Origin of the sequence: Chlorobium sp. (assembly GCF_049593655.1) — a bacterium.
Taxonomy (GTDB): Bacteria; Bacteroidota; Chlorobiia; order Chlorobiales; family Chlorobiaceae; genus Chlorobium.
The window spans coordinates 1-42,075 of the sequence record NZ_JBAWHG010000017.1; the positions used below are offsets into that span (position 1 = coordinate 1).

The following is a 42,075-nucleotide window of genomic DNA, read 5'->3' on the forward strand; positions in this document are numbered from 1 at the left end:
CTGTGCCGTTGCGGCTGGCTTCTGGCCAACAAGTGTTTTCAGCTCGGCAAGTTCCTTTTCGAGCCGGATCACCCTTTCCTCAAGGGTTTCGGCGGCCGTCGCCGCCGGAGGGGCCAGCAGCAGGCCTGCCAGCATGAGCGCGTACGGAAGGGCGCGTTTCCTGTTCATGGGTGTGTGTGCTTTCAGTGGTTTGTTGCTTCGGATGCAGGTTGCAGGAAAAACCTGAATATACATTCCGGAGCGGAAACCCCGGAACAGGGAAATTCCGGGTGCGGAACTTCGTGCGGCTGCAACGGCAATCCATCCGCTAAGACTGCTCCGCCGCATCAGGGGCGCTGCTTCCCGACCACACGAGTATCGCCCACAGAATCACGAGGGCTTCGAGTCCGTAAGAGAGAAATTTGTATTGCGTCGCATCCCATGGCACATGAGGCACCAGACAGAAATGCCTGTAGTCGAACGGAGCCAGCAGCAGCATGCTCCCTCCGACGATGGTATCCAGGAGGATATGAACGAAACCCCCGAGAGTGAAGATTATTGCATATACGGGATATTGTCGTCGTTTTGTACGGAGCAGCCACACGAACGACAAAAGCAGAAAGAACAGCCACAGGAGCGGAAAATGGGTGACATACAGGTGATGAGAGTACTGCCTGTAATCAAACAGGTAATAATAAATCATATCGGTATCCGGAGCGATGGAGCCAAACAGCCCCCAGAACATGAATGTCCGGTACGTTGCCTGTCGGGCATTGATGGTCCTGAAAAGCATTTTCGAGATGATGTAGCCAACAGGCAGATGTCCCAATACCATGCGTTGTTTCCGGGATGGATGTTTTTGTTCTCAAAGGCGGTTTCCGGATCAATGGCCTGCTGCGACGCCTGAAGCGCAAGCGTGCAGCGGCCTTGTTCGTTCATGAACACTACCGCATCCTCCACCGTTTTCGCAGGCGACCTTTTTTTTATCGTGTTACCCCTCCTTACCCGATTCTGCAATTGACCGGATTGTCGGTATTGCCTGGGCTCCCATTCAGAAGCTCCAGAAGTCGCGGTCGAGGTTGCGGTACTGGATGCCCTGCACGAGATGGCGCATTTCCACACTTTCCGACCCGTCGAGGTCCGCGATGGTTCGGCTGACTTTGAGGATTCGGTCGTGCGCCCTTGCCGAGAGGTTCAGCCGGTTCATGGCGTCCATGAGCTTTTCGGAGCTTTCCTGCGAGAGCGCGCAGAACTTCCTGATCAGTTTCGTGTTCATCTGGGCATTGGTGTAGATGCCGTTGCAGGCGGCGGCTGCGAACCGCTCGCGCTGCACCTCCCGCGCCCGGATGACCCGGAGGCGGATGTCGCGGGAGCTTTCGGCGGAGGCGGCTGAAAACAGTTCGGTGTTTTCCACTTTCGGCACATCGATGTGGATGTCGATGCGGTCGAGCAGCGGGCCCGAAATTTTAGAGAGGTAGCGCTGTATTTCTCTCGGCGAAGCGGTCAGGTTGCCGTCGCGGTCCTTGAGGGCGCCTGCCGGGCTGGGGTTCATGGCTGCCACGAGCATGAAGCCTGCGGGGTAGCGGGTGGTCACCGATATTCTCGAAACCGTAACTTCGCGGTCCTCCAGCGGCTGGCGGAGCACTTCGAGCGCGCTGCGGGTGAACTCGGGCAGCTCGTCGAGAAAGAGGATGCCGTTGTGCGCCAGGCTCACCTCTCCGGGTTTCGCGGTGGTGCCGCCGCCGATGAGCGCGACGTTGCTGGTGGTGTGGTGCGGATTACGGAAGGGACGGGTCACCATGAGGGGCCTGTCTTTTTCCAGGAGACTCGCCACGGAGTATATTTTGGTGGTTTCCAGCGACTCTTCGAAGCCGAGCGGGGGAAGGATGCCCGGCAGCGCCTTGGCCAGCATGGTCTTGCCGCTTCCGGGAGGGCCGATCATGAGCAGGTTGTGCCCTCCGGCCGCGGCGATTTCGAGGGCTTTCTTGGCGGCCTGCTGCCCCTTGATGTCGGCGAAGTCCACCGGGTATTCCGGTTCCGAGGTGAAGAGCTCGGCAACGTTCACCTCGACGGGAGGCCGGCTCTCCTTGCCGTTCAGCAGGGCGACGGTTTCGTTGAGGGTTTCCACCCCGAAAACCTCGATGCCGGAGCTGGATGCCGAAATCGCCACGGCGGCTTCAGCCGCGTTGCCGAGGGGCACGATGATCCTGCGGATATTCTCCCTCGAGGCCATGATGGCTACCGGCAGCGCTCCGTTCACCCGGCGAATCGACCCGTCGAGGGCGAGTTCTCCCATGATGAGGGTGTCGCCGAAGTGGTGATCGACCAGCTTCAGGGAGCCGAGCAGCCCGATGGCTACCGGCAGGTCGAAGGCGGTGCCCTCTTTTTTGATGTCGGCAGGGGCGAGGTTGACCGTCACTTTCTTGGGCGGCATGTCGAACCCCGAGTTGCGGATGGCCGTGAGAATCCGCTCGCGGCTCTCCCGGATGGCGTTGTCGGGAAGGCCGACAACGGTGAACGAGGGGATGCCTCCCGAAACGTTGGTTTCCACATCGACCTTTACGGCGTCGATGCCCACAAGGGAGGCGGCAGCGAGTCTTGAGAGCATGGCTTGTACGGAAATGGATTGGCTTTTGCGCACTTTTACAGGAATTGTACGTAAAAAAACCGACTGAAGTTACGTTTTTCCTGTTTTTTGGTGCAGCATCAGCCTGACCGCCGGCGGATTTACCCTGTGGTGCGCAGCCCTCCCGATATGGCGTTGATCGTCAGAAAAAGCTCCGGAAGCATGCCGTCTGCCTCTTCGTTCATGCCGGAATGACGGAGCGCCCTCCAGCGTTTCAGGAGGGTGATCTGCTGCTGATGCAGCATGGCAAGCCCTTCGCGGCGGGGGGCGATGAACCGGTTGACATTGAGCCGCTGGGTTTCAAGCGGCTGGGCGAAAAGCATTTCGATACAGGTTTTTGTCCGCCGGTATTCGGCTTCGATCATGCCGAGAATGCGTTCCCTCACACCGCGGTCGGTTACCAGCTCCGCGTATTTGCGCATGATCCCGGGATCGGCGGAGGCGATGCTGGTGTCGGCATTGCTGATAATGTAGCGTAGCGGAGGCCATGCATGGCCCCGGACGCGGATTTCCTCGAAGGCGTCAGGGTCGATGCTCTGCAGCGCTTCAAGCGCGGAACCGACCCCGTACCATCCCGAAAGGGAAAAACGGGCCTGGTTCCAGCTGAAGACCCAGGGGATTGCCCGAAGATCCGCAAGCGTGGCTTTGCCGCTTCTTCTCGAGGGTCGTGAGCCTATCCGGTTCGATTCAATAATATCAATGGGAGTGGCTTCCCTGAAAAACGTCAGGAACCCTTCGGTTTCGATGAGCTGCCTGTAGGCAAGATGGCTTTTTTCGGAGAGCATATCCATCTGCGGTTCGAGGGGGTGCTCCATTTTTTCCCTTTTCCGTTGTCTGATGACGGCTCCGGCAGTTCCCGCAATGAACAGTTCGAGATTATAGACGGCGCTGATGCGGTTGGCATACTTCTGGGCGATGGTTTCTCCCTGCTCGGTAAAGCACATTCCCGCATGAAGCGACCCGTATGGCTGAGCCTTGATGAACCGGTGGGTCGGTCCGGCACCCCGGCTGATGCTTCCGCCCCTTCCGTGAAAAAACAGGATATCCGTACCGCAGCGCCTGCCTGCGTCGAGCAGTGCCTCCTGTGCCCGGTAGAGCGTCCATGTACTTGCGAAAATGCCGCCATCCTTGTTGCTGTCGCTGTATCCGATCATGACCTGCTGGATTTTTCCTCTGCTTCCTTCGCTTTTTCTCCGGTACTCGAGGCTTCTCACGGTCACGGGATGGATGAGGAACTCCTGCAGTATCGCAGGGCTTTTTTTCAGGTCGTCGATGGTTTCGAAAAGCGGCACGACGGGGAGCATGCAGGCGTCCCCGTCGCCGGCAGGGGTCATCAGGCCGACCTCCCTGGCAAAGAGATAGACGACCAGCAGGTCGGAAACATTTCTGGTCATACTGACGATAAGGGAGCCCAGACCGTCGGTTCCGTACTGTTTGCTCTGGTCGAGCAGCACCCTGTAGCAGGAGAGGACCGCTTCGGCTTCCGGTCCGGCTGTCATATCCGGATGGGTGAATGGCCGGGGGGACTGCAGTTCGCGGTCGAGAAACGCTCTCCTTTCGGATTCGTCCCAATCCAGGAATTCGCTTCCGTTCATACCGGCGGCCGTCATGAGCTGGGAGAGCGCGAGGTCGTGAAAGCGGCTGTTCTGGCGGATATCCAGCGAGCCGAGATGAAAGCCGAATGTCTGCACGATCCGGTAGACCGGCGCGACGTCCGTATCGGCAACACAGTGAGCCCCGATGCCGACCAGTGAATCTCTCAGGAGAGCGAGGTCTTCGAGGAGTTCGGCCGAGCTCCGGTAGCTCCAGGGCTCGGAGGTCATTCTGACGGTTTCTGATACTCCGGCTTCGAGAGGAAGGGAGGCGATCATGAGGTTGATGAACTGCCGCCATGGTTCATGGCGGTTTCTCCGCATGGCTTCCATCCCTTTTTTCCCGAGCCGCTGGCAGAGGTGTTCGATGCGCTTTTCAACCGGGGTTCCCGGAGCCTGGAGCCTTTCGGAGAGACTCAGTTTCGAGGCCAGTTCCCTGAGATGGCGGAGGACAAGCATCAGGGCATTTCTCCGCATGTCGGCAAGGGTCTCTTCCGTTACCCCGGCAGTTACGAGAGGGTGCCCGTCGCGGTCGCCCCCTACCCAGCTGCCGAAAAAGATGCGGGGGAGCGTGCGCGGATCGGAAAGCATGCCGGGGTCGAACCCCGCATCCTTCCATGCCTGGAGGAGCCGCTTGTCGAGGAGGGGCAAAACCTCCGGAAAAATATTGCAGAGGTAGTGAATCACGTTTCGCCGTTCGGCCGATACTTCGGGCTTGTCGAACAGGATTTCGCCGGTTCGCCAGAGCCTTTCCATGACGACCTTGATCTCATTGCGGATCTCCTGCTGTTCCTGCGGGGTCCACATCTGGTTTTCCCGTTTAACCAGAAGCAGATAGAGCTGGCGGTGCTGTTCAAGCACGGTTTTACGTTTCGCTTCCGTAGGATGCGCCGTCAGGACGGCATTGACGGCGATTTCCGGCAGAAGTGTGCGGATTTCCGTTTCGGTGATGCCGAAATCCCTGAGCTTTCCGAGGGTTCTTCCCCACAGGCCGGTGAGGTGCTCCAGTCCCTTTTCAGCTTCGAGTGCGCGTCTGTTCTGGGCGGCGGAGTTCTCCTCCGCCATATTGAGCAACTGGAAAAAAATGGAAAAAGCCTGCAGGGCGCGTTCGGTATTGGGATAGCGTTCAAGAGGGATTCCGGCATTTTCAAATGGCAGATGGTCCGCCAGTTCCTGCTCTCCGAGGTCGCGGAGCACCTCCCGGAAGCATTCGAGCAGGAACGTTGTATCCCTCTCGGCTTTTTCGAAATCGATGACGCTGCTGGTTGTGTGGATCATGAGGGTCCCCGTAAGTGTTTTCAAGGCGGCTCAAGGTGGTTCAATGCGCCGAGGATTGTATTCCGTTCCCTGAGTATTTGCAAAAATCACGGAACATGCAACAGGTATATTTATGGCACGCAGGTGCGATGCGGCCGGACGGCTCCCGGATTGCACAACGGCAATGATTGAAGCAGGTTGCCGTGAAAGGAGATGCGGCTCGTCAGGGCCCAATGTTTTTAAGCTTTATGTTTGCCGCCTTTACATATTATGCTTATCTTACTCAATAAAATATCTGTAAGCCACTAACACCTAATTCACTACCTGTCATGGACAACAAATCAAACGGAAAGCTTATTGCGCTTGCAATCGGTGGAGCTGTCTTAATGGGGGCTTTGTTTTTCGGGGTGTCGTTTTTAACCGGGTTCAAGGTGCCGGCTGAGAACATCTCTTCTGTTCTGACTCCGTTACGGTCTTTTTCAGGCTGGTTCCTTCTGATTTTCTGTGCTTCGCTTATCATCATGACGCTGGGAAAGATGTCTTCCCGTATCAGCGACAAATGGTTTTTAAGCTTCCCGCTTGGCGCTCTCGGCATTGTTGCTCTCATGTTCGTTGTTCTCTGGATCAGACCCTCAGGTATTCTTCTTCCCACTACCGGACGCACCACCACTCTTGATGGAAAATACATTCGTACCGTCACTGAGCTGAACGCCTTCCTGTCAAAGCCAGCCGAGGGGGGGAATGTCCCCAAGGCTCCTGATGGTTTTGATTTTGCTGCAGTTAAATCACTTACGGTCGGAAAATGCAACAAGTGCCATACGCTTGATTCAGTGCAGGATGCTCTGAGAACCAAGTACAAGAAAACTGCGAAAGTTGATATCGTAGTAAACCGCATGCAGTCTTATCCGAACTCCGGAATTACCCCTGATGAGGCGAAAAACATAATGATCTATATCAACGAGAAGTTCTGAGCGTTATCGCTATTGCGCTTGGACTTCGTTCAAGATTCTAAAAGCCCCGGAGAATACTTGTTCGCCGGGGCTTTTTCTGTTCAGCGTCATTCACGGTTTTCCGGAGCAGTGCCTGACCGTTACGGTTTCGGTGATGCCGCCCCTGGCTTTCCACTCGCTTTTTACGATCATCTCTCTCGGCTGCGATACCGCAACGAGATCGTCGAGAATGGTGTTGGTGACGTTTTCATAAAAAATGCCTGCGTTGCGGAAGTCGAGAAAATAATATTTGAGCGACTTCAGTTCGATACAGACCTTGTCGGGAATGTAGGTGACGGTAATGGTGCCGAAATCCGGGAGGCCGGTTTTCGGGCAGACCGATGTGAATTCGGGGTTGACAATCTCGATCGAGTAATCCCGTTCGGGGAAGGTATTGTCGAAGACTTCAAGAAGCTCTCTTCTCATAAGGTTTTCTCTGCGGTTTAAGGTGTTGAAGCGTCATGTTTTCCTGCAAAATAGAAATCCGGCATGATTTTCAGTAAATTCATGCCGGGTTTTTCTTTTTTCGGAACAGGATCGACAGGAACGGCAATCAACGCATTTAAGACAATATGACCATGAAGCAGGGAACGTGCAGGCCCGATCTTGAACAGCTCTATCTTGAACTTGCCGGAGAGTATGATCTGTCGGAAACGCCCTGCATGATCGGCGGCCGCTCATTCAGCTTTCTGAGCGTTCTCGACAGTTATGCGCTTCTCGACAGGATTTCCCCCGAGGAGTTCGTGAAAGATGAACAGATGCCGTACTGGGCTGAAATATGGCCCTCGGCGATAATACTCTCCTCGTTCATTGCCGGGGAGCTTCCGGTGGACGGGAAACGCGTGGTGGAGATCGGCGCCGGCGTCGGCGTGGTTTCGGTTACGGCTGCAGCTCATGGCGCCGCAGTGCTTGCGACCGATTACTCGCCCGAAGCGCTTCGCTTTATCCATTACAATGCCCGACGCAACGGCGTACCGCTCGAAACCGCCCGCCTTGACTGGAGGGACGTGCAGTGCACAGAGCGGTTCGATATGCTTTTTGCCGCCGATGTGCTCTACGAACGGGTAAACCTGCTTCCGATAGTCATGGCCATCGACAAGCTGCTGAAACCGGGAGGTTCGGCTTTCATTGCCGATCCGCGCCGCCGGCTTGCCGGACAGTTTCTCGAACTTGCCGGTGAAAACGGTTATTCCATCACCGCGCATACCTCCGACTATGGCGGCGGCAAACAGCCCGTTACGGTCAATATCTACAGACTGAAAAGGGGAGAGGCATGAAGAGCGATGAACCGGTAAGCCGGAGATGGCTCTACCATGGCGGCAGCGACGCCCTGATCTGGCGGCTCTCGTTTACCTGCAACGGGCTGCTCGTCGGCCAGAAACGGTGCCCGGAGACGCGCCGTTCACTTTTTTTTGCCATCGAAGAGCACTCGGGCAGGGTTGTACTCGACGACTATGTGCTGCTGCTTCCCGACGGGACGCTACCTGCGGGCGAGGGCTGGTTTACCGGGATCGAGACGGTTTCCGGAAATCTCGTCTACCTGCACGCCTATCAGGAGAACAGCCCTGAGCATCTCGGTCTGTGGGCCGTCGATCCGGAAACCGGAGGGGTGGTCTGGTCGCTTGCTACTGTCGTTTACTGCGGGGTTCTCCCTGACGGGCTGCTTGTCTATATCCCTTCAGTTTTTGCGGGGTTTCCGGAACGGCGCTATCTGATTATCGATCCGCTCACCGGGGGTGAACTCCGGCGTCCGGAGGCCGGGAGCCCTGAGATCAATGCCCTGAGGGAAAGGGTTGTTCCGGAGGAGTGGCGACAGGAGATCGTGCTGCCGGAGTTTGCCGCGTTGGGGAGTCCCCTGCATGCAGTGCTTAAGGGTATCGGCATCGCCGGCCCGGAACGGTGCGAGTGCATTGCCGCAGGGAATCTGGTTGCCGCTGCCGATCATGTTCACGATCCGATGTCCGGCGGATGGCGGAGCGTTATCCGCATCTGGCGCGACGGGCGGCTTCTTTATGATGATGTCATGTCTGAAAAGCGCGCCCGTCCCGCCTTGAACAGTTTTCTTCTGCATGGAAGAGGGTTATATTACCTGAAAGGGGAGTCTGGACTTATTGCCGTGGATATCAGGATATGACCATATGACGCATCAGCCGCCGGAACATCAGCCTCAAGGCGCCCGAAGCGAATGCTATCCCGAGATCGGGAGATTTCTCGATTACCTGAAGCACGAAAAAAACGTCTCTTCGCACACCCTGACGGCATACCGTCACGATCTCGACCAGTTTTCGCGGTTTATTGCCGGGCATCTCGATATCGCCGATATGCGGAATTTCGCGCCCGCCGATGTTTCGGTTGTCGATATACGCCTCTATATGGGGTCGCTCCTGAAAAAAGGTCTGCAGCCGAAGTCCATTGCCAGAAAACTTGCCTCGCTTAAAAGTTTTTACCGCTATCTGCTGCATACCGGAGTGATCGGCAGCTCGGTTCTTTCCTATGTCTCTACCCCGAAGTACCCGAGAAATGTGCCCGGTTTTCTCACCGAACAGCAGACCGAACAGCTTTTCGAAATTATCCCCCACTCCGCGCTTTCCTCCGGGAGCGCGCAGGAACTCGAGACCTCGTTCGTTCTGGAACGCGACCGCTCCCTGCTCGAGGTTCTCTACAGCTGCGGGCTCAGGATATCGGAGATCATCGGCCTTGAATTGCAGGATGTCAGTTTTGAGAGCGGTTCGGTGAAAATAACGGGAAAAGGGAGCAAGCAGAGGATCGTGCCCCTTGGCTCCTGTGCCGCGGAGGCGCTGAAAAAATATTTTGAAGTCCGGCGAAACTTCTTTAGAATATTCAGTAAGGGCGATGCCGGGGCCTTGAAGCATGTGTTCGTAACGAAGAAAGGCAAAAAGATTTATCCCATGCTTGTCCAAAGGATTACAAAAAAGTATCTGACTCCGGTTACTGAACAGAAAGAGAGAAATCCTCATATTCTTCGACACAGTTTTGCCACCCATATGCTCAACAGTGGGGCCGATCTGAAAAGCGTGAGTGAAATGCTCGGCCACAGCAGTCTGTCGACAACGGAAATCTATACCCACGTCACCTTCAACAGGCTGAGGGAGGTCTACCGGAAGGCCCATCCTAAAGCTTGACCGCTTTAGCCCCCTCTGACTTTAACGAAGGGGGTTTTGTTCCTTCACTATGTTCACCATTTATCACTGGAGGTTTCCATGACTAAATCTGTCGATATCGAAACCATGAACGTACAGGTTACCCTGCGCCATTCCAATAATCACAGCAGCGTCGAGGAGTATGCCCGCAATGCCGTACAGTCGCTTCCGAGGGTGTTTCCGGGTATCATCTCCTGTCATATTATTCTCGACCATCAGAAAAACGATGTGGAAAAGAACAAGCTTGCCGAAATAACCCTGCATGTTCCCCAGCATGTGCTGGTGGCCAGAGAGGCTGCTGCAGCCTATGAACCGGCTGTGGACAGCTGTGTCGAGTCGCTTTCACGCCAGCTCCAGAAACACAAGGAAAAAATGGCTCCGTAACCGGTTGCCAGGGAAGCCGGCGGAGCCTTTCCGCCGGCTTCCCTGGCACTTCCTTTATCACCACACTTACTCTTGTGCCATGAATCTCGACCAGAAGGGGATGAAAAAGCGATCGATAACGGTCGCCTATTTTTTTGAGAACATCGGCAGGAATCACGATATCAAGCTGCGTCGGCTGAACAGGGTTGACGAACAGAAACGCAGGGTCACCGAGCGGGAACTGCACCGTCCCGGTCTTGCGCTTGCCGGCTTTACCAATCTGTTTACCTACCGGCGGGTTCAGATTCTCGGCAATACAGAGACCCGTTTTCTCAACAGTTTCGATGAAGACGGCCGCAGGAAAGCTTTTGAGCATCTCGTGCGCTTCAAGGTGCCCTGCATTATCCTTACCAGCACCAACAAACTCAATCCCGAACTGCTCGATATGGCTACGGAGGCCGGAGTGCCGGTTTATGCCACCCGCCACTCCTCGACCAAGGCCATGTACCTGATTACCGATTTTCTTGACGACCAGTTTTCCCTGCATCAGCAGTACCACGGTTCCATGGTCGATGTCTGCGGCGTCGGGGTGCTTCTGACCGGCAAGAGCGGACTGGGCAAGTCGGAAATCGCTCTCGATCTCATAGAGCGCGGTCACGGCCTTGTGGCGGACGATGTCGTGGTAATCCGTCGCAAGGGGGAGTCGCTGATCCTCAACGCGAGGCGGAACGACATTATCGATCATTTCATGGAGATCCGCGGCCTTGGAGTGGTGGATGTCAAGGCGAATTTCGGCATCAGGGCAATCCGCGACATCAAGGACGTGCAGGTTGTCGTCGAACTGCTCGAATGGAACCGGGAATCCGATTATGAACGTCTCGGTCTGGATATGAAGGCCATAAAAATTCTCGGCGTCGATGTCCCTCTGGTACAGCTGCCGATTTTCCCCGGCAAGAACATTGCCGTGATCATCGAGGTGGTCGCCCTGAACTTCCTGCTCAAGCACTATTCCAACTACGTTGCGGCTGAAGCCCTGACCGAAAGGATCAGAACGATAATCGACAAGGAAAAGATGACAGATGATGAAAGCTGACCACATCCGGATGCGCCACGGAAGGGAATTTGCGTTTTCAGCCCTTCTTGCTGCACTTATGCTGCTGCTGAATTCATGCGGCCGGGCGCCCGGCGGCGGGGACAGGAGTGGTGCGGCCAGGGATTCGACGCTGGTTATCGCCATGCTCGGCGACGCCGATTACCTCAACCCCGTTATCGGCTCGAGCGTCACGTCGAGCAATATTTCCGGCCTGATTTACCCGGGGCTTCTGCAGAGCGAGTTCGATACCACAACCGGGCTGCTGAATTTTCTGGCCCGCGAAAAAAAATTCCGCCCTTCAACCGGGGGCAGAAAACCTGAAGCCGCGCTGGCAAGAACATGGACCATGTCCGCGGACCACAAGTCCATCACCTATATCCTGCGCAGCGATGCCTTCTGGGACGACGGCAAGCCGGTCGTTTCGGGTGATTTCAAGTTCACCTACCGCCTCTACGGCAACCCCGTGATCGCAAGTCCGCGCCAGCAGTATCTTGCCGAACTGATCGGCGCCGACAGGGGAGCAGTCGATTTCGACAGGGCAATCGAAACGCCAAACGATACCACCCTCATCTTCAGGTTCTACAAGCCGGTACCCGAGCATCTGGCGCTTTTTCACACCTCCCTTACGCCGCTGCCCAGGCATCTCTGGCAGAACATCAGGCCGGAGGATTTCAGGAATTCGCCGCTCAACCAGAATCCGGTCGGGGCCGGTCCTTACCGGCTGAAGTCATGGGGAAAACAGCAGGAGCTGGTGCTGGCTTCCAACAGGCGTTCGAATCTTCCCAAACCGGGAAACATTCCCCTGATCAACTGGCGGATCGTGCCTGACTATACGGTAAGGCTCGCGCAGCTGCAGACCAATACCGTCGATATCGTCGAAAACATCAAGCCGGAGGATTTCGGTGCTCTCCTGAAGGCGAATCCGGCAGTCGAGAACAAGAGCGTCGGTCTGCGCGTTTACGACTACGTCGGCTGGTCCAACATCGATCAGGTCGCCTATCACAAGACCGGCAAAATTCTGCCCCACCCGCTTTTCGGCTCGCCGGAAGTGCGCAGGGCACTCACCATGGCTATCGACCGCGAGGCGATCATCGACGGCTACCTCAAGGAGTATGGTTCCGTCTGCAATACCGACATCTCCCCTTCGCTGAAGTGGGCGTACAACAGCGCCGTCACTCCGCACCCCTATGATCCCGCAGCAGCATCGGCTCTTCTTGAGAAACAGGGGTGGCATCCCGGGCCCGACGGCATATTGCGGAAACAGGGCCGGAGGTTCAGTTTCATACTCTACACCAATTCCGGCAATGCAAGACGGAACTATGCGAGCGTGATCGTTCAGCAGAATCTCAAGGCTATCGGCATCGACTGCCGGCTCGATGTCCAGGAATCGAACGTCTTTTTCGAAAATCTGCAGAACCGGAAACTCGACGCGTGGATGGCCGGCTGGTCGATCGGGCTTGAAATCGACCCGCTCGACGTCTGGGGTTCCGACCTGAAAAAGAGCACCTTCAATTTTACCGGTTACCGGAATCCGAGAATCGACGAGATCTGTGAACTGGCCAAGGCGAAACTGGTACAGACCGATGCCCGGCCATACTGGCTCGAGTATCAGGAGATAATCCACCGCGACCAGCCGGTGACCTTTCTCTACTGGATCAGGGAGACCATGGGATTCAGTAAACGAATTTCCGGAGAGGAGATCAATATTTCCGGTACTTTTTACAATATTGACGACTGGACGCTTACGCCCTCGTCAAACCTTGCCCGGTAGAACCCTATGCTGAACTATATTTTCAAAAGACTGCTGCTTTCGATCCCGCTTGTTTTCGGGGTATTGACCCTGACCTTCTTCATCATCAGGCTCGCTCCGGGAGACCCTGCGGCATTTTTCATCCAGCCGGGCATCAGCCCCAATGTCGCCGAGCAGATCAGGGCGCAGTACGGGCTGAACGATCCGTTGCCGGTACAGTACGTCAAATGGCTCGCCAATGTGCTGCAGGGCGATTTCGGCCGCAGTTTCAGCCGGGCCCAGCAGCCGGTTTTCGAGGTGATAGCCCAGGCGCTGCCGGTTACCGTGACGATCGCCGCCCTCACGCTCGTTGCAAACTTTACCTTCGGCATCGTGATCGGCATTATTTCGGCGGTCCGGCAGAACAGTTTTCCCGACAGGTTCCTGACGGTCACAGCCCTGTTCTTCTACTCCATGCCGGAGTTCTGGTTCGCCCTGATGATGATTATCGTCTTTGCCCTCAAGCTGCAGTGGTTTCCGGCCTCCGGCCTCAATGAGATAGGCGCCGAAAGTTTCGGACCCTTCGGTTTTTTTGTCGACCGGATATGGCATCTCGTGCTGCCGGTAACGGTGCTGAGCATCAACGGTGCGGCCGGCATTGCCCGCTATGTAAGGGGAAGCATGCTCGAGGTGATCCGGCAGGACTATATCCGCACGGCAAGGGCGAAGGGGCTTCCGGAGAATGTCGTGATTTTCCGCCATGCGCTGCGCAACGCCCTGCTTCCGGTAATCACCCTTATGGGAAGTTCGCTGCCCTTTATCTTCAGCGGCGCGCTCTTCATCGAGGTGATCTTCGCTTTTCCCGGCATGGGAAGGGTTACCGTGGAGGCGATTTTCGCCCGTGATTATCCGCTCATTATAGCCAATACCTTTATTTCCGGGACGCTGATCGTTCTTGGAAATCTTCTTGCCGATGTTCTCTATGCCGTGGCCGATCCGAGGATAAGACTGTGACCGATACCCAGAAGAACATAACGAAGGCGGCTTTCCTGTGAAAATCGAACTCCTGAATACTCCTGCCGACGCTCTTGAAACCAGATTCGAGGAGCAGATCCGACCGGCGAAAATGGAGGATTTTACCGGCCAGCAGCGCCTGACCGACAATCTGAAGGTTTTCATATCGGCGGCCAGAAAACGGGGCGACGCGCTCGACCATGTTTTGCTCTCGGGTCCTCCGGGACTCGGCAAAACCACACTCGCCTTCATTATCGCTTCGGAAATGGGATGCAGCATCAAGGCGACTTCCGGCCCGCTGCTCGACAAGGCGGGTAATCTTGCCGGCCTCCTGACCGGTCTGAAGAGGGGAGACGTACTCTTTATCGACGAGATTCACCGCATGCCTCCTGCCGTAGAGGAGTACCTCTATTCGGCAATGGAGGATTTCCGCATCGACATCATGCTCGACAGCGGACCTTCGGCCCGTGCCGTGCAGCTGCGCATCGAACCCTTCACGCTTGTGGGCGCGACAACCCGTTCCGGTCTTCTGACCTCTCCGCTCAGAGCCCGTTTCGGCATCAGCAGCCGTTTCGACTACTACTCCGCCGATCTGCTCGAACAGATCATCATGCGCGCATCGGGTATTCTCGGTATCGGCATCGAGCGGGATGCCGCCGCCGAAATCGCCGGACGTTCCCGCGGCACGCCGCGCATCGCTAACCGGCTTCTGAGGCGGGCACGGGATTTCGCCCAGGTTGCCGACGCACCGGTTATCACCCGTTTCATTGCCATGACGACGCTTGAACGTCTTGAAATCGACGAGGAAGGGCTTGACGATATGGACAAGAGGATCATGGACACCATTGTCAACAAGTTCAACGGCGGCCCTGTGGGAGCGGCCTCACTGGCGGTTTCCGTAGGGGAGGAGCAGGACACTATCGAGGAGGTTTATGAGCCCTATCTTATCCAGGCCGGCTATATCACCCGGACGCCGAGAGGCCGCGTCGCGACCCGCAGGGGGATCGTCCGGTTCTCCCTGCCGGGAAGCAGCATCGGCGAAGGTTCGCTGTTCGACGAACTTTCCTGAGAGCCGGTTTTCCTGTGCCCGGCGGCATCAGGTTTTTCCGCTCGGGCTTCTTCTGCTTCTTCTGCTTTCGGCCTGCAGTGCCCGTCCGGCAGTAACAGCAGGCAGGGCTTTTCAGCCCGGAGTGCGCGACACTGCCGCCGAGAGTTCGAAAAACCGTTTCGTTTCGGCTCTTCTGCTTGCCGAAAAAGGTGATTTCTGGGGTGCGATCGACGCCTTCCGAACCGTTCATTCTCCGGACGCCGCCGCAAAAGCGGCAGTGCACCACGCCACGGCCAGAGCGTTTCAGGAACTTGGCGTAGCCGATTCGGCAAGAACCCATGCCGAAAAAGCCGCAGCAATCGAACCGGAAAACCGATCCTATCTGCTGACGCTTGCCTCCGTCGCCCATCAGATGAAGGACTACGGCCGGTCGGTGGATATCTACACCGATCTGGTAAAGCTCGATCCGGGCCGCAGCGACTATCTCGCCCAGCTTGCCCTTGAACACATTGCCTCAGGTGACCCGGAAAAGGCTCTCGCAGTTTTTCAGCGCATGCTTCAGCTCGATCCCTCGGACGAGAGCACCCGGGCCCAGGTGCTGCTGCTCGAAATCAAGCTCAAACACTACCATTCCGCCATTGAAACGCTTTCCGGCCTGATAGAGGAAGGGGAGGAAAAAGCCCGTTTGGAGCTGACCCTTGGCGAACTCTATGTGGAAACCGGTCAGAGCGCACTGGCCTCGAAAACCTTCCGGAAGATCCTCGCCGCCAATCCCCGTTTCCTTCCCGCATGGCTTGCCCTGCTGGAACTTTCGGTGGAGACGAAAGACAGGGAGTCCTTTCTCCTCGATCTCAACGCATTCTACAATACCTCCGGGCTGAAACCGGAACAGAAAATCAGCCTTGCCGAGCTCTTTTACGTCCGCGCGGCAAAAGACAGCGCTTACATCGAGCCGCTTTACGGCATGCTTGCCGAAATCGGGAAACGTTATCCGGGCGAAACGTCTGCGATGATGCTCACAGGCAAGCTGAAACTGAGGGAGAAGAAGCCCCGGGAGGCGGAGCGGGAGTTCAGTGCGGTTCTCCGGCTGCATCCGGCCCATATCGAGGCCTGGGAGGACCTGATTGCGGCCTATATCATGCAGAAAGAGTATGTAAAGGCCGCTGGCGCCGTCGCACGGGCTAAAAAGCTGGCAAGGGTAACCCCCATGAGACTGCTCGTTCTGGAAGGCTATACAGCCTATCAGGTCGGTGACGTCCGCAAGGCCGTGAGGCTGCTTGAAAAAGCCCTGCAGGTGAAGCACAGGGAGAAGGAGCGCTGGCTCTATCTCCAGGCCGCATCGACGCTTGCCATGAGTTACGACAAGCTTGGCCTGAGGGAAAAAAGTCTCGCCATGTACCGTGCGATTCTGCTGCTCGATTCCGGCAACGCTCTTGCCATGAACAATTATGCATATCTGCTCTCCCTGCAGGGGCGAGATCTTGCCGAGGCAAAAAATCTCGCCATGAAAGCAGCTGCCCAGGAGCCGGACAACCCGGTCTATCTCGATACGCTCGGCTGGGTGCTGTTCGGGCTGGGAGAGTACCGCGAGGCGCTTCAGCACCTTGAAAAGGCATTTTCGCTCGCCGGGGACGACCCGGAGATAGCCGGTCATCTTCTGAAAGTCTATGAAAAGACGGGAGAGAACGAAAAAGCCAGGCTGCTTCGCCTGAGGATCGGGGTGATGGGCGGGAAATAGCGGCAGGTGAACGGGTAAAGGAGAAAAGCAGAACGGCGGGGGGTTCCCGCCGTTCTGCTTTTTGTCTCTGTGCGTTTTTCCGGCTCGCGATCAGGATTTGATCTCGTCGAAAGAACGGGCGGCAAGGTACTCGTAATGGGCCCAGCGTGCGTCCACTTCCTTCTGGATTGCCGCATAATACTCCTGGGCAAGTGCCGGATGGCTTTTCTTGAGCATCCTGAACCGGTTTTCCATGTTGAGGAACTGCGATACCGGGATTTTCGGCTTTTTCGAGTCGAGAATCAGCGGATTCTTGCCCTCTTTCAGGCGATCCGGGTTGTACCGGTAGAGAATCCAGTGACCGGAATCGACAGCGGCCTTCTGGTTCTCGAGGCCTGTCGCCATCGTGATGCCGTGGGCGATACAGTGCGAGTAGGCGATAATGATCGACGGGCCGTCGTAGGCCTCCGCTTCGAGGAACGCCTTGAGGGTCTGTTCGTCCCGCGCACCGAGCGCCACGCTTGCAACATAGGCATTGCCGTAGGTCATGGAGATCAGGCCGAGGTCTTTCTTGGTCATGACGCGGCCTGCTGCCGCGAATTTTGCGACGGCAGCTTTCGGCGTGGCTTTCGAGGCCTGACCGCCGGTATTGGAGTAGACTTCCGTATCGAGCACCAGCAGGTTTACGTTCTTGTTGCCCGCCGTTACATGATCGACGCCGCCGTAGCCGATATCGTAGGCCCAGCCGTCTCCGCCCACACCCCATACGCTCTTTTTGACCAGCATGTCGGCAACCGAGAGCAGGTTTCTTGCGTCACTGGAATCGATATTGCGGAGTTTGTCCTTGAGGACCGATATGCGCTGACGCTGTTCGAAAATTTCAGGTTCATTGCTCTCTTTTGCCTCGAGAATGTCCGTGGTCAGCGATTCGCCGATTTCCGAAGCCATTCTTTTTACCAGTTCGCCGGCGTACTCCCGCTGCTTGTCGATCGAGATCCTGAAGCCGAGCGCGAATTCCGCGGTGTCTTCGAAGAGCGAGTTGGACCACGTCGGACCGCGTCCGGCGGCATTGGTGGTATAGGGCGTTGTCGGAAGGTTGCCGCCGTAGATCGATGAACATCCGGTGGCATTGCCGATGACAAGCCTGTCGCCGTAGAGCTGGGTCATCAGCTTTACGTAAGGAGTCTCGCCGCATCCCGAACAGGCGCCCGAGAACTCGAACAGAGGCTGCTGCAGCTGCTGCTCCTTGATGAGGCGCACATTGATCCTGTTGCGGTCGAACTCCGGAATGTTGAGGAAGTAGTTCCAGTTGTCGATTTCGGTTTCACGCAGCGGAGCCTGGGGATGCATGTTCAGGGCTTTCCGCTCATGGTTGCTGCGATCGCGCGCAGGGCAGACATTTGCACAGATTTCGCAGCCGGTGCAGTCTTCAGGAGCGACCTGGATGGTATATTTCATCCCTTCCCAGCTGGCGCCTTTCGCATCGATGCATTTGAAGGTGTGCGGTGCGTTCGCCAGATATTTCGGATCGTACACTTTGGCCCTGATCGCCGCATGCGGACAGACCATGGAGCATTTGCCGCACTCGATGCAGATATCGGCCTCCCATACCGGGATTTCGTCGGCCAGGTTGCGTTTCTCGAATTTCGAGGTGCCGGTCGGATAGGTACCGTCGGCGGGAAGTTCGCTGACCGGTATCTCGTCGCCTTCCCCGGAGATGATTCTTGCAAGCACGTTGCAGACGAATTCGGGAGCTTCACCGACAATCGGGGAGCGGAGTTCGCTCTTGCTTTCGACCACAGAACCGATCGTCACCTCGTTCAGGTTGGCCAGGGTGGCCTCGACAGCCTGGATGTTCTGGTTGACAACCTCGTCGCCTTTCTTTCCGTAAGTCTGGCGGATGGATTCCTTGATTTTCTCGACGGCCTCTTCACGGGGCAGAACGCCCGAAATGGCGAAGAAGCATGCCTGCATGATGGTATTGATGCGCTGGCCCATGCCGCTTGCCTGGGCGACCTTGTAGGCGTCGATGGTATAGAGTTTCGCCTGCTTGCGGATCAGGTGCTCCTGAACGATTTTCGGCAGCTTTTCCCATACCTCATCGGGGCTGTAGTGCGAATTCAGCAGCAGGGTGCCGTTCTGCTTGAGATTCTTGAGCAGATCGATCATCTCGAGGAAAATCCAGTGATGGCAGCCGATGAAGTGCGCATCGCTGATGAGATAGGTCGAATGGATCTGCTCTGGTCCGAAGCGCAGGTGCGAGGTCGTTATGGAACCTGCTTTCTTGGAATCGTACACGAAGTAGCCCTGTGCGTAGTTCGGCGTGTTTTCGCCGATAATCTTGATGGTGTTCTTGTTTGCGCCGACCGTGCCGTCCGAGCCGAGGCCGTAGAAGATGGCCCGGAACACTTTGTCGGGTTCGATCGAGAACGAGCGGTCGTAGTCGAGGCTTGAGCCGGTGATATCTTCCCTGATGCCGATCGTGAAATGGTTTTTCGGCGAAGCGGAAGCCATGTTGTCGAAAACGGCCTTGACCATGGTCGGGGTGAACTCTTTCGACGAAAGTCCGTAACGGCCTCCCGTGATTGCCGGTATGGCTTTTATGAGGCCTTTCTGGAACCCTTCGAACAGGGCGTTGACGGTGTCGAGATAGAGCGGTTCTCCGGCGCTTCCGGGCTCCTTTACGCGGTCGAGCACCGAAACGGATGTAACCGATGCAGGCAGCGACTTGACGAAGCTTTCGATATCGAAAGGACGGAAGAGTCGGGCATTGACAACACCGACTTTTTCTCCTGAAAGATTGAGGAATTCGACCGTTTCACGGACGGTTTCGACGCCTGAACCCATGAGGATGACCACCCTTTCGGCATCAGGGGCGCCGTAGTACTGATATGGCTTGTAGTGGCGTCCGGTCAGTTCTCCGAATTTGTCCATCAGGCGCTCGACGATGCCGGGACATGCCTGGTAATAGCTGTTGACGGTCTCCCTGCCCTGGAAATAGGTGTCCGGGTTCTGCGAGGTGCCTCTTATTATCGGGGCGTCAGGGCTCATGCGCCGGTTGCGATGGGCGATGACAAGTTCGTCGCTGATCATTTCCCTGATGACTTCATCGGGAACGACTTCTATTTTCGAGATTTCGTGCGAGGTTCTGAACCCGTCGAAAAAGTGCATGAAGGGTACTCTTGACTCCAGTGTCGCTGCTGCAGAAATCAGGGCCATGTCCATTACCTCCTGTACCGAGCTCGATGCGAGCAGGGCGAAACCGGTGCCGCGAACCGACATGACGTCGCCGTGATCTCCGAAAATCGAGAGAGCCTGTGCGGCGAGCGAGCGGGCCGAAACATGAATGACGCAGGGAGAGAGTTCTCCTGCGATCTTGTACATGTTCGGGATCATCAGGAGCAGACCCTGCGAAGCGGTAAAGGTCGTGGTGAGCGCACCCGTCTGCAGCGCGCCGTGTACGGCAGCCGCGGCGCCGGCCTCGCTCTGCATTTCATCAACCTTGGGAATGGTTCCCCAGATGTTGGTTTTCCCTTCAGCTGCCCATGCGTCGGAATACTCGCCCATCGGTGAGGCCGGCGTGATCGGGTAGATTGAGATTACTTCACTGGTACGGTAAGAGATATGAGCTAAGGCTTCATTTCCCTCCATTGTCTTAAACGTCCGGCTCATATGGGCAAGTTGTTACTGGATTTGCTTGAAAAAATGAAAAACAGCGACTGAAGAAATAAATGCACTACTCACCAAGATGTAACCGGATAAGACGCAAGAAAGTTACATGCAGAACAGCAAAGCGTGCTAAATGAGAGTGACCAAAAAGATATAAAAAAAATCGAATTTAACTCATTTTAATTACATTCGTGAAGATAACCCGTTCAGAGCAGTTTCTTCGGGAACGCCCTTTCCGGTATCGGCAGGCAGGGCGACTCATCGACCATTCCACAGGAGCAGTGACTTTCATGTATTCAGAACAGACCGAACAGAGCGAAAACGTCGTGTACGGCCGCAACGCGGTTCTCGAACTGCTTCAGAAGAAGCCGGAGAGCATCGAGAAAATCTATTACCAGTTCAATACCTCCCACCCCAAGCTCAAGGAGATCGTCATAACGGCCCGACGCCTGAAACTGGTCAGCGGAAAGGCCCGTCTCGAAAAACTCACCCAGATTGCCGGTTCGGCCAAGCATCAGGGGGTCTGTGCCCTTATTACCACCGTTTCCTTCTATACGATCGAAGAGATTCTTTCCCGACCCCGCAACTCGTCGCCTCTGATTGTCGTGCTTCAGGGTCTTGAAGACCCGCATAACGTCGGGGCGATCGTCCGTACCGCCGAAGCGGCTGCCGCCGACGGCGTCGTGCTTATCGAGGGCCGCGGCGCGCCGGTCAACGCCGCGGTGCACAAGGCTTCGGCAGGGGCCCTTTCGCATATGCGGATATGCAAGGTGAAAAGCCTTGTGCGTACGCTCGAATATCTTCGGGAACGCAATTTCCGGGTGTATGCCGCCGATATGGATGCCGAACTCAATTACACCGACGCCGACCTGAAAGGACCGACCGTGCTGGTGCTGGGCGCCGAGGGAAGCGGGCTGTCTCCGGAAGCCATGAAGTTCTGCGACAGCACGGTGCGTGTTCCCATCGCCGGATGCGTCGAGTCGCTCAACGTGAGCGTCACGGCGGGAATCCTGCTCTATGAATCCATGCGGCAGCGCCTTTCCTGACAGCCTGTTTTTCCTGCCGCTGCAAACGCCCGCATCTGTTTCAGCTCTTTGAAAAATATATTACCTTGACCTTCAAGCTTTATTGCAGTCTACTCAAGCCAACTCTTAACCAGGTTATTTTCCCATGACTATTCCTGACGATCTTCGCTACACCAAAGACCATGAATGGATCAAACTGCTGGAAGACGGCAGCTCCGCACTTGCAGGTATTACCGATTTCGCGCAGTCCGAGCTTGGGGACATTGTTTTTGTCGAGCTGAAGCCTGCCGGAACGAAACTTAAAGAGCATGAGGTTTTCGGAACGGTCGAAGCGGTAAAAACCGTAGCCGATCTTTTCGCTCCCGTAGCCGGCGAGATTCTGGAGGTGAACGGCGCGCTGGACGCCGCTGAAATCGTCAACAAGGATCCCTATGGCGAGGGGTGGCTGGTGAAGATCCGCATCGACGATCCTGCCTCCGTTGCCGGGCTTCTCGACGCTGCGGCCTACCGTCAGCTTACCGGCGAGTAACATCTTCAACCCTATCAGTCTCTACCTGAACCAATGCCATTTATCGTCAATACCGACCGGGACCGTGAGGATATGCTCCGGAGTATCGGGGCCGCATCGTTCGATGATCTGATTGCCGACATTCCGCAGGAAATCCGTCTGCAGCGTGCCCTCGATCTCTTTCCGGCTCTCGGCGAGCAGGAGGTCATGAAGCTGCTTGAAGGTCTTGCCTCCGCCAACCGCAGCAGCGCCGGTTATGTCAGCTATCTCGGAGGCGGATCCTACGATCATTTCATCCCTTCGGCCATCAGGAGCATCGTTTCGCGCAGCGAGTTCTACACCGCCTATACGCCCTACCAGGCGGAGGTGTCGCAAGGCACGCTGCAGGCGATTTACGAGTACCAGAGCATGATGTGCCGCCTCTACGGTATGGATGTAGCCAACGCCTCGATGTACGACGGAGCGACCGCCCTGGCCGAAGCGGTGCTCATGGCCATGAACGTGACCGGACGAGAGCAGGTTGTGCTTGCCGGCAGCATGAACCCCTATACCGTCAGTGTCCTGAAAACCTACCTTGAAGCTTCCGGTCATGGCGTGATTCTCCAGAACAGGCTCGAGGACGGAATCGGCAGTCTCGACGGCCTGAAAGAGCTTGTCGGCGACCGGGTCGCCGCCGTTGTCGTACAGCAGCCGAACTTTTACGGATCGCTTGAGGAGGTTGAGGCGATCGGCGCCGAAGCCCGCCGGAGCGGTGCACTTTTCGTCGTGTCTGCCGATCCGCTCTCTCTGGGCATTCTTGCCGCTCCCGGCAGTTACGGCGCCGATATCGCGGTCGGCGAAGGGCAGCCACTCGGCAATCACCAGAATTTCGGCGGGCCCTATCTCGGTATCTTTACCGTCCGCCAGGCCTATGTCCGCAAGATTCCGGGCCGTCTTGTCGGCATGACGAAGGATCGCGACGGCAACGACGGATTCATTCTTACGCTCCAGACCAGGGAGCAGCATATCCGCAGGGAAAAAGCCACATCGAACATCTGCACCAATCAGGCGCTCTGCGCTCTTCAGGCAGCTGTCTACCTTTCACTGCTCGGCAAAGAGGGCATCCGTGAGGTGGCCGAACAGTGTGCGCTCAAGGCGCATTATCTGGCAGGCGCAATCTCGGAGCTGCCGGGCTACCGGCTCATGTTCGGCTCGCCGTTCTTCCGTGAGTTCGTTCTGGATACGCCGCTGCCCGCCGCTGAAATTATCGGCGCCTTGCTCGACAAAGGTATTTTTGCGGGTTACGATCTTTCCGCCTGCGGCGGGAACGGTCTTCTGGTAGCCGTTACCGAAAAGCGCACGAGAGCGGAGCTCGACAGTTTCGTTCAGGCTCTCGCTGCTCTGTAGACGTTTCTGCAACAGCAGTGAAAAAGGCTGTCCTTTCCGGAGGACAGCCTTTTTTGTTGGGTTTTTCGGTGTCCGGCAGCGCTGCCGGAGTGTTTCAGAGGAGTCCGAGGGATTGCAGTTCCTCTTTCAGGAGGAGTTTGTTCCCGTCGGCCAGAGGCACCAGCGGCAGCCGGTAGACCTCCTCGATCATGCCCATCAGCGCCAGCGCATATTTTACCGGCACGGGGTTGCTTTCAACGAAGTTCAGTCTGAAGAGACGGTGGTACCGGCTGTTGATGGCACGGGCCTCTTCGAGTCGGCCGGCGCGTGCAGCTTCAACCAGCTGCTTTACGGCCGTCGGCACCTGGTTCGCCGCTACGGAAATCACGCCGTCCCCGCCCATGGCCATGAATGGAAGAATCAGCATGTCCTCTCCGGTCAGTACCGAGAAGTGCTCGGGTCTCTCCTCGAGCAGTTCGGTAATCTGGGCGATATTGTCCGAAGCCTCCTTGACTGCGGCGATGTTGCCAAAATCCCGGGCAAGCCTGAGTATGGTCGATGCCGCAACGTTGCAGGCGGTCCTGCCGGGAACGTTGTAGATGATGACCGGAACGGAGACCGCTTCGGCAATACAGCGGTAGTGCTGGTATATGCCCTCCTGGGAGGTCTTGTTGTAGTAGGGCGAAACCGACAGGATAGCGGAGGCGCCTGCCTGCTCCGCATTTTTCGCCAGCCGGACGGCATGATCGGTGGCGTTGGTTCCGGCTCCGGCGGCAACCATGATCCGATCTCCAGCCTCTTCTTTCACCGTGGTGATGACAAGCGTCTGCTCCTTTTCGGAGAGTGTCGGCGATTCTCCGGTTGTTCCGCAGGGGATGATGATATCGGTTCCGGCCTCGATATGAAACCGTACAAGTCTTTTCAATGCATCGGTATCCGGAGACCCGTCCAGCCTGAACGGTGTGACGAGGGCAACGGCGGAGCCTGAAATGAGTCGTGTGGACATAAGGGTAAAAAAACCTTGTTAAATGGTATTCGGTTATGGTACGCATAATAAGGCAAACTTTCCTTTTTTTCTAAAAGGTGCCTTGAAAAACCTGCTATTCATGATTTCCGTTTCCGGAGCGGTATCCCTCCGGCTGCATGGAATGCCGGGCGAGGGAGGCTCGGGCGTTACCGGAAGAATCCCGGTCAGACGGATTTTGCGCCTGCCACCAGTTCTCCGGCAAGTCTGAGCGAGGAGTCGGAAATGTTCCGTCCGCTGATGAGTCCGGCGACGGCCCGGATATGGCCTTCGGCATCGAGCGGCACCACAACGGCAGAGGTCCTTCCGTTCTCGGTCGTTTTGCCTATCGAGAGATGGGTGTCGGCCATGGCGGCGATCTGCGGAAGATGGGTGATGGCGACGATCTGGTGCAGACGCGACAGCCTCTTCAGGCTGGCGGCAACGGCATGGGCCGTCGTGCCGCTGATGCCGGTATCGATTTCATCGAATACGAGAATCGGAAGCGCGGCCGATTCGGCAAGGGCGCTTTTCAGGGCGAGCATCACCCGTGAGATTTCGCCTCCTGATGCGGCTTTTGCCAGCGGTTTCAACGCTTCTCCGGTGTTGGCCGAAATCAGGAATTCGATTTTTTCGTGTCCGTTGCCGAAGGCCCTGAAGCGTTCATTTCCGATGGTAATGTCGCCCAGAGGGTCCTTTTCCGGGCTGAACGCCGTCCGGAACCGCGCTCCGGCGATACCGAGCATCGACAGCTCCCGTTCGAGTGTTTCGTCGAGCTTCGCGGCGGCAATCCTGCGCTTCTGCGAGAGCGCAGCCGCGGCTTCGGAAAGTTTGCGGCGCTGAAGGAGCATCTCCGTGTCGAGCCGGTTGCGCTCTTCGGTAAGAGACTCTTCGAAGCCGAGGCCAAGGGAGAGCTCGTCTCGCCAGGCAATCAGCTCGGCAACGCTCCGTCCGTATTTCTTGCGCGTCCGCTGGAGCAGAAGCTGGCGTCCCCTGAGAGTGTCGAGCCGGTCGACGTTGAACTCGACGGCTGCCGTGTAACGGTTTACGAAGCGGTAGAGCTCCTCGACCATGCTTTCGGCTGAACGGGCCTCTTCGAGCCTGCTTTCGAAGCGTTTGTCGATTGCGGCGAGCTTCTCCAGAATGTGGCGGGCCGAGGAGAGGGACGTATAGGCGGAGCGCTCCTCTTCGTAAAGCAGAATGCCCAGCTCCGAGCCGAGCCCGAAGAGCGTTTCGGCATTTTCAAGCAGCGTTATTTCGTTTTCCAGCTCCTCCTCTTCGCCCTCTTTGAGTTCGAGGGTGTCGAGTTCGTTGAACTGGAACTCCATCATCTCTTTTCTCTCCCTGAACTCCCTGGCGCGTTCCTCGAGCTGTTTCTGCCGTCCGGAAAGCGTTGCGATGCTCGAATACGCATCCCGGTAGGCCGAGCTTTCCTGCGCGCTTCGGGCGAAAGCGTCGAGCATTCCCTCATGAGATGCGGCATTGAGCAGCAGCTGATGGTCGTGCTGACCGTGCAGATCGATGAGCAGAAGGCCGGCCTGTTTCAGCAGCCCCGCCGTGCAGGGGGTGTCGTTGATGAAGCAGCGCGACTGTCCCGAGGCGGAAATGTCCCTGCGCAGCAGGGTCTCGGGAGCGTTTTCTATTCCAGCCTCTTCCAGAAGGGGGCGCAGCCTTTCAGGAAGGGGACCGGAGAGCACCGCTTCGATGACCGCCTTGTTTTCGCCGGATCGGACAATGTCGCTGCTGGCGCGTTCTCCAAGCACCAGGCTCAACGCTCCGACAAGCATGGATTTTCCCGCACCGGTTTCACCGGTAATGATGGTCAGCCCTTTTGTGAACTCGACGGTGAGTTCCCTTATCAGGGCAAGATTTCTGATGTACAGGCTGCTGAGCATGAGCCGTATTCCTGGTTGGAGATAACTGCAGGAAAGATAAGGCTAAAACAGGTTGAATAAAAGAAGCTGAAAAAGCCCTTCAGGGAGGGCTTTTTCAGGTGAGCACGCAGGTTCACGATTTCGATTCTGTAGAGTTTTCCGGAGTTTTCTTTGGTGGTTCTTCCACAACCTTGTTGAACTCATCCTCTATTTCAGTCTGGGCTTTTTTGAACTCCTTCATGCCTTTTCCAAGGCCGCGAGCAAGTTCGGGCAGCTTTTTGGCGCCGAACAGAAGCAGTATGATCAAGAGAATAAGTATGAGTTCCTGACCGCCTAATCCGAACATGATCTCTCTCTCCGCGAATTAAAACGTTGAAAAGTATATTACTTGGTATTTATATAATCAATACTCCATCCGAAACCAAACTTTTTCGGGCCCGGAACCGGGCAGCCTGAGCCTCAGATGCGCGCGATTACCGTTTCTCCGGCCCTTGTCCGCTCTCCCTTCGTGACGGTTACCTCGGCATGGGCCGGAAGAACGATATCGACCCTTGAGCCGAACCTGATCATGCCGAAGCGTTCTCCCCGTATCACACGATCGCCCTGATTCAGCATGCAGACTATGCGCCGTGCCATGAAACCCGATACCTGGCTGAAGAGCACCTTCATTTCGCCGTTTTCGATGCCGATCTCCATTTTTTCATTGCTCTCCAGGCTGCGGTGATCGAACGCCATCATGAAGGTTCCCGGATGATAGCTGAGGTGCGTGACCGTTCCGTCCAGAGGGATGCGGTTTACATGCACGTTCAGCGGCGACATGAAGATGCTCACCAGCGTCGATGAAGGACCGGTAAAGCTGTTGACGACCGGCCGGATCAGAAGTACCTTGCCGTCGGCAGGGGCGACGATGGCGCTTTTTTCATCCGGCGGCTTCCTTTTCGGGTCCCGGAAAAAGTAAAGCGTGAAAAGCAGGAGAGATGAAGAGAAAAGCAGTGCTGCCGGAAGAAAGGGCAGGGCAAAAAAGGCCGCCGCTCCCGAAACAAAAAGTGCGACGAGGCCGGTTTTCAGAATGGTCGGGTAACCCCAGGGAGTGAACATGGTTCGTCTGATCAGGATGATGGACACGGTTACGCAGTGTCGGCGTTAACCTCCGGTGTTATTTTCCGGTTTGTCGCAGGGTCTGAAGATACCCTTTACGACGGTTAATGACGGCCTCCTATGGTAATACGGAGGAAAAAATACATTTTAGTTAGTCTTTGCAACGATTGAAAAGCGGAAAATGCCTTGAACCGTCTCGAAAAAAAATTTCTGCAGCAGCTGCGCGACCGTCAGCTTGTCGCTGAAGGGGATCATGTGCTTGCCGCAGTTTCGGGTGGTCCCGACTCCATGGCTCTGCTCTGCCTGCTCTGTGCCGTGGCTCCTGTCGTTCCTTGCCGGATCAGCGCGGCTCACTGCAACTTTCAGCTTCGAGGGGAGGAGAGCCTGGGTGATGAAGGCTTCGTCAGGGAGCAGTGCGCCATCAGGGGGGTGGAGTGCTTCAGCGTGCGTTTCGATACGGCGGCGGCCTCGGCGGCGGGGAAGAAATCACTTGAAGAGACCGCAAGGGAGCTGCGCTATGAATGGTTTTCTTCGCTTCTCGAAGAGCACGGCATGACGAAGATCGCAACCGGCCACCATGTCAGCGACAATGCCGAAACCATGCTGTTCAATCTTTTCCGTGGTACGTCGCTGCTCGGTCTTAAAGGCATCAGGGCAATGCATGGCAGGGTGATACGCCCCCTGCTGCTTCTCGGCAAGGGCGAGATTCTCGATTACCTTAACGAAAAATCGATCCCTTTCCGAACCGACGACAGCAACTTCGGCATCGATTACGACCGGAACTTCATCCGCAACAGGGTTATTCCGCTTGTCGAGGAGCGTTTCCCCCACAAGCTGCTTCCTTCCCTGCAGCGGCTTTCGGAGCAGGCCGGAGAGCTTCAGGCGTTTCTTGAAGCGTATTTCGAGCGGCTGACAATATCCAGACCTGGGCTTTCTTTTCGGCAGGGCTGGCTCGATGCCCGGGAGCTGAAGAAGCTCTCCGTTTTCGAGCAGAAAGAGATTTTCAAAAGGGCGCTTCAGGAATCGGGAGCAACGGCCGATGCCGCCATGCTGCAGCGTCTCGTTTCACTGCTGAACTCGCAGCCGGGCAGGAAAATCGTCGTCAGCGGCAGTCTGGTCGTAGCGTGGAAAGGGAACCGCCTCTGTTTTCTCCAGTCGTCTCCCTGAACCGGTACTCAGCGTTCGTTGCCGGTTTTCCTGAAAATGCTTTCCGGAAGATCGGTATGGATGATGACCGATTCGAGATTCTGCTGAATGCTGACCCGGTCGAGCAGTTCTCTGGTCTGATGGCTTGTTCTCGACTCGGAAAGGCCCGAGAGCCTGGCTGCTCCCCAGAGGAAAGTCGATGCGAAAAATGCCGCCCGGCGCGTCCGGTAGACCCATTCGGTTTCGGCTTCGATGCCGTCGTTGAATTTCGCCGACAGGGCGAGATGGAGGATACGGTTCAGATTTCCCACCCCCTTCATGTCGCTGTTAGCCGAAGTGAGGCTCTGCAGCGCGCTGTTCGTCCATTCCGGGGAGGGGAGGGCAAACCAGAGATGCGATTTGTAGACAGCCTTGTCGATCAGTACCGCAGAGAGCGAGTCCCGCTGGAAAAAGCTGCCGGAAGGCTTTAAAAAACCTTCGAGCATCTCCCTGCTGCTGGCAACCGCGATCCTTCGCGGGCCGAGTGGGCAGACCCAGAAATTCCGGTCGAGGGCGTAACAGTTGCGGCCTTCCGCCGGTGCGCTTTCCCGGCTGTTCAGTTTCAGAAAGGATTCGGGGAGCTTGCTGGAAAAGTTTCCCGAGGCCACGGCTATGAAATCGTTCTTTTTAAAACCGGCGCGGCGGAAACTCAGAAGAAGGGTATCCAGGTCTTCCGACATGACGATGCCGCGGCTGTTCATGAGGCTGTCGATTTTCCCTCCCATTCTGATGATCGGGGCCTTTTTCATGGAGTCCGGCATGACCTTCCGCCAGAAGGAACTGCTGCGGATATCCTTCATGCCGAGGTAGATCAGCGCATCCGATTTTCCCGGAATGCGGTCCACCAGGCTTCCGATATCGCGGTTCAGCGGTTCAGGCTCGATGCGGGGCTTGGCCCAGTTCACCCAGAGCACAACACCCAGAAAGAGAAGCATGCTGACAATGCTGATTGAGATGAGCAGCCCGGGGCCTTTTTTAAGGGAGCGTTTCTGTGCTGTCTCTTCAGGTCCGGCGTTGCTCTGCATGGGTCAACAGGTCAGGAGTTGTTTTTGATCGCCTGGCGGGCCAGTTCGTCGCAGCGGTTGTTGAAGACGTTGTCGCTGTGCCCTTTGACTTTGTGAAAGGTAACCTCGTGCAATGTAACCAACTTCAGTATTTTTTTCCACAGGTCGATATTTTCGACGCTTTTTTTTGCCGCCGTGAGCCAGTTGTTCCCGGTCCAGCGCTTCAGCCACCCCTGATTCAGGGCATTGACCAGATAGGCGGAATCGCTGTACAGGTCTACCACGCAGGGTTCCTTCAGGGCCTCGAGCCCTTCGATGGCTGCCGTGAGCTCCATGCGGTTGTTGGTGGTGGCGCGCTCGTAGCCGGAAATTTCCCGGCACTGGCTCTCATACATCAGGAGAGCCCCCCAGCCGCCTTTTCCGGGATTACCGCTGCATGCCCCGTCGGTGTAGATGATGATTCTTTTTTTCATAGACTGAAAAAGGCTCAATCCGGTTGGGGATTGAGCCTTGGAAAAGCTGTTGTGATGTACTCCGCCGGGAGGACGCTTATTTCAGGAGCGCAGCGAGCTTTGCTGTGCCGGTTCTGGAGATGATTTTCATCGCTTTTGCGGAAAGCTTTACCTTGACCCAGCATTTTTCCTCTTCAATCCAGATTCTCTTTGTATGCAGGTTCGGCTCGAAACGGGTACGGGTGTGGTTGTTGGCGTGAGAAACATTATTGCCATATTTCGGTCTTTTTCCAGTCAGGACACAAACTTTGGACATGGTGCAAGTCTATTGGTGTTAAAAAAACGAACCGGAATATAATAATAGTTTAGAAAACCTGAAACCTCTTGTTTTGGTTTCTGCCATTCTGTTATGGGCGGATGCCTGCCGCACACACCATCATGGACAGCACATACAGCAGGGTGCCGAATGCGTTGTACCATACAGCCTTTTCCCTGGGGTTCGCTATCAGGATTTTCTGCATCGGGAGTTGGGCGATCAGCAGGAACACGGCAAGGGCGGTCGTTATCCATGCTGATTTGACCACGAGAATCGAGATTGCCGCGACCTGGGCAAGGTCCATGATCACCGAGGCCAGTACGGCGGCCTTTTTTTCGCCAAGCTGCACGGGAATGGAGGCTACCTTCCGGATGTTGTCGCCGACGACCGATTTGAAGTCGTTGAGCGTCATGATGCCATGCGCTCCGAGTGAAAAAATGATGGCCAGAGCGATGGTTTCCGAAGAGGGTACGCCCTGGGTGATGGCGAAACTTCCTGTCAGCCACGCCACGCCCTCGTAGGCGAGTCCGACGATGAGGTTGCCGAACCAGCCGTTGCGTTTCGCCCTGATCGGAGGTCCGGAGTAGGCGTGCGACATGAGCACCCCGACAAAGGCGATGGCGACGACGTAGGGATGGATGGAAAGAGCGACCAGGAAGCCCGTGATAATGAGTCCGAAGGTGATGAGCCAGCTGGCCGATTTCGATATCTTGCCCGCCGGAATCGGGCGGTCAGGCTCGTTGATGGCGTCCACCTCCCGGTCGAAATAGTCGTTCATGGTCTGCGACATCGCGCACATGAGCGGACCTGCAAGAATGACGCCCCTCAGGAGGATCGACCAGTTCGACGCCAGATCCTCTCCGGTCGATACGACCCCGCAGGCGAAGGCCCACATCGGGGGAAACCAGGTGACGGGTTTCATGAGCGGAATGATGGCCGACGGCTCGATCCTGAAACCCGGTTTGTTGACATTTTCCAGCGCCTGCTGAATGGCTTTCTGCCGGGGGGCACTCACTCCCGACATGCGCAGTTTGTCGGAGATGCTGTGCTGGATATCAGGATGCAGGGTGTCGTTTCCGTTCATGATGACAATTAAAAACTCACTTCAGCTGCAGAAGAAAGCATCAATAATACAAGTTTTTTGGAAAAAATGTAAGTGCTTAGTTGACGGTTTCCCTGCTCCGGGCGGAAAGTTCCGCATTTAGGTTCACAATCTCCCGGAACTTTCTTTCGGTTTCGCCGCTTTCGAGCACCTCTCTGGACAGGACGAACCCGTCATCGATGCAGCGGGCGTTTCCCGATATATAGCAGGCCATTGCCGACGTGAAGAGTGCGGCATCGGTCTGTGCCGGTGAAGCGCTGCCGTCGAGAATGCTTCTGATGATGGCGGCATTCGTCTTGCGGTCGCCTCCCTTGATGGCTGAGAGCGGGTGGCGCTGAAGCCCGAAATCCTCCGGGTAGACCGTATGGCGACAGACATAGCCGTTCTGGATCTCGACGATCCATGTGGGGCCGTCGAGGCTCGGCTCGTCGAGCGGGCAGCCTTCGCCGGTCAGGGCGTGCACCACCATGGCATGGTTCGTGCCGGTCTGCAGAAGCACCTCCGTATAGAGCTCCATGAGATCGCTGCTGTAGACGCCGACAAGCTGGCGTTTCGAACGGGCGGGATTGATGAGGGGGCCGAGCATGTTGAAAAGCGTTCGTATGCCGAGATCCCTGCGTATCTGTGCAACCCGTTTCATGGACGGGTGGTAGAGTGGTGCGAAGAGGAATGAAAATCCGGTCCGGGCGAAGAGCTCTCTGGTGGCTTCCGGCGGGAGGTCTACGTGGAACCCGAGTTCCTCGAGCACGTCTGCGCTGCCGCAGCTGCTGGTAACCGAACGGTTTCCGTGCTTGGCAACCGGTACGCCGGCGCTGTTGGCGATAATGGAGCCAACGGTCGAGATGTTGTACGTTCCGGCATGATCTCCCCCGGTGCCGCAGGTATCGACGGCATCCTCGGAGAGATCGATGGCTTGTGCCTTGGCGATGAGGCTGTAGTATGCCCCGGCGATTTCCGTCGAGGTCGTTCCCTTGCGTTCCAGCAGCGCCAGCAGTGCGGCAATGACCGTATCGGGAAAAACGCCGTTCATGATGGCATTCATGCACTGGGTCATCTCTTCCTGCGTGAAATGTTCACCGGAGAGCAGCTTGTGTAGAAAATCCTTGTGGGCCATGAAAAAAATGGTTGGCAAAGAGAGTGAATATGTATAAATCTAAAGGAAGAACTCTATGGTCAATGGCCTTGACCGGGTTGCCGGTTCAGGAGCAGTACCGTGTCCCGTGCGGCGGCGCGCAAAAAAAAACAGCACTATTCTAAATTATAACAAGAATATAGCGTATTGCAAGCGTCCGGGCCGTTGCCCCGGTATTTTTCACGCAGTCGAACAAACAGCATGGATCATCAGTTTCTTGACGGATACCGCGAAACGGACCTTGTCAGGGTCCGCGAAAAAATGGCGGCACTGAACCTCGGGGCGTTGATCGTTTCCGATCTTTCCGTCATCAGGTGGCTTTCCGGTTTCAGCGGCTCCAACGCACGGCTGCTCGTTACTCCCGAGCGGCTTGTTCTTTTTACCGATTTCCGCTACCGCGAGCAGGCAGCCACAGAGGTCGGTATTGCCGAGACGGTCATCGCTTCAGACGGCTTCGCCCCGGAGCTCTTTTCCGGCGCCTATCCGCTCGGACCGGCTGTCGGCATCCAGTCCGACAGCATGATGTGGGACGAAGCGCAGCGCCTTTGCGACCGGCTCGACCCCATGACCGCTGCGGTGCCGCTCGTCTCTTTTTTCGACGACCTGAGAATGGTGAAAAACCGTATCGAGCTGATGCACCTGCAGCGCGCTGCGTCGATCAGCGAGCAGGTGTTCGAGATGATTCTTCCGCTGATCGGTACGCAGGCGACCGAACTCGATATTGCCGCGGAAATCACCTACCAGCATAAAAAACTCGGGGCCGAGAAAGACTCGTTCGAACCTATAGTGGCATCAGGAGCGCGGGCGGCCATGCCGCATGCAAAGCCGACAGCCTCGCATTTCCGGCCTGGCGAGCTTATCGTGATCGATATGGGCTGCGTCTCGGAGGGGTACGCTTCCGACCAGACCCGCACGGTGGCTCTCGGCAGGGTTTCCCCCGAAAACCGGGCGATCTACAGCATCGTTGCCGATGCCCAGCAGCTCGGGCTCACCACTGCCCGATGCGGCATGAGCGCCGCCGAGCTTGACGGAACGGTTCGGGGCTATATCGATCGGCGCGGATATGGCGAGGCCTTCGGTCACAGTCTCGGCCACGGTGTCGGCATCGACGTGCATGAAGAGCCGCGCATCAGTTCGAAAAACAGCAGGATTTTAGGTGAAAACATGGTGTTTACCATCGAGCCGGGCATCTATCTTCCCGGCCGGCTCGGCGTGCGCATCGAAGATACCGTTTTGCTTCGCAGCGACGGAGCCCATCCTTTCCAGCGGTTCACGAAAAAGCTTCTCGAACTGTAGACTGCTTCGGCATCAGGCAGTTTCTGCAACCTTCAAGGATACATTGCCATGAATGAAGAGTATTGCATGGTCGTCACGACCATACCCGGAAGGGAGGAGGCCGAACAGCTCGCGGAAGGGATTCTCGGCAACCGGCTTGCTGCCTGTATCCAGATGACCGGCATCCGCAGTTTTTTTCTCTGGGAGGGAGCGATGCAGCGCGAGGCCGAAATGCTGCTCCTGATCAAGACAACCGCAGAGCGCTATTCGGCTCTCGAATCGTACATCAGCGAGTATCATCCCTACGACGTTCCTGAAATCATCCGGATACCCGTCACCGCAGGGCTTCCCGGCTATCTTTCATGGATCGCCTCCACAACCGGGCCTTTAGCCTGACAAGGTTTCCGGATCCGGGCGGTCACCCCCCGGTGTTTTCCGGCAGGAGGACGCTTTTCTCGTGTCGTGTACGGCCCAGAATGCCCGGAAGGGCCGAGATTGCCGATATGACGAAAAAGATCAGCGAGAGCGCCACGCCGGTGCTGGTATCGAGTGAGAGATAGCCGAGCAGGTAGTAAAAGGTTACCTCCCTGGCTCCTGCCCCTCCAACCGTTATCGGCAGGACGGTGGCTATGCTCGATATGAGAAAGATCGCCAGATGATCGATGGCGTGATGGGTAGGGGCGATGGCCTTGAGGATGAAGAACGCGGAGATGACCTGGGTGATCTGGATCAGCATCGATTCCCATGCCGTAACGGCAAAGCTTGGCAGGAACTGCCTGTAGAAGAGCCTGTTGAGCAGAAACGACGCCGGATAGATGAGGGCCATCGCCGCCCAGGCGTAGGGCACCAGTTCAGGAAGTTTCTGGGCGAAGCTGCTGGGTATCAGCAGGATGAGCGAGAGCACGGCAAGGGCGATGATGCCGCAGACGCGGTCCCAGAAAACGGCATGGAAAACGTTGAGCATTTTTATGCCGTGGTTTTTCTGAAGGATGTAGATTTTGTAGCCGTCGCCTCCGATTCCCCCGGGAAGGAAAAGGTTGTAGAACATCCCGAGGTAGTAGAGCTTCAGGTTGTAGAGCGTCGAGAGTTCGATGCCGATATCCCTGAAAAAACGGTTCAGCCTGAGCGCGTTGATGATTTTCGAGATATTGAAAAACAGGAGTGCCAGAAAGAGATACCACGGGTTCGCGCGCCGGATGATTTCCAGCAGCCTGGCCGTGTCGATTTTCGTCAGAACGAGATAGAGCGTCAGGGCGGTGACCAGAAGCTGAACAAGGGTTTTGAGTAGCTTCGATATGTTTTGCTTACGGTTTGTCAACGATTTTTCTGATGATGTAGGGTTTCTTGTTCTGCGACTCGTAATAGGTGCGCATGATGAATTCGGCGACAAACCCGCTGGTGATGAGCTGTATGCCGATAAATGTCAGAATGATGCCCAGCGAGAGCAGGGGACGTCCGCCGATCTCATGACCCAGAATCTTCAGGGCGAGCAGGTAGAGGTTGACGGCGATGCCCAGAAAAAAGGAGATGAAACCGAGGGTTCCGAACAGGTGCATGGGTTTCTGTCCGTATTTCTGGAAAAAGACCATGAAGAGCAGGTCACTGAGCACCCTGGAGGTTCTGCCGATACCGTATTTCGAACTGCCGTACTTTCTCGGATGGTGGCGTACATCCATTTCGGCCATCCGTGCGCCGTAAAGCTGCACAAGCACCGGGATGAAGCGGTGCAGTTCCCCGTACAGCCCGAGGTTTTTGGCGACATCCTTCCTGAACACCTTCAGGGTGCAGCCGTAATCGCGGATATGCACGTCGGTGAGGGTTCTGATCATGGCATTGGCGATGGCGCTCGGAATCTTGCGCAGCATCATGCCGTCTTTTCTTGAAGCCCGACGTCCGGCAACCACATCGAGTTCCTGCTCTTCGAGGTAGCGCATCATCAAGGGAATATCCGCCGGGTCGTTCTGCAGGTCTCCGTCCATGGTGGCGATCAGTTCTCCCTCTGCATATTCGATGCCGGCCGCCATGGCGGTTGTCTGTCCATAGTTCTTGTTCAGGACAATCAGCCGGGAGTGCGCCGGGGCGCAGGCTTCGATGGCGGCAACGGTTCCATCGGTCGAGCCGTCGTCTACAAGAATGATTTCGTGATCGATGGAGCCGAGCGACGCCTCGAGCGCCTGGAAAAGCGGCCGGATGTTCTCCGTTTCGTTCATGACCGGTATGACGACCGACAGCTTCATGGGCGGGGCCTCGTTTCGTTGTTTTTTACCAGCACAATGCCGTGCTTGCTGAAGAGCAGCTCCGGATTCTCGAGCCGTTCAAGGTATTTGACGGTCGTCAGTACGATTTCTCCCTTTTCCGGCGCCCTTTTTTCAGCAAAAGAGAGGGAATATAGCAAAAAAGAGGGGTAGTAGACTTTCCACATGACAACTTTGTACCCTTCCCTTTTCGAGAGCAGGGCGGCTTCCTTGACCGGTTCCTGAAGCAGCCGGGCGACGAGCGGCATGATGTGGAAGTTGATGCAGAGGCAGAAAACAAGGCCTCCGGCGACAAGCCGGCCGCGAGGGGAGAGGGCAGGGATGAACTGCAGTGCTGCAATCAGCAGGGCCGCCCCTGCGAGAATAAGCATATAGCTTGTACCGGTGAGCCGGAGGGCGCTCCGGAGCACGGCAAGAATGTAGAGGTCGTCGATCCGGGGCGCGACCATCGGGATGAGGAGCGGCAGCGCGGCGAACAGCAGGAGGAAAAGAACCGGCCAGAGCGCCTGGATGCGTGGCGCCCTCGTTTCTGCAAAGAGCCTTGCCATAAGGATGAAGAGCGGCGTATAGCCGTAGATCATGTAGTGCGGCAGTTTGGTGCCGGAGAGCGAAAAAAAGACGAAGACAAAGGCGAACCAGATGAGAAGAAAACGGTTCAGTGGTTCGCTGAGCAGTTTTTTCAGGTTTAAGAGCGTGGTGAACAGCATGCCTGTAAAAGGCATCAGGCCGATCAGGAGTACGGGAACGTAGTAGAAGAGAGAGCCTGAGTGCCCTTCGAGGGATGAACTGAACCGGTTGACGTTGTGTTTGAAGAGAAACCCTTCGACGAACGCCATTCCCTGATCGAGGTATTCGAGGGTGTACCAGGGCATCACGATGCAGAGGAAGAGCAGGAGCGCCCGGAGATTCAGCACGGTTCTGAACCAGTTTTTGAGCTGCCCCTGCTGCATGAAAAAGAGAAAGGAGACCGCGCCGGGGATCAGGATGGCTACCGGTCCCTTGGTCAGCACCCCGAGTCCGGCGGCGGCAAAGGCAACAAGGCGTGATGTCGCCGAGCCGGTTCTGTAGTGCGTGTACACGGCGAACATGGTGACGGCAAGGCAGCAGTTCAGCAGTCCGTCGGCGATTGCGGCTTTTGCGATAATGGTTACCTGGAGCGAGAGCACCATGAACATTGTGGCCAGAAATGCCGTCTCTCTGCCGAGTTCCTTACGGGTGAACCGGTAAAGCGCAGCGGCCCAGATTGCCGATGCTGCGGCCGAGGGGAAGCGGAAGGCGAACTCGTTGAGACCGAAGGTTTTTACGCTGAGCAGCTGGAGCCAGTAGATCAGCACCGGCTTGTCGAAGCGGGGATGACCGTTCAGATAGGTGGTCAGGTAGTTGCCGCTGGCGAGCATTTCGCGGGTGGCTTCGCTGAAAGCGCCTTCGTCGACGTCGAACAGCGGAGCCGAACCGAGCCCGACAAAAAAACTGATGCCGACAAGCAGCGCCAGCAGGAGCGTCTGCTGCTGTTTACCGGATTTTCGAAGGGATGAGAGCATGGGATGGAGTCTTGAAGTACCGATGGTAGAGAAATGCCGTGGAAGCTGCTCCGAGCAGCGAACCGGCAAGTACGTCGCTCAGGTAGTGCTGGGTTGTTGCCACACGGCTGAAGGCGATCAGCGCCGCCCACAGGAAGAAGGCGATCCGGTATTGCGGAAAGAGGATGCTGAGCGTCGAAGCCACACTGAAGGCCGTTGCGGAGTGACCGGAGGGGAACGATATCCATGCATGTTCGAGATGGAACGGGTCGAAGCCGAAGATCGTTTCGCTGAAATAGAGCTTCGGCCGGGCCCTTCCGAGCACTATCTTGACGAGATCTGCAGCAAGCCCCGAGAGTGCCACTGAAGAGAAGAGCAGCAGTCCCGAGGACGATATGGCGGGTTTCGTTTTGCGCAGCAGCAGATAGGAGAGGAGGCCTGCGGCAAGATACCACTGCGACTCTCCCATTCGTGTCATGAGTTTGAAAACGCGGTAAAAGCCGGTCGTTTTCAGGCCGTTGAACCAGAGCGCTACCGGTATATCGAGATAAAAGTAGCTCAGGATTCCCGCCAGAAGCATCACTATGGAAGCTGATATCCAATAGTTGCGTATCGTCATGATGCCTGGTATTGCTATGTCTCTGTGTAAGGTGACCGGATCCGGAACGTTGAAATTTTTCATGATGTACAACTGTTCGTGAAAATACATTAAATTTTATCTGACTCATAACCTTCCGCCAGTTTGACCTGGAAGGACTTTTTTTTACCATGCAACCCGTTTTATGACCATTTCCGAACCCGGAGCCATTCTGCTGCTCTCCTGCCCCGACCGGGCGGGACTTGTTTCACGCATTTCACATTTCATTTACGAGCGAGGCGGCAACATTCTGGATCTCGACGAGCATGTCGATACCGTCGAAAAAATGTTCTTTATCAGGGTTTCGTGGAGCACCGCAAATTTCTCGATTCCGGCGGCCGAGCTCCACGAAGCGTTCAGCCCCCTTGCAAAGGAGTTTGGCGCGTCCTGGAAAATCCGGCTCGGAGACAGGAAGATGCGCGTCGCACTTTTCGTATCGCGCTACGACCACTGTCTGCAGGAGCTGCTCTGGCGACACAGTATCGGGGAGTTCGCCATTGATGTTCCGCTGATCGTATCGAACCATGCCGATCTCGAACCCCTTGCGCGGCGTTACGGTATTCCTTTTCATCATGTTCCGGTAACGGCCGCCTCGAAAATGGAGACCGAGCGGGAGGAGCTGGAACTGCTCGAACGTCATGACATCGATACCGTGGTGCTTGCCCGCTACATGCAGGTGCTCTCGCCGCAGTTCGTCGAACGCTATCCGGCAAGGATCATCAACATCCACCACTCCTTTCTTCCCGCCTTTGTGGGCAGCAGCCCCTACCGGCAGGCCTACGAGCGCGGGGTGAAGATTATCGGGGCAACCAGCCACTATGTGACCGAAGATCTTGATCAGGGGCCGATTATCGAGCAGGATATCGTCAGGATCAGCCATAAGGACACGCTCGACGATCTTATCCGCAAGGGTCGCGATCTCGAACGGCTCGTGCTCGCTCGTGCGCTGCGGCTGCACAGCGAACACCGGATTCTGGTGAACGGAAAGAAAACGGTGGCCTTTGACTGATGCCGCAGGTACAGGCCGTGAAGTAAAAAAAAGAAAAATCAGTGAGCTGTTGAAGATTATAGATTACTGATTCGTATGTTTTATGTATTCCGTTCACCCCAATACCCATTTCGATCATGTCATTGCGTTTTTTTCTTCCGTTTCTCGTGCTTCTCTTTTCTGGATTCACCGAAGCGCCGCCGCCTCCCTCGGTCATCGATGATTTCCAGCCCGAACGGTTTCTCGGCACATGGCACGAGATCGCCCGTACGGAAAATACATTCCAGCGTAATCTCGACCGGGTGTCGGCCACCTATTCGGTGAGTGGGGACGGGTTCATTACGGTTATCAACAGGGCCTACGACCTGAAAGTCATGCGGTGGCGCACCACAAAGGGAAGGGCGATGCTTGCCGGCGAGCGAAACGTAGGCTCGCTGAAGGTCTCTTTTCTGGGCACGTTCTATTCCCGCTACAACATTTTGGATATCGACAGAAAAAATTACTCATGGGCACTTGTGTGCGGACGCGACAGATCCCTGTTCTGGATCATTTCCCGCCGGCCGCACATGGACAAAAAGCTGCTGAAACGGCTTATGGCCGAGGCCGAGGAGCTTGGCTTCGATACTGCGCACGTGCTTTATGCGGGATACGGAGGCAAGCTTCCGCCCGGCAGGTAACCCAATCCAATCCAATCGCCATGAAAAAACTGTTATCGCTCTTCTTCATACTGCTTGCCGGCTGCACCGGCGTGCCGCAGGGGCTGACTGTGGTCGATGACTTCCGGCTGGAACGTTACCTCGGTACCTGGTACGAGATCGCCCGGCTCGACAACCGGTTCGAGAAGGACCTCGGGCAGGTTTCGGCGGAGTATTCGCTTCGGGAGGACGGCGGCGTGAAGGTCGTGAACCGCGGGTTCGATCGCAAAAAAGGGGAGTGGAAGTCCATCGGGGGAAAAGCCGCTTTCGTGGGCGATCCTTCGAAAGGGGCGCTGAAGGTATCGTTTTTCGGCCCTTTCTATGCCAGCTACAACGTTCTGGCTCTCGATACGGAGAACTACGGGTGGGCTCTCGTGTGCGGCCGCAACAAGGAGCTTTTCTGGATTCTCGCCCGACAGCCCGAAATGGAGCCACTGCTGCTGAAGCGTCTTGTGGCCAAGGCCGATTCCCTCGGATTCGAAACCTCGAAGCTGCGCTATTTCGAGAAGCGGAAATAGGAGGAACACCGGTGTGTCCGGGTCGGCAGATGTAAGGCGCTTACCGGCAAAAGCCGCATGCAGATCAAGTTTGTTCATGAAAAATCGTTGAAAGCCATGTCCAGAGGAGAGTCAGACAAGTTTTCCGAAAGCATAACATGGTCCCATCCGGAAGTTCGCGAAGATCTCGCCCGCCTGCGCAGGGAAGCACCTCTGGTCCATTGCATCACCAACGGCGTTGTAACCAATTTTACGGCGAATGTGCTGCTTGCAGTTGGAGCATCGCCCGCTATGGTTGAAACCGTCGAGGAGGTTGCGGATTTCGTGCGGATTGCAGATGCCTTGCTGATCAATGTCGGCACTATCACCACAAGAGATGCAGAGGCGATGCTCAAGGCTGCTGCTGCAGCCCGCGAGACAGATACGCCATGGGTTCTCGACCCTGTCGCGTTCGGCGCACTCGAGTTCAGGACGCGTATCGTGCAGGAGCTCATTGCGTTTCGCCCTGCGGTCATACGGGGAAACGCATCCGAAATACTTGCTCTCGGAGGGGCGGCAGGCGGAGCGAAAGGCGTTGACGCCACTGTTTCGTCAGCCCAGGCGTTATCGGCCGCAGTTCGACTGGCTGCCGTTTCGGGCGCTGTTGTCGCCCTCAGCGGTGAAACTGATTATATTACGGACGGCAGTACCGTTATTTCCGTTCCCGGAGGTCACGAGATGATGACGAAGGTCACCGGGATGGGCTGTACCTTGGGAGCCTTTATTGCAGCACTGTTGCCGGTAACCGGCTCTGCTTTCAGGGCGGCCACGGCAGCCTCGGCCGTCTATGCCGAAGCGGGAGAACGTTCAGGCAGGGAGGCGCGGGGGACCGGCAGTTTCGCCGTATCGTTTCTCGATCGGCTTTCGACCATCGGGACAGCAGCAACGCCTTAGATTTCCGCTTCCGTTTCGCCCGCGACCCGTCCGCTCCGTGCCTGTACGGTAAAACTGCAGATGTAAAAGAGAACAAAAAAAGCTTCGTTACTTCCATCCGGGTATGACACATATGAAAAAATCTGTCGGAGCCAAAACGCTCCTTTTTCCGACCCCTGTGCTGATGGTCGGCACCTACGACCAGACGGGCAAGCCCAACCTGATGAACGCGGCCTGGGGCGGTATCTGCTGTTCGAAACCACCCTGCGTTGCAGTTTCGCTGCGCAAGGCCACCTACTCTCACAGCTGCATCGTAGAGCGAAAAGCCTTTACGGTGGGCATCGCCTGCGAAGGGCGAATGGCCGAGGCCGATTACGTGGGGATCGCATCAGGACGCGACGCCGACAAGTTTGCCGTTGCAGGGCTGACCCCCGTCAGAAGCGAGCTGGTCGACGCTCCCTACGCGGAGGAGTTTCCCGTGGTGCTGGAGTGCAGGCTCCTGCACGTTATCGAAATCGGCCTGCACACGCAGTTTATCGGCGAAATCATGGACGTCAAGGCCGATGCTGCAGTGTTCGACGATGCCGGCCGCCTCGACATCATGAAAATCCAGCCGCTCATTTACGATACCGCCCGGAGAGGATACCACGGCGTTGGTCCGCGTCTCGGCGATGCCTTCTCCGTCGGCAAGGAGCTGCAGTCGTGACGGTTTGTTGTGTGTTTGTTCTCGACGATCGCCATAAATTCGCGTAACGGGTCGGCTTGATGAATGTTCTATCGGGTTTATTGCCTGCCTGGTTCGAAAATTCGGTTTGACCCGATTGGATACAGCGAAAATGAAGGATATATCGACAGCAGGATTTGCAGGAGCATTTCGTTCAGGGCCGTAACTGAATGAAATGAATGCCGTCCCTGATTTTACATGCAGGATAAGGGTGTCGCCAACACACGCATCGATTTTTTGTGTTGCTTCAATGCGCATTTTGCCGGTCTTT

Annotated in this window: 39 protein-coding genes; 21 read left to right on the forward strand and 18 right to left on the reverse strand. The window is 56.3% G+C overall.

Annotated elements, in window-relative coordinates; translation table 11 throughout:
* Positions 1-307: 307 nt before the first annotated feature.
* The 3 genes from WBP50_RS02775 to WBP50_RS02785 all read right to left on the reverse strand — a co-directional run bounded on the left by WBP50_RS02775 (position 308) and on the right by WBP50_RS02785 (position 5,475).
* Positions 308-808 carry a metal-dependent hydrolase gene (locus WBP50_RS02775; RefSeq protein WP_423931536.1) on the reverse strand — a complete coding sequence of 167 codons (501 nt, stop codon included), beginning with the start codon at positions 806-808 and terminating at the stop codon, positions 308-310.
* Positions 809-1,030: 222 nt separating this feature from the next.
* Positions 1,031-2,587 carry a YifB family Mg chelatase-like AAA ATPase gene (locus tag WBP50_RS02780; RefSeq protein ID WP_423931537.1) on the reverse strand — a complete coding sequence of 519 codons (1,557 nt, stop codon included), beginning with the start codon at positions 2,585-2,587 and terminating at the stop codon, positions 1,031-1,033.
* A gap of 119 nt (positions 2,588-2,706) precedes the next feature.
* Positions 2,707-5,475, reverse strand: coding sequence for a phosphoenolpyruvate carboxylase (locus WBP50_RS02785; protein WP_423931571.1), 2,769 nt, complete (start codon positions 5,473-5,475; stop codon positions 2,707-2,709).
* 308 nt (positions 5,476-5,783) lie between these two features.
* Here WBP50_RS02785 and WBP50_RS02790 point away from each other — a divergent pair, with 308 nt between their 5' ends.
* Positions 5,784-6,425, forward strand: coding sequence for a photosystem P840 reaction-center cytochrome c-551 (locus tag WBP50_RS02790; RefSeq protein ID WP_423931538.1), 642 nt, complete (start codon positions 5,784-5,786; stop codon positions 6,423-6,425).
* A gap of 90 nt (positions 6,426-6,515) precedes the next feature.
* Here WBP50_RS02790 and queF read toward each other — a convergent pair whose 3' ends face one another.
* Positions 6,516-6,869, reverse strand: a complete 354-nt coding sequence (gene queF / locus WBP50_RS02795; RefSeq protein WP_423931539.1) for a preQ(1) synthase — start codon at positions 6,867-6,869, stop codon at positions 6,516-6,518.
* Positions 6,870-7,015: 146 nt separating this feature from the next.
* On the opposite strand from queF, the gene WBP50_RS02800 reads away from it, so the two are divergent.
* The 9 genes from WBP50_RS02800 to WBP50_RS02840 all read left to right on the forward strand — a co-directional run bounded on the left by WBP50_RS02800 (position 7,016) and on the right by WBP50_RS02840 (position 16,589).
* Positions 7,016-7,720 carry a class I SAM-dependent methyltransferase gene (locus tag WBP50_RS02800; protein WP_423931540.1) on the forward strand — a complete coding sequence of 235 codons (705 nt, stop codon included), beginning with the start codon at positions 7,016-7,018 and terminating at the stop codon, positions 7,718-7,720.
* The gene (locus tag WBP50_RS02805; RefSeq protein ID WP_423931541.1) at positions 7,717-8,577 is read left to right on the forward strand and encodes a DUF4905 domain-containing protein; all 861 of its coding nucleotides are present in this window, start codon (positions 7,717-7,719) and stop codon (positions 8,575-8,577) included. Before WBP50_RS02800 ends, WBP50_RS02805 begins: the two co-directional genes overlap by 4 nt.
* A gap of 4 nt (positions 8,578-8,581) precedes the next feature.
* Positions 8,582-9,586 (forward strand): tyrosine recombinase XerC, encoded by a 1,005-nt coding sequence (locus tag WBP50_RS02810; protein ID WP_423931542.1) that lies wholly within the window; start codon positions 8,582-8,584, stop codon positions 9,584-9,586.
* 78 nt (positions 9,587-9,664) lie between these two features.
* Positions 9,665-9,988, forward strand: coding sequence for an HPF/RaiA family ribosome-associated protein (locus WBP50_RS02815; protein WP_423931543.1), 324 nt, complete (start codon positions 9,665-9,667; stop codon positions 9,986-9,988).
* A 79-nt stretch (positions 9,989-10,067) separates the two neighbouring features.
* Positions 10,068-11,060, forward strand: a complete 993-nt coding sequence (gene hprK / locus WBP50_RS02820) for an HPr(Ser) kinase/phosphatase (protein ID WP_423931544.1) — start codon at positions 10,068-10,070, stop codon at positions 11,058-11,060.
* Positions 11,047-12,831 carry a peptide-binding protein gene (locus WBP50_RS02825; RefSeq protein ID WP_423931545.1) on the forward strand — a complete coding sequence of 595 codons (1,785 nt, stop codon included), beginning with the start codon at positions 11,047-11,049 and terminating at the stop codon, positions 12,829-12,831. Before hprK ends, WBP50_RS02825 begins: the two co-directional genes overlap by 14 nt.
* 6 nt (positions 12,832-12,837) lie before the next feature.
* The gene (locus tag WBP50_RS02830; protein ID WP_423931546.1) at positions 12,838-13,803 is read left to right on the forward strand and encodes an ABC transporter permease; all 966 of its coding nucleotides are present in this window, start codon (positions 12,838-12,840) and stop codon (positions 13,801-13,803) included.
* Positions 13,804-13,840: 37 nt separating this feature from the next.
* The gene (ruvB, locus tag WBP50_RS02835; protein ID WP_423931547.1) at positions 13,841-14,872 is read left to right on the forward strand and encodes a Holliday junction branch migration DNA helicase RuvB; all 1,032 of its coding nucleotides are present in this window, start codon (positions 13,841-13,843) and stop codon (positions 14,870-14,872) included.
* A gap of 121 nt (positions 14,873-14,993) precedes the next feature.
* Positions 14,994-16,589, forward strand: a complete 1,596-nt coding sequence (locus WBP50_RS02840; RefSeq protein WP_423931548.1) for a tetratricopeptide repeat protein — start codon at positions 14,994-14,996, stop codon at positions 16,587-16,589.
* 90 nt (positions 16,590-16,679) lie between these two features.
* Here the strand turns inward: WBP50_RS02840 and nifJ are convergent, their stop codons facing one another.
* On the reverse strand, positions 16,680-20,240 hold the full coding sequence (gene nifJ, locus WBP50_RS02845) for a pyruvate:ferredoxin (flavodoxin) oxidoreductase (RefSeq protein WP_423931549.1): 3,561 nt from the start codon (positions 20,238-20,240) through the stop codon (positions 16,680-16,682).
* Positions 20,241-20,527: 287 nt separating this feature from the next.
* Between nifJ and rlmB the strand changes: the two genes are divergently transcribed.
* The 3 genes from rlmB (at position 20,528) to gcvPA (ending at position 23,156) form a co-directional block, all read left to right on the forward strand.
* A complete protein-coding gene (gene rlmB / locus WBP50_RS02850) occupies positions 20,528-21,283 on the forward strand; it encodes a 23S rRNA (guanosine(2251)-2'-O)-methyltransferase RlmB (RefSeq protein ID WP_423931550.1) in 756 nt (251 codons plus the stop codon).
* Positions 21,284-21,407: 124 nt separating this feature from the next.
* On the forward strand, positions 21,408-21,791 hold the full coding sequence (gene gcvH / locus WBP50_RS02855; protein ID WP_423931551.1) for a glycine cleavage system protein GcvH: 384 nt from the start codon (positions 21,408-21,410) through the stop codon (positions 21,789-21,791).
* 33 nt (positions 21,792-21,824) lie between these two features.
* Positions 21,825-23,156, forward strand: a complete 1,332-nt coding sequence (gene gcvPA, locus WBP50_RS02860; RefSeq protein WP_423931552.1) for an aminomethyl-transferring glycine dehydrogenase subunit GcvPA — start codon at positions 21,825-21,827, stop codon at positions 23,154-23,156.
* Positions 23,157-23,250: 94 nt separating this feature from the next.
* Here gcvPA and dapA read toward each other — a convergent pair whose 3' ends face one another.
* From dapA to WBP50_RS02880, 4 genes are all read right to left on the reverse strand, one after another.
* On the reverse strand, positions 23,251-24,141 hold the full coding sequence (gene dapA, locus WBP50_RS02865; protein ID WP_423931553.1) for a 4-hydroxy-tetrahydrodipicolinate synthase: 891 nt from the start codon (positions 24,139-24,141) through the stop codon (positions 23,251-23,253).
* A 185-nt stretch (positions 24,142-24,326) separates the two neighbouring features.
* Positions 24,327-26,033 (reverse strand): DNA repair protein RecN, encoded by a 1,707-nt coding sequence (recN, locus tag WBP50_RS02870; RefSeq protein WP_423931554.1) that lies wholly within the window; start codon positions 26,031-26,033, stop codon positions 24,327-24,329.
* 112 nt (positions 26,034-26,145) lie between these two features.
* The gene (locus WBP50_RS02875; RefSeq protein WP_423931555.1) at positions 26,146-26,358 is read right to left on the reverse strand and encodes a Sec-independent protein translocase subunit TatA/TatB; all 213 of its coding nucleotides are present in this window, start codon (positions 26,356-26,358) and stop codon (positions 26,146-26,148) included.
* Positions 26,359-26,471: 113 nt separating this feature from the next.
* Positions 26,472-27,110, reverse strand: coding sequence for a phosphatidylserine decarboxylase (locus WBP50_RS02880; protein WP_423931572.1), 639 nt, complete (start codon positions 27,108-27,110; stop codon positions 26,472-26,474).
* Positions 27,111-27,296: 186 nt separating this feature from the next.
* Here WBP50_RS02880 and tilS point away from each other — a divergent pair, with 186 nt between their 5' ends.
* Entirely contained in the window at positions 27,297-28,277 is a 981-nt protein-coding gene (tilS, locus tag WBP50_RS02885; RefSeq protein WP_423931556.1) for a tRNA lysidine(34) synthetase TilS, read from the forward strand.
* 8 nt (positions 28,278-28,285) lie between these two features.
* Here tilS and WBP50_RS02890 read toward each other — a convergent pair whose 3' ends face one another.
* The 5 genes from WBP50_RS02890 to trpD all read right to left on the reverse strand — a co-directional run bounded on the left by WBP50_RS02890 (position 28,286) and on the right by trpD (position 32,283).
* Complete coding sequence (locus WBP50_RS02890) at positions 28,286-29,320, reverse strand: hypothetical protein (protein ID WP_423931557.1); 1,035 nt, start codon at positions 29,318-29,320, stop codon at positions 28,286-28,288.
* A gap of 11 nt (positions 29,321-29,331) precedes the next feature.
* Positions 29,332-29,772 carry a ribonuclease HI gene (rnhA, locus tag WBP50_RS02895; protein WP_423931558.1) on the reverse strand — a complete coding sequence of 147 codons (441 nt, stop codon included), beginning with the start codon at positions 29,770-29,772 and terminating at the stop codon, positions 29,332-29,334.
* A gap of 76 nt (positions 29,773-29,848) precedes the next feature.
* Positions 29,849-30,067, reverse strand: coding sequence for a 50S ribosomal protein L28 (rpmB, locus tag WBP50_RS02900; protein ID WP_292003998.1), 219 nt, complete (start codon positions 30,065-30,067; stop codon positions 29,849-29,851).
* 91 nt (positions 30,068-30,158) lie between these two features.
* Positions 30,159-31,151: a chlorophyll synthase ChlG gene (chlG, locus tag WBP50_RS02905; RefSeq protein WP_423931559.1), complete on the reverse strand. Its 993-nt coding sequence runs from the start codon at positions 31,149-31,151 to the stop codon at positions 30,159-30,161.
* Positions 31,152-31,227: 76 nt separating this feature from the next.
* Positions 31,228-32,283 (reverse strand): anthranilate phosphoribosyltransferase, encoded by a 1,056-nt coding sequence (gene trpD, locus WBP50_RS02910; RefSeq protein WP_423931560.1) that lies wholly within the window; start codon positions 32,281-32,283, stop codon positions 31,228-31,230.
* A gap of 219 nt (positions 32,284-32,502) precedes the next feature.
* Here trpD and WBP50_RS02915 point away from each other — a divergent pair, with 219 nt between their 5' ends.
* Both WBP50_RS02915 and cutA read left to right on the forward strand, forming a co-directional pair.
* A complete protein-coding gene (locus WBP50_RS02915) occupies positions 32,503-33,597 on the forward strand; it encodes a M24 family metallopeptidase (protein ID WP_423931561.1) in 1,095 nt (364 codons plus the stop codon).
* Between the two features lie 48 nt (positions 33,598-33,645).
* On the forward strand, positions 33,646-33,972 hold the full coding sequence (cutA, locus tag WBP50_RS02920; RefSeq protein WP_423931562.1) for a divalent-cation tolerance protein CutA: 327 nt from the start codon (positions 33,646-33,648) through the stop codon (positions 33,970-33,972).
* Between the two features lie 22 nt (positions 33,973-33,994).
* On the opposite strand, the gene WBP50_RS02925 is transcribed toward cutA, so the two are convergent.
* The 4 genes from WBP50_RS02925 to WBP50_RS02940 are packed head-to-tail and all read right to left on the reverse strand — an operon-like array spanning position 33,995 to position 38,033.
* Positions 33,995-34,894, reverse strand: coding sequence for a lysylphosphatidylglycerol synthase transmembrane domain-containing protein (locus WBP50_RS02925; RefSeq protein ID WP_423931563.1), 900 nt, complete (start codon positions 34,892-34,894; stop codon positions 33,995-33,997).
* Positions 34,881-35,813 (reverse strand): glycosyltransferase family 2 protein, encoded by a 933-nt coding sequence (locus WBP50_RS02930; protein WP_423931564.1) that lies wholly within the window; start codon positions 35,811-35,813, stop codon positions 34,881-34,883. The genes WBP50_RS02925 and WBP50_RS02930 overlap by 14 nt, the downstream gene beginning before the upstream one ends.
* Positions 35,810-37,372 (reverse strand): ArnT family glycosyltransferase, encoded by a 1,563-nt coding sequence (locus tag WBP50_RS02935; RefSeq protein ID WP_423931565.1) that lies wholly within the window; start codon positions 37,370-37,372, stop codon positions 35,810-35,812. The genes WBP50_RS02930 and WBP50_RS02935 overlap by 4 nt, the downstream gene beginning before the upstream one ends.
* On the reverse strand, positions 37,344-38,033 hold the full coding sequence (locus WBP50_RS02940; RefSeq protein WP_423931566.1) for a phosphatase PAP2 family protein: 690 nt from the start codon (positions 38,031-38,033) through the stop codon (positions 37,344-37,346). Before WBP50_RS02940 ends, WBP50_RS02935 begins: the two co-directional genes overlap by 29 nt.
* 100 nt (positions 38,034-38,133) lie before the next feature.
* Here WBP50_RS02940 and purU point away from each other — a divergent pair, with 100 nt between their 5' ends.
* The 5 genes from purU (at position 38,134) to WBP50_RS02965 (ending at position 41,786) form a co-directional block, all read left to right on the forward strand.
* Positions 38,134-38,997, forward strand: a complete 864-nt coding sequence (gene purU, locus WBP50_RS02945; RefSeq protein ID WP_423931567.1) for a formyltetrahydrofolate deformylase — start codon at positions 38,134-38,136, stop codon at positions 38,995-38,997.
* 116 nt (positions 38,998-39,113) lie between these two features.
* Positions 39,114-39,653: a lipocalin family protein gene (locus WBP50_RS02950; RefSeq protein ID WP_423931568.1), complete on the forward strand. Its 540-nt coding sequence runs from the start codon at positions 39,114-39,116 to the stop codon at positions 39,651-39,653.
* Positions 39,654-39,673: 20 nt separating this feature from the next.
* Positions 39,674-40,189 (forward strand): lipocalin family protein, encoded by a 516-nt coding sequence (locus WBP50_RS02955; RefSeq protein ID WP_423931569.1) that lies wholly within the window; start codon positions 39,674-39,676, stop codon positions 40,187-40,189.
* A gap of 96 nt (positions 40,190-40,285) precedes the next feature.
* The gene (thiM, locus tag WBP50_RS02960; protein WP_423931573.1) at positions 40,286-41,101 is read left to right on the forward strand and encodes a hydroxyethylthiazole kinase; all 816 of its coding nucleotides are present in this window, start codon (positions 40,286-40,288) and stop codon (positions 41,099-41,101) included.
* Between the two features lie 112 nt (positions 41,102-41,213).
* Positions 41,214-41,786 carry a flavin reductase family protein gene (locus WBP50_RS02965; protein ID WP_423931570.1) on the forward strand — a complete coding sequence of 191 codons (573 nt, stop codon included), beginning with the start codon at positions 41,214-41,216 and terminating at the stop codon, positions 41,784-41,786.
* Positions 41,787-42,075: the final 289 nt, after the last annotated feature.

What these genes read in the sequence shown, in the direction of transcription:
- WBP50_RS02830 (WP_423931546.1), top strand. Translation starts at nt 12,838, where the DNA reads ATGCTGAACTATATTTTCAAAAGACTGCTGCTTTCGATCCCGCTTGTT.
- WBP50_RS02815 (WP_423931543.1), top strand. Translation starts at nt 9,665, where the DNA reads ATGACTAAATCTGTCGATATCGAAACCATGAACGTACAGGTTACCCTG.
- WBP50_RS02780 (WP_423931537.1), bottom strand. Translation starts at nt 2,587, where the DNA reads ATGCTCTCAAGACTCGCTGCCGCCTCCCTTGTGGGCATCGACGCCGTA.
- WBP50_RS02805 (WP_423931541.1), top strand. Translation starts at nt 7,717, where the DNA reads ATGAAGAGCGATGAACCGGTAAGCCGGAGATGGCTCTACCATGGCGGC.
- rnhA (WP_423931558.1), bottom strand. Translation starts at nt 29,772, where the DNA reads ATGAAAAAAAGAATCATCATCTACACCGACGGGGCATGCAGCGGTAAT.
- gcvH (WP_423931551.1), top strand. Translation starts at nt 21,408, where the DNA reads ATGACTATTCCTGACGATCTTCGCTACACCAAAGACCATGAATGGATC.
- hprK (WP_423931544.1), top strand. Translation starts at nt 10,068, where the DNA reads ATGAATCTCGACCAGAAGGGGATGAAAAAGCGATCGATAACGGTCGCC.
- purU (WP_423931567.1), top strand. Translation starts at nt 38,134, where the DNA reads ATGACCATTTCCGAACCCGGAGCCATTCTGCTGCTCTCCTGCCCCGAC.
- recN (WP_423931554.1), bottom strand. Translation starts at nt 26,033, where the DNA reads ATGCTCAGCAGCCTGTACATCAGAAATCTTGCCCTGATAAGGGAACTC.
- WBP50_RS02875 (WP_423931555.1), bottom strand. Translation starts at nt 26,358, where the DNA reads ATGTTCGGATTAGGCGGTCAGGAACTCATACTTATTCTCTTGATCATA.
- trpD (WP_423931560.1), bottom strand. Translation starts at nt 32,283, where the DNA reads ATGGCCCACAAGGATTTTCTACACAAGCTGCTCTCCGGTGAACATTTC.
- rpmB (WP_292003998.1), bottom strand. Translation starts at nt 30,067, where the DNA reads ATGTCCAAAGTTTGTGTCCTGACTGGAAAAAGACCGAAATATGGCAAT.
- WBP50_RS02825 (WP_423931545.1), top strand. Translation starts at nt 11,047, where the DNA reads ATGATGAAAGCTGACCACATCCGGATGCGCCACGGAAGGGAATTTGCG.
- WBP50_RS02955 (WP_423931569.1), top strand. Translation starts at nt 39,674, where the DNA reads ATGAAAAAACTGTTATCGCTCTTCTTCATACTGCTTGCCGGCTGCACC.
- dapA (WP_423931553.1), bottom strand. Translation starts at nt 24,141, where the DNA reads ATGTCCACACGACTCATTTCAGGCTCCGCCGTTGCCCTCGTCACACCG.
- WBP50_RS02935 (WP_423931565.1), bottom strand. Translation starts at nt 37,372, where the DNA reads ATGCTCTCATCCCTTCGAAAATCCGGTAAACAGCAGCAGACGCTCCTG.
- WBP50_RS02800 (WP_423931540.1), top strand. Translation starts at nt 7,016, where the DNA reads ATGACCATGAAGCAGGGAACGTGCAGGCCCGATCTTGAACAGCTCTAT.
- WBP50_RS02915 (WP_423931561.1), top strand. Translation starts at nt 32,503, where the DNA reads ATGGATCATCAGTTTCTTGACGGATACCGCGAAACGGACCTTGTCAGG.
- WBP50_RS02965 (WP_423931570.1), top strand. Translation starts at nt 41,214, where the DNA reads ATGAAAAAATCTGTCGGAGCCAAAACGCTCCTTTTTCCGACCCCTGTG.
- WBP50_RS02790 (WP_423931538.1), top strand. Translation starts at nt 5,784, where the DNA reads ATGGACAACAAATCAAACGGAAAGCTTATTGCGCTTGCAATCGGTGGA.
- WBP50_RS02950 (WP_423931568.1), top strand. Translation starts at nt 39,114, where the DNA reads ATGTCATTGCGTTTTTTTCTTCCGTTTCTCGTGCTTCTCTTTTCTGGA.
- queF (WP_423931539.1), bottom strand. Translation starts at nt 6,869, where the DNA reads ATGAGAAGAGAGCTTCTTGAAGTCTTCGACAATACCTTCCCCGAACGG.
- WBP50_RS02880 (WP_423931572.1), bottom strand. Translation starts at nt 27,110, where the DNA reads ATGTTCACTCCCTGGGGTTACCCGACCATTCTGAAAACCGGCCTCGTC.
- WBP50_RS02930 (WP_423931564.1), bottom strand. Translation starts at nt 35,813, where the DNA reads ATGAAGCTGTCGGTCGTCATACCGGTCATGAACGAAACGGAGAACATC.
- chlG (WP_423931559.1), bottom strand. Translation starts at nt 31,151, where the DNA reads ATGAACGGAAACGACACCCTGCATCCTGATATCCAGCACAGCATCTCC.
- gcvPA (WP_423931552.1), top strand. Translation starts at nt 21,825, where the DNA reads ATGCCATTTATCGTCAATACCGACCGGGACCGTGAGGATATGCTCCGG.
- WBP50_RS02785 (WP_423931571.1), bottom strand. Translation starts at nt 5,475, where the DNA reads ATGATCCACACAACCAGCAGCGTCATCGATTTCGAAAAAGCCGAGAGG.
- WBP50_RS02890 (WP_423931557.1), bottom strand. Translation starts at nt 29,320, where the DNA reads ATGCAGAGCAACGCCGGACCTGAAGAGACAGCACAGAAACGCTCCCTT.
- thiM (WP_423931573.1), top strand. Translation starts at nt 40,286, where the DNA reads ATGTCCAGAGGAGAGTCAGACAAGTTTTCCGAAAGCATAACATGGTCC.
- WBP50_RS02940 (WP_423931566.1), bottom strand. Translation starts at nt 38,033, where the DNA reads ATGAAAAATTTCAACGTTCCGGATCCGGTCACCTTACACAGAGACATA.
- nifJ (WP_423931549.1), bottom strand. Translation starts at nt 20,240, where the DNA reads ATGAGCCGGACGTTTAAGACAATGGAGGGAAATGAAGCCTTAGCTCAT.
- cutA (WP_423931562.1), top strand. Translation starts at nt 33,646, where the DNA reads ATGAATGAAGAGTATTGCATGGTCGTCACGACCATACCCGGAAGGGAG.
- rlmB (WP_423931550.1), top strand. Translation starts at nt 20,528, where the DNA reads ATGTATTCAGAACAGACCGAACAGAGCGAAAACGTCGTGTACGGCCGC.
- WBP50_RS02810 (WP_423931542.1), top strand. Translation starts at nt 8,582, where the DNA reads ATGACGCATCAGCCGCCGGAACATCAGCCTCAAGGCGCCCGAAGCGAA.